Below are 55,658 nucleotides of genomic sequence, written 5' to 3' on the forward strand. Positions count from 1 at the left end.
GTTCGAGATATCGCCGTAGACCCCCGCTCCGGCGCGGACGCCGGCGCTCGCCCCGTCAGGGCCGAGGCTGGCACCGCCCTCAGCATAGGCTTCCGCGCCGATGCGTCCGTCGGCCGAGATCAGGGGCTTGCCGTCAGGGCCGTAGACCATCTCGTCGAAGCCGACCTCGGCGCCGGCCCGAGCACCTGCACTCGCGGTGTAGTTGCCGTATTCGTCCTGGGTGGCGTGAGCGCCCGCACTCGCACGGGTCTCGGCGTAGCCGTCGAAGTACCCTCGCTCGTTGTCGATCTCCCTGCCGTCCCAGTGGGAGCCTCCTGCGTCAGACTGGCCGACCGGGCGTCCGTCGGCGGCCACCTGCCCCTCGCCGAAGTCCTCCCCGGAGCCGTACATGTGGTGATCACCCTCGGCGTCCCCACCGGTGAACCAGTCGTCCAGTCCGTCGGCCAGGTCACGGATGACGTCAGGGGTCAGCGGGAGGCCGATGAGCGGGCCTCCGAGGAGGGGCAGCTGGACGTGGAGATCACCGATCAGGTCGAGCAGGCCACCGCCGCCGCCGTCCACTGCCGACGCCTGGTCCTGCTCTTCGGCGTGCTGATCGAGCTGGTCGCCCTTGCCGCGGAGGGTGTCCGCCTGCGTATGGAGTCCGGGCTTGACCGTCCCGTGCCACTCGGCACGGAAGGCGTCTGCGTCGGCGCCGATCCAGGCTGCCGCATCGATCGCAGCGGTGACCCGCTCGGTCAGCTCGATGAGGGCCTGCGCACCCTGCCGGGATGCATCCCCGTGCTGTCGCAGCTGATCCGTGTCGCTGCCGTAGAAACCCGCCATGCCGCCCGTCCTCACTTCTGGTCCCCGAACATCACGAGGCTACCCAGTGGTCATCGCCGTGCCCATGGGGACAACTCCCCATGTGCCGACGATCGATGGTTCAGCACCGGGACAGTAGTGTGGCCGGGTCCGTCCCCTTTCACGTCGGAGAACCCTCTTGAGCATCACTATCCGCAGCGTCGCCGCCAAGGTGAACTACGCCGTCGGACCCTTCGTCATCCTGATCGGGATCGCAGCCGGCATCACGGCGATCATCCTGACGTGGGCCCTGGAGAGTGCCGGCTTCCTCATGCTGTTCCTCCCCTCGCTGCTGGCGATCGGCGCGGGCGTGTTCATCCTCTGGGCGGTGCAGCGCTCTGGGCTGCGGATCGACGGGCAGGGTTTCAGCTGGTGCGGGGCGTTCAAGGCTGCGCAGTCGTTGCGCTGGGAGCAGGTCCATCAGCTGCTGCCTCCCCCGCCCGGCAGCCCCCGGACCGTCGTGATCGCCCAGCTGCACGACGGCCGGCAGGTCGAGGTCAGGGCGATCTGGGAGTCTCCGACCTCACCTGCCGCGCTGCTGACCCCGGCCGACCACAGCAGGGCCCAGAACGCTCTGCTCAACGCTCATCAGGAGTGGCTCGCCGCACGGCGTTGAGGCAAGGCGGGCCCCCGCAGACGACCGTTTCCGTCCTCGAACCTGCGGAGACGGCCCGGCACATGCTGCGCTGCCCGGTTCAGCGCACAGCTCAGCGCACGACCTCGCGGTGGCCGGGATCCGGGCGGCGAGTCCAGCCGCGGCTGTCGAGATGCTCGAGCAGCGGTATCGCGACTCGGCGAGTGGTCGCGAGCGCCTGCCGGGCCTCGCTCGTGGTGAAGGGCTGCGGCAGCGCGGCGAGGGCGCGCATCGCCAGCGCGGGCGCCGCGGGCAGCAGGATCACCTCGTCCGGCAGGCGCAGCAGCCGTCCCTGCGCGGCTGCGGCCGCGAGCTCTCTCGGCCCGAGTCCCAGCGCGGCGAGATCGTCGGCCTCCGGCGCGGCGAAGGGTGATCGCGCGAGCCGCTCCTCGAGGGTGCGGACGCCAGCCTCGGCAGCGCCGAGATCCTGGCCCGACTCCGCATCGCGCACCCGACCCTCGTGCTGGACGAGTCCGGCAGCAGCCACCACCAGGTCGAGCAGCGCCTCGTCAGGCAGCGCAAGCGCATCGATCGCGGCCCTGCGCGGCAGCCCAGCGGTGAGCGGATCGGTGCGACGCTGCTGAGCGACGCGCTCGCCCAGCTGCTCCGCCCAGCCCGTCCTCGCCTCCGCATCCACCAGCCAGTCCCCGTGGCGGTGCACCGTCTCCGGCAGCGGGACCGGCAGCGTCATCCCGTAGCGGAGGAGGAGGGAGGCACGCACCGCGCCGCGGCGTCGCACTTCGAGGGCGAGGTCGCCGCCGAGCGGCATCTGTTCGAGCACTGCGCGCTGCCGGGCGCCGTCGCCGCGCCGCTCGAGGGAGGGAGGGTCGAGGTCGAGCGCCTGCACGCCGTTGCGCACCGAGTGGCTGCCGCTGCTGCGCAGCACCAGGTGGTCCCCGAGCTGGAGCGGGAGCGGGCGGTCCAGGGTGAGACGCGCGTGGTCGGGCCCCAGCGGGCGCACCCGCGCCCCGACTGCGGCAGTGCCGATGTGGGCCACCAGCTGCTGCGGGGCGTCCTCGAGGGATGTCCCGGTGCTGCGGCGCACGTCCAGGAGATGCGTGAGCTCCCAGGTGTCCGGCGTGAGCAGCACGTCGCCGCGACCGATCTCCTCGGTGCTCACCCCACGCAGGTTCACCGCGGCACGGCTGACCGGTCCCAGCTGAGGGACCTGGCCGCCGCGGCTCTGCAGGCCGCGCACCACGACCTCTCCGCTGCGATCAGCGCCGCACAGGGTGAGGCGGTCCTCGCGCCGCAGGGTGCCGGCGGCGAGGGTGCCGGTGACCACGGTGCCAGCTCCGGAGATCGAGAAGGCACGGTCCACCCACAGCCGCACCCGCTGCGCGGTGGAGGGTTCGCGGGCGGAGCCGACCGCGGCATCCAGCAGCGTGCGCAGCTCGTCGAGGCCCTGCCCGGCGACTGCGGAGATGCCGACGGCGGGCGCGCCTGCGAGGCCGGTTCCGGCGAGTTCGCTGCGGGCCTCGGCGATGACCTGCTCGACCCGGTCGGGGGCGAGGTCCATGCGGGTGATGACGATCAGGCCCTGGTCGATGCCGAGCGCCGCGATCGCATCCCGGTGGTCGCCGGACTGAGCCTGCCAGCCCTCATCCGCGGCGATCACGAAGCACACGATCGGGGCGGGGCCGAGGCCGGCGAGCATGTTGCCGAGGAAGCGCTCATGACCGGGGACGTCGACGAAGGACACCTCTCGGCCCGAGGGCAGCGCGGTCCAGGCGAAGCCGAGGTCGATGGTCAGCCCGCGCCGCTTCTCCTCGGCCAGCCGGTCCGGCTCGATCCCGGTGAGAGCTCGGATGAGGGTGGACTTGCCGTGGTCGACATGACCTGCGGTGGCGATGACCTGCATCATCGAGAAGTCTGCTGCAGGCGCCCGCGGGCCGCGGCCACGGCCAGGACGAGATGCGCATCCTCAGCGGCGGGCACGCAGCGCAGGTCCAGCAGGCAGTCGCCGTCCCGCACGGTGGCGACGACCGCCGGCTCACCGGTGCGCAGCGGGGCGGCGAGCTCGGGCTCGAGGGCGAGCGCCCAGCCGGGCAGCGGGACCTCGGCTCCTCCCCCGCCGCCGACCCGGCCCTCGTGGGCGAGCACGCGCCCGCCGAGCTGCACGGCGAGGCGCTCGGTGCGCTCGCGCAGGGCGGCCGGGTCCTGGCGCAGCGCCTCGAGCACCGGGGGGACGGGCCCTCCGAGGGTCGCCTCGAGCGCGGCGAGGGTGAGCTTGTCCGCGCGCACGGCCCGGGCCAGGGGGTGCCGGGCGAGGCGCGCGATGATCTCGGCGCTGCCCAGCAGGATCCCGGCCTGGGGGCCGCCGAGCAGCTTGTCCCCGCTGGCGATCACCAGGTCCGCTCCCCCGCGCAGGGCGGTGGCGGCATCGGGCTCCTCCGGCAGCAACGGTTCGGGGGCGAGCAGTCCGCTGCCGAGGTCCGCGATCAGCGGGACGCCCGCCTCGTGACAGGGGCCGGCGAGCTCGCGCAGGCCCACCTCGGAGGTGAAGCCGATGACTCGGTAGTTGCTGGTGTGGATGCGCAGCACGCAGCCGGTCCCGGGGCCGATCGCTCCTGTGTAGTCGGCGAGGTGGGTGCGGTTCGTGGTGCCGACCTCGCGGAGTTTCGCGCCGGTCGAGGTGATGAGGTCCGGCAGGCGGAAGCCGGCACCGATCTCGATCATCTCCCCGCGGCTGAGCACCACTTCGCCGTTCCCGGCCAGTGCCGTGACGGCCAGCAGCAGTGCGGCCGCGCCGTTGTTGACGACGAGCGCGTCCTCGGCCTCGGGACAGGCGACCAGCAGCGCCGCCCGGGCCCCGGCGCCGCGGCGGGAGCGGGCACCGGTGCCGAGGTCGAACTCGACGTCGGTGTATCCGGCGGCATCCTGCAGCGCGGTGCGTGCAGCCCCGGAGAGCGGCGCTCGGCCGAGGTTGGTGTGGACGATGACCCCGGTCGCGTTCAGAACCGGGCGCGAGGACCCGGCGGGACGACCTCCAAGGGCCGCGAGGATCTCCTCCTGCACCTGTTCGGGGGTGATCTCACCCGTCCGGGCGCGGTCCTGGACCGCGCGCACGATGCCGACCACCACGAGCTCGCTCAAGGTCGCTGTCGCGGCGACGACGTCGGGATGGGCCAGCAGCTGGTCGGTGCGCGGTATCCGACGACGCGGGTCCGGGCTCTCCTCGCCGGGCTGCGGGGGCACGGGCATGGGCACGGGACCTCCTGGTGCCGACGGGGCGGTGCCACCTGCGGGGGCGGCGAATGCATGGCGGAGGCGGACGGGAATCGAACCCGCCAGACCGAGATGCTCGGTCTCACCGGTTTTGAAGACCGGGGCGCCCACCAGGACACGTACGCCTCCGCGCACCAAGCTATCACCGCCGGACCAGGGACGACTCGCCCCGCACGGGCGTCTGCGGCGACATAGGCTCGATGCATGAACGAGAACCTGATCCGTCCCGTGTCCCAGCCCGCGATCCGTCTGACCACCATGGCGCACGGCGGCGGCTGCGCTTCGAAGATCCCGCCGGGTGAGCTGGAGGAGGTCGTCTCCGCACTCTCCGGGCAGCAGTACGAGCAGGTGATCGTGGGCCTCGAGGACGGTGACGACGCCGCCGCGGTGCGGATCGGCGGGCCCGATGGCACCACCGCTGTGCTCTCGACCGCGGATTTCTTCACCCCGGTGGTCGATGACGCCTTCGACTGGGGTCGCATCGCCGCCGCGAACGCCCTCTCGGATATCTACGCGATGGGCGGCGACCCGGTGGTGGCGATCAACCTGGTGGGCTGGCCCCGCGGGGTGCTCCCCTACGAGTTGCTGCAGGAGGTGCTCGCGGGCGGTCTTGCGATCGCGCAGGAGGCAGGGGTGCCGGTCATCGGCGGGCACTCGGTCGACGATCCGGAACCGAAGTACGGCATGGCGGTCACCGGCACCGCGCACCCGGACCGTCTGCTGCGCAACGACGCCGCCGAGGCAGGACTGCCGATCACGCTCACCAAGCCGCTCGGCGTGGGCCTGCTGAACAACCGGATGAAGAGCACCGGTGAGGTCTCCTCCGCGGCGATCGAGACCATGACGACCCTGAACCGCGATGCCTCGAAGGCGGCACTCGCCGCCGGCGCGAAGGCGGCGACCGATGTGACCGGATTCGGTCTGCTGGGACACCTGTTCAAGATGGGTCGCGCCTCCGGGGTGGGCATGGTGATCGACCGTGCCGCGGTGCCGCTGATCGACGGGGCCGCCGAGGCGCTGCGCGACGGCTACGTCTCCGGTGGGACGCGACGGAACCTCGAGTGGGTGCAGGCCAGCAGGGGGCTGCGCGCCGGGGCCGGCATCACCGAGGAGGATCTTCTGCTGCTGGCCGACGCGCAGACCTCCGGCGGGCTGCTGGTGATCGGTGAGGTCCCCGGCTATCCGATCATCGGCGAGACCGTGGAGGGCTCGGGCATCGACGTGCGCTGAGAACTCCTGCACTGAGGATTCCTGCGCTGACATTTCCTGCGCCGGGAACTCCCGCGCCGGAGCTCAGCCGGCGGTGGTGATCGAGTCGTCGGTGTTGCCCGTGGCGCGGCGCGCGGCGAGCCGTGCCTTCTGCGGCTCGATGACGCGGCGCGGGTCCTTCACGGACTCCAGCCCCGCGTACAGCACCCCGAAGCGGGTCAGCGCGGAGGAGGTCAGCAGCGCGACGCCGCTCGCGGCGGCGAGGTACCGGTTGCGGCCGCCGAGGAGGGTGCCGATGCCGCCGGCGATCGCGAGGCGCTCGGACCACTTCAGCAGCGTCCCGGCCCGCCCGGTCTCCAGCGGCTCGGCCTCCAGCGGATGCATCGACTCCTTCATGAGGTGCATGGAGATCACGTCTCCCACCACCCCGGCGCTGGCGAGGAGCCGGGCGGGACCGGCCTCTGCCACGGGGCTGGTGAGCATTGCGGCTCCGCCGGCGGCGAGGCTCGCGGAGGAGGTGAAGAGGTAGGAGAGGTGCTCGCGGCCCGCCTCCCAGGTCGGCACGACGGTGTTGCCCAGCAGCGCGCCGGTGTAGGAGGCCAGCAGCGGCGCGAGCACGCCCTGACCCAGCGAGGAGGGACCCTCGAGCCCGCTGAGCAGGTCACGCAGCACTCCCAACGGGAGCCTCTCCCCCGTCATCCGATCCACCTCGATCGCGCCGAGCACTCCGGAGAAGGTCGCGAACCCGCCGAGGATCCAGGTCCCCAGGCTCATCGGGGAGGTCACCTTGACGGTGCGCATCATGTTCAGGAATCGCTCGGGGCGGCCGAGGTCCTCGATCAGTGCGACGGTGCCCGCACCCACCGCGCCGAGGGCGATGAGGCGGGAGTTGCGGCGCAGCAGCGGGCGGCCGGTGCACTGCGCGCCGAGGGCGAGCAGACCGGAGCCGCCGGCGACCCCGCCGAGGAACAGGTAGATCGCGATCGGCTCCTTCCACGGCGGAGCCTTGACGACCTGTCGGCCGTAATAGGAGTCGAACTCATCGGACCGCTCGAACTCGACGTCCTCGACGACGGCGCCCTCGCGGGAGCCGTCCCCCATCCCGACCTCGGTGAGGCTGCGGCGGCGCCGTCCCCCGCCCCGGCGACGCTTCCGCGGGAGCTCGGGCGGGCGGTCGGCATCGAACTCGGTGATGCTCATCGGCGCCCTCCCAGGAACGAGAGCGCGGCCACGGCGACCATGCCCGCAGCGGCGATGCCCACCCGGGCGTAGGTGGCGGGCAGGGACTTGGTGGGGACCTGCGGGTCCGGTGGGAGCCCGTAGACCTCGGGCTCGTCCAGCAGCAGGAACACCGAGCCGGTGCCGCCGACTCCGTCCTTGGGGTTCGCGCCGTACAGGCGGGCCTCGGTCATGCCGCGCTCGTGGAGGTCGGTGACGCGCTGCTGCGCCTCCGTGGTCAGGTCCGGATGATCGCCGAACTTGATCGACTGGGTGGGGCAGGTCGCGGAGCAGGCGGGTTCCTGCCCGTCGACCATCTTGTCGTAGCAGAGGGTGCACTTGCTGGCGGTGCCCATCCGATCCACCTTGTCCCCGCGATGCGCGAAGGGTGAGATGGTGCCGTCGTCGCGGCGCTCGATGACCCCGAAGGGGCAGGCGCTCACGCAGGTGCCGCAGCCGTTGCAGACGTCCTCCTGGACCACCACGGAGCCGAACTCGGAGCGGAAGATCGCGCCGGTCGGGCAGACGTCCAGGCAGCCGGCGTTGGTGCAGTGCTTGCACACATCCGAGGACATCAGCCAGCGGAACTCAGGGGTGTCCGGCGGGGTGCGGTCCGTGCTCGACAGATCCCCGGCCGGAGTCGCGCCGCGGCGGCCCGAGGGCTTCGGGCCGATCCCGGGCATGCCGAGGCTGACGAGCTTGCGGCCCGATTCCCGGGCTTCCTCGATCCGCTCCTGCCCCTGCTCGATGAAGGCGACATGGCGCCAGGTGTTGGCGCCGAGCTCACCGGTGTTGTCGTAGCTCGAGCCGAGGATCTCCAGGTTGCCGTCGATGGGATTGCGGTTCCACTCCTTGCACGCCACCTCGCAGGCCTTGCAGCCGATGCAGATCGAGGTGTCGGTGAAGAAGCCCTTGCGCACGTGCTCGTGCGCCCAGCCGGCATCCGCGGCGGGCCCTTCAGGTCCGGAGAGCAGGCTCATCGGTTCTTCATCTCCTTCATCGAGCGTTCTCCGCTGGGGACCGCGCTGGCCTCCTCCGGCCCTCGCACCTCATGCGGGACGGAGCCGTCGGCGGGCCCGGCACCCGGGGCACCCTCGGCGCCGTCGACGGCCGGGTGCTCGGAGACGACCAGGCCGGCGCGGCGACGATATTCCTCGACCAGCTTCCCACGCTCCGGACCCCGCGGGCGGCGTCCCGGGAGGAGGGTGCACGAGTTGTTCTTGCTGTTCTGGATCTGCGTGTTGGCGTCGAGGTTCATCCCGATGAGGTCGTTGGCGCCGTCACCGCTGATGATCGCCTCGGTGCCCTGGCCCCAGTGGAACGGGAGCCCGATCTGGTGGACCGTCCGCTCCCCCACCTGCAGGGGGGTCATCCGCTCGGTGATCAGCACCTTCGCCTCGATCGCGCTGCGCGCCGAGATGATGGTCGCCCAGCCGTAGGGTTCCAGCCCGACCTCCTCGGCCAGCTCCGGGGAGACCTCGCAGTACATCTCCGGCTGCAGCTCCGAGAGGTAGGGCAGGAAGCGGCTCATGCCGCCGGCGGTGTGGTGCTCGGTGATCCGGTAGGTGGTGAACACGTAGGGGTACACCTCGCCGCCGGGCCCCATCGCCCCGGGCGAGCTGAGGTTGTCCTCATCGCGGAAGGTGACCCGGGTGGGGTTGGACTGCTGCGCATACAGCGGGTTGCGGATGTTCGACTCCGGGGACTCGTAGTGCGTCGGCATCGGGCCGTCCACCATCCCGGTGGGGGCGAACAGCCAGCCGCGGCCGTCGGACTGCATGATGAAGGCGTCGGTGCCGGAGAGCGCCGCGGCACCACCCTGGCTGGGATCCCCCGGATCGTCCGGACGCTTGGTCAGCGGGAAGTCGGGGACGTCGTTCCCGGTCCACCGGCCGGCCTCCTCGTCCCACCACACCAGCTTCTTCCGCTCGCTCCAGGGCCTGCCCTGGGGATCGGCCGAGGCACGGTTGTAGAGGATTCGGCGGTTCGCCGGCCACGCCCAGCCCCATTCGGCGGCCGTCTCATCCTGCTCCTGGCCGGGCGTGCGGCGGCGGGCCTGGTTGATGCCCTCGGCGTAGACACCGGTGTAGATCCAGCAGCCGCCGATCGTGGAGCCGTCGCCCTTCATCTCGCTGAACGCGGCGAGCGGCTGCCCGGCCTTCTCCCCGGTGAGGTGGCGGCCGTTGATCTCGGCCAGCACCGACTCGGCGTCGGGCTCACCATGGTCGTTGACCGGGTAGTCCCAGGTGAGGTCGAGGATCGCACGGTCACGAGGGTCCGTGGAGTCCTTGAGCTTCTCCCGGATGCGGCAGCCGAGGTCGTACATGAACTGCAGGTCGCTGCGCGCGTCACCCGGGGGCTCGACAGCCTGGTCGCGCCATTGCACCATGCGCTGAGTCTGGGTGAAGGAGCCCGCCTTCTCCGTGTGGTTCGCCGCCGGCAGGAAGAACATCTCGGTGGCGATCTGCTCCGGGGTGAGCTCCCCGGACTCGATCTCCGGACCGTCGCGCCACCAGGTGGCGGATTCGATCATGTAGAAGTCCCGCACCACCATCCATTCCAGATGCGACATGCCCAGGCGCTGGAGCCGCCCGTTCGCGGAGCCGACGGCCGGGTTCTGGCCGAAGAGGAAGTACCCGTCGACGCCATCCTCGAGCATCCGCATGGTGGTCTGGTAGGTGCCGTGGGCACCGGTCAGCCGGGGCAGGTGATGGAATCCCCAGTCGTTCTCCACCGTCGCGTTCTCGCCCCACCATGCCTTGAGCAGGTTGATGGTGTAGATGTCCGCGTTCGCCCAGAAGCCCTTCTGCTCCTTCTTGCCGATCCCGCGGGTGAACTCGGCGAAGTCGTCCTGTCCCACCTTCGGCATCGGCAGGTAGCCGGGGAGGATGTGATAGAGCGTCGGGATGTCCGTGGAGCCCTGGATCGTGGCATGGCCGCGCAGTGCCATGATGCCGCCGCCCGGGCGGCCCATGTTGCCCATGAGCAGCTGCAGGATGCCGGAGGTGCGGATCATCTGCGCCCCGCCCTGGTGCTGGGTCCAGCCCAGCGCGTAGGCGAACATCGTGGTCTTCTCGCGCCCGGAGTTCTCCGCGATCGCGGTGGCCAGGTACTCGAAGTCCTCCGGGGCGATGCCGCAGGTGTCCTGGACCATCTGCGGGGTGTACCGGGCGTAGTGGCGCTTCAGGATCTGGAGCACGCTGCGCGGATGCTGCATCGTCTCGTCACGCTCGGGCATCCCGCGGGTGATGCTGTCCTCATCACCGGCGTACGCCCACTTGCTGTTGTCATAGGTCGAGGTCTCCGGGTCGTAGCCGGAGAACAGGCCGTCGAGGTCCTCGGGGTCCCCGTACTCCTCGGAGATGAGCGTCGAGGCGTTGGTGAATGCCTGGACGTACTCCTTGAAGTACAGATCGTTCTCGAGCACATGCCGGATCACCCCGCCCAGCAGCACGATGTCGGTGCCGGAGCGGATCGGGATGTGCCGATCAGCGTTCGCCGAGGTGCGCGTGAAGCGAGGATCGACATGGATCACCCGCGCACCGCGCTTCTTCGCCTCGATCACCCATTGGAAGGCGACCGGATGGGCCTCGGCCATGTTCGAGCCCTCGATGACGATGAGGTCCGCATTGGCGAAGTCCTGGACCGACTGCGTGGCACCGCCACGTCCGAACGAGGTTCCCAGACTGGGAACCGTGGCGGAGTGTCATATGCGGGCCTGGTTCTCCATCTGGATGGCGCCCGCCGCGGTGAAGAACTTCTTGATCAGATAGTTCTCTTCGTTGTCGATGGTCGCCCCGCCGAGGCTGGCGATCCCCATCGTGCGCTTCAGAGGCCGGCCGTGCTCGTCCTCGTCCTCCCAGTGCTTGCGGCGGGAGGCGATGAAGCGGTCGGCGATCATGTCCATCGCCGTCTCGAGCTCGAGATCCTCCCACGCGGTCGCGTAGGGCCGGCGATAGCGGACCTTCGTCTGGCGGAGGTAGGAGTTCGCGAGCTGCTCGCTGGCGGCGCCCTTGGGGCACAGGCGACCGCGGGACACCGGGGAATCCGGGTTGCCCTCGATCTGGATGACCTTGCCGTCCTTGTGGAAGACACGCTGGCCACAGCCGACTGCGCAGTACGGGCAGACGCTGTCCGCCACCCCGTCGACGTCAGCGGTGCGCGGGGCGGTGGTGCGGGTCTTCGCCGAGGTGACCGCCTTGCCGCGGCCTGTCGGATCTGCCCCGCGAAGCTGCCGGATCACCGGCCAGTCGAGGAACGTTGTGCGAGCCATATCGGCATCCTACCTACCGCCTGCCCGCGGCGGGCCGCCTCACCACAGTTGCCCGCTGCCAAGTTCATACCTTCTCACCTGGGCAGATGGCCCTGGACCAGGGGGCGACGGCCCGCTATTCCTCAGAGCCGATAGATGTCGGGCCGCGGCAGGGGCATCGGCAAAGGCCACTGGTCCGGGATCGGCAGCGGACGCGGCAGCGGCTGAGGAAGCGGCCAGTTCTCCGGCAACGGCATCGGTTCCGGAAGCAGGCTGGGCAGCGAGCGCGGCTGAGGCAGCGGCCAATTCTCCGGCATGGGCAGCGGCGCGCGCTCCCCGATCGGCCAGCAGTCCGTCATGGGCGGTGGGAACAGCGGCGGCAGCGGTGGCGGAGTCGGGAAGCAGTCAGTGAGGATCGGCGGGATCCCGATGATCAGGTCGTCCGGATCGATGCGCGGCACCGGGCAGCGCGGGATCTCCAGCCTCGGCAGCGGCAGGATGGGGAACGGGAAGGGGCCGACGTCGAACGGTCCGTCCGGAACGGTCGGGACCGGCGGCTTGCCCCACGGCGGGGGGATCGGCCAGGTGAAGTCATCCCCCGGTGTCGGGAGCGGAGAGACCGGCGGCTTCCCCCACGGCGGAGTGATCGGCCACGTGAAGTCATCTCCCGGTATCGGGAGCGGAGGGAAGATCGGGGGAAGGATCGGGGGGAGCCCCTTGGGCAGGGGAAACGGCAGGGGCTGGCTCGGGATCGGCATTCCCGGCGAGGTGGGCGCTCGGCGTCCGTCACCGCCGCCGGAGGCCTCGTCCTGGGCATCGGCGTGACGGCTCAGCTCGCGTCCATCTGCTCGGAGCATGTGGATCATCTGCTCGATGAGCGGCCGGACCTCCCCGCCCCAGCGCTCGTGGAACGAGTCGGCATCAGGCCCGATCCATTCGATCCCGTCGATCAGACTCGCGCAGCTCCCCAGCAGCGACTCCACCGCCCCTGCCGCTGCACCGCAGGCCGTGCCATGCTGACGCAGCACCTCGACCTCGGCTCCCCAGAACCCGCTCATCGTCCGCTCCCCTGCTCATCGCCATCCGTCTAGGACGAGAAACTACGGGGCCCGCTTCCATCCGTCGATGGGGAGGACTATCCATGCACCCGCCTGCTGCGGCAGGACCACGGGCCTCAGCGGAGCGGCCCAGCAGGGGTGATCAGGCAGAGACGACCCGACGGGGGTGGCCCGACGGGGATGGCCCGGCAGGTGCGACCGGGTCAGTTCTGCGCAGAGCTCTCCGCGGGGCTCGCGCCGGAGCTCTCGTCCCGGATCCGCTCATGGTGGCGGATCACCTCGGTGACGATGAAGCGCATGAAGGCTTCGGCGAAAGTGGGGTCCAGACCTGCCTGATCAGCCAGGGCACGAAGCCGATCGACCTGCTCGCGCTCCCGCGAAGGATCCGCAGGCGGCAGTCCATGCTCGGCCTTGAGCACCCCCACACGCTGAGTGTGGGCGAAGCGCTCGGCGAGCAGATGCACGAGCGCGGCATCGATGTTGTCGATGCTGCGCCGCTCCTCCAGAAGCAGCTCGCGGGCACGGGTCTCGGGGTGGCTGCCTCCTGCAGGTCCCGGCTTCGCACCGGTCATGCCGTGCGCTCCTGGCGGGTCCGGGAGCTCTCACGGTCCGCGTCCTTGCCGGTGAGCATCAGCGGGGCGCGTCCCTGGGTGATGACGCCCTCGGTGATCACGACCTTGACCACGTCGTCGCGAGAGGGCACCTCGAACATCACCGGCTGCAGGGAGTCCTCCAGGATCGCTCGCAGTCCACGTGCTCCGGTCTCCCGCTGGATCGCCTTGTCGGCGATGGCCTCCAGGGCGCTGCGCTCGAAGTCGAGCTCCACCCCGTCCAGGGCGAACATCTTCTGGAACTGCTTGACCAGTGCGTTGCGCGGCTCCGTGAGGATGGTGATCAGGGCGTCGCGATCGAGGTTCGAGACGCTCGTGATCACGGGCAGACGGCCGATGAACTCGGGGATCAGTCCGAACTTCAGCAGATCCTCCGGCAGCAGCTTGGAGTAGATCTGCTCCTGCTCGAGGGGGGTATGCAGCTCGGCGCCGAATCCGATGCCGCGCTTGCCGAGCCGTGAACCGATGATGTCCTCGATGCCTGAGAAGGCACCCGCCACGATGAACAGCACGTTCGTGGTGTCGATCTGGATGAATTCCTGGTGGGGATGCTTGCGCCCGCCCTGCGGCGGCACCGCGGCGACGGTGCCCTCGAGGATCTTCAGCAGGGCCTGCTGCACACCCTCCCCGGAGACGTCGCGGGTGATCGACGGGTTCTCGGACTTCCGACCGATCTTGTCGACCTCATCGATGTAGATGATGCCGCGTTCGGCCTTCTTGACGTCGTAATCTGCGGCCTGCAGGAGTTTGAGCAGGATGTTCTCGACGTCCTCCCCGACATATCCCGCTTCCGTGAGCGCGGTCGCGTCCGCCATCGCGAAGGGGACGTCGAGCATCCGGGCGAGGGTCTGCGCGAGATAGGTCTTGCCGCAGCCGGTGGGACCCACCAGCATCACGTTGGACTTGGCGACCTCGATCTCGTCGCGCTCGGAGTCGGCCTCCTCCGCGAGGCTCACCGCGGCGCTCTTGGCCGGCGAGGCAGATTCGGCGGCGTCCTGCGCACGCACGCGCTTGTAATGGTTGTAGACGGCGACCGCGAGCGCACGCTTGGCGGGCTCCTGGCCGACGACGTACTCCTCGAGAAAGTCGAAGATCTCGCGGGGGGCCGGGAGGGGGGCCTGGTCCTGGGCGACCGGCTGAGCGGCCTGGATCTCTTCGGCGATGATCTCGTTGCACAGCTCGATGCACTCTTCGCAGATGTACACCCCGGGGCCGGAGATCAGTCGTTCGACCTGCTTCTGCGACTTTCCGCAGAAGGAGCATTTGAACACGTCGGACCCATCGCTCGTACGCGCCATGTCCGTGTCCTTTCATCGGGCCGTCAGCAGTGCTCTTGCAGAATCCTCGGGTCACGGCTCGAGCCCCGCGGACCCTCACCACGGTACCGCGCAGACGACCCCGGACGCGGTAGGCGACGCGCTCCGGGACGCCGCGCCCCGCAGGAGCGATGCTCGGCCCCCGAGGGATTGAGGCCGCGCCCCGCCGGATCGACGGCCGGCCTCCGAGGGAACCGTCGCCGCCCCGCGGGAACGACATCAGCCCCTGCCAGCGCTCGGGAGCGGGCAGGGGCCGATGGATCGTGACGCCGGTGCCGCCGCGGGGCCTCAGCCGAGGCGCCGGAAGCGGCGGGCGATCACTTCGAGAGCTGCGCGCGAGGCACCTTGCGGGACTCCAGCACCTGGTCCACCAGGCCGTAGTCGAGCGCTCCGGCCGCGGTGAGGATCTTGTCGCGCTCGATGTCGACGCTGACCTGCTCCTTGGTGCGACCGGAGTGGAAGGCCAGGGTCTCCTCGAGCCATTCGCGCATGCGCATGATCTCGTTGGCCTGGATCTCCAGGTCGGAGGCCTGGCCGCCGCCGCCCTCTCCACCCATGGCGGGCTGGTGGATCATGATGCGCGCGTTCGGGAGCGCGAGGCGCTTGCCCGGAGCGCCGGCCGCCAGCAGCACGGCGGCGGCGGAGGCCGCCTGGCCCAGGCACACCGTGGTGACCTCGGGCTTGATGTACTGCATCGTGTCGTAGATCGCGGTCAGCGCGGTGAACGAGCCGCCGGGGCTGTTGATGTACAGCGTGATGTCACGATCCGGGTCCTGGGATTCCAGGACCAGCAGCTGGGCCATCACGTCGTCCGCGGAGGCGTCGTCGACCTGGACGCCCAGGAAGATGATGCGGTCCTCGAACAGCTTGGTGTACGGGTCCTGACGCTTCATGCCGTAGGCGGTGCGCTCCTCGTACTGAGGCAGGACATAGCGCGACGTGGGAAGCGGGGCCGTCGGGGCCATCCGGCCGGCCTGGGCGGTGGGGAATGCGCCGATGGTGCGGGGGTCGAAGGTCACTGGGTCTCCTTGAGTCAAGGGTGTCGGTGGGTGCCGGGGCCGGTCAGTCGGCGGTGCCGCCGCCACCGGTGACGTCACGCGCACCGGTGACGATCTTGTCGATGAAGCCGTACTCGAGCGCCTCCTCCGCGGTGAACCACTTGTCGCGGTCGGAGTCGGCGGTGATCTGCTCGACGCTTTTGTCGGTCTGCTCGGCGATCAACTCGGCGAGGGTGCGCTTCATCGACAGGATGAGCTCGGCCTGGATCCTGATATCGGTCGCGGTGCCACCGAGGCCACCGAGCGGCTGGTGCATGAGCACGCGGGTGTGGGGCGTGGCGAAACGCTTGCCCTTGGTGCCGGAGGAGAGCAGGAACTGTCCCATCGAGGCGGCCATGCCCATCGCCACCGTGACCACGTCCGGCTGGATGTACTTCATGGTGTCGTAGATGGCCATCCCGGCGGTGATCGAACCACCGGGGCTGTTGATGTAGAGGTAGATGTCCTTGTCCGGGTCCTCGGCGGCGAGGAGGAGCATCTTGGCGCAGATCGCGTTGGCGTTCTCGTCGCGCACCTCGGAGCCGAGCCAGACGATGCGCTCGCGCAGCAGGCGCTGGTAGACGTTGTCGTCCAGCCCCATGGGGGTGTCGCCGGCCGCATTGCGGGGCGGGGAGGTCTGAGTGCTCTGCGGGGTCACGCGGGTCACGGTGTCTCCTTGATAGCGGAAATCGTCGATGACACGACTCTAGGCGCTCGGCGGGACCCTCGCGGGCCCTGTTCGCCGCAGGCGCACTGCACGAGCGGGACAGCGGGCCCTGCCAGCAGAGCGGACGTCACGCGCAGCCGGACGGGGCTCGCTCCACCGCGTCCCAGCCCTCGCCAGATCCCTCCGCTGTGTCCCGCCTCTCGCGAGATCGTCAAGTCGTGGCGAGATCGGGTCACGTCCGGCGATGCGCGTGCAAAAACCGTGTCAAGACCACGGTTCAGCTCTGCCAAGCACCCTTACCGATGCCCCGTCGCCCTCCTACGGTGGCTACATCGCCTCGAAGACGGTGGTCACAACAGCCTGCAGTACACCCCGGCCCACGCCGGGACCGGAAGGAACGAACCGCACATCATGGCCCAGCACAACTCGCATCGCATCCCCGGCCGCGCCCAGCTCCCGACCCACCACGCCCAGCGCGCGGCTCGTGGCCTCGGTGGAGCTGCCGTCCTCGGCACCGTGGTCCTCGGCACCGCCTTCGTCGGCGGCGCCGCCCAGGCCGCTCCGGCGGCGCCCGCCGCCCCGATCGCCAGCGCCCCGGCAGCACCTGCTGTCAACGCCGCCCCCGCGGCCCCCACGGCCACCGCTCCCACCGCTGTCCTGGACAGCTCGCAGAAGCTCCGCTGGGGCTCGCGCAGCGGTGCCGTGCAGGATCTGCAGTCGGCGCTCAACGACCACGGCGCGAACCTGTCCGTCGACGGCGTGTTCGGCAAGCGCACGCACTCCGCAGTGAAGGACTACCAGTCCTCCCAGGGCCTCCAGGTCGATGGCGTCGTCGGTCCCCAGACCCGCAGCGCGCTCAACGGCGGTGCCGTCTCCACCGGCGGCGCCTCGGCTCCCGCCGCCTCGTCCTCGAGCTCCTCCTCGAACACCAGCTCGATCGTCAGCGCCGCCCGTTCGGCCGTCGGCACCCCCTACAGCTGGGGCGGCTCCTCGCTCGGCGGCATGGACTGCTCCGGCCTGGTGAACTACGCCTACCAGGCTGCCGGCATCGACCTCCCGCGCACCTCGGGCCAGATCGCCAACGGCGGCCGCTGGATCTCGCAGTCGCAGGCTCAGCCCGGAGACATCGTCGCCTGGTCCGGCCATGTCGCGATCTACGCCGGCAACGGCCAGATCATCGACGCCTCCGGCTCCAAGCAGCGCGTCGTCGAGCGTTCCATCTGGGGCAACCCGATCGGCTTCGTGACCTACCGCTGATCCACAGCGCGCACGCAGAACGGCCCGGCCCCCTCTGGGGAGCCGGGCCGTTCGCATGGCCGCTCACCTCAGCGTGCCCGGTAGATCCTGCCGAACGCCGCCTCGGCGCCGGGGATGGGCCCGACCAGCTCCCATTCCACCAAGCGACCACCGGGCACGTCGAAGGCGCGGGTGCCATCGCCGAGCATGACGGGGGCCGAGAACACCTGCAGCTCGTCGACCAGGCCATGCTCGAGCGCTTGGCGGGCGATATCCGCGCTGATGATCTGCACGTCCTTGCCCGCTGCGAGCTGCTGAGCCCGGCGCACCGCCTCCACGACGTCCACATCCCATGCGGTCACCGCGGGATCGTCAGCGAGTTCCGCCGGGCGGTGGGTCAGAACTATCTCGGTGCCCGTCCATGCCCCGCCGTAGGCTTCGGCGGTGAGCTCATCGCGATGGTCGGCCTGTGCGCGGGCGGCGTCGTAGCCGCGGCGCCCGGAGAGGATCACGCCGACGGCAGCGGCGAGTCGTGCGAGCACCGACTCGTCCATCCTCGGGCAGGCCTCGAGCCACGCCATGTCGTGCTCGGGGCCGGTGATGAACCCGTCCAGGGACGCAGTGAAGCTCCAGGTGACCTTGCTCGTGCCGGATGCGGTCGACGATCCCATCAGGTACCTCCGGGGACGGCAGTCTCGGACCGTTGCGGGCCGGGTCGCCGAGTCTTCCATCGACGACGCCGGGCCGCCACCCCGATGGGTGACGGCCCGGCGTCGTCTCATGCCCCGCAGCGGGGGCGGCGAGTCACTCGGAGTCGGTCGCCTCGGCGGCCTCGTCCTTCTTCGCAGCGGCCTTCTTCGCCGGTGCCTTCTTGGCGGGAGCCTTCTTGGCCGGCTTCGCCTCAGCGGCGTCAGCGTCATCCGCCGCAGCAGCCTTCTTCGTCGGCGCCTTCTTGGCCGGAGCCTTCTTGGCGGGCTTCTCGTCGGCCTCCGCTGCGTCGGTGTCATCCGCCGCAGCAGCCTTCTTGGCCGGCGCCTTCTTGGCAGCGGCCTTCTTGGCCGGGGCCTTCTTGGCCGGGGCCTTCTTGGCGGGCTTCTCGTCGGCCTCTGCCGCGTCGGCGTCGGCGCCCTCGGCCTTCAGGCCCAGGTCGATGACGTCGCCAGCGGTGTTCTTCACGGTGACCTCGGCGAGGACGACCTCGAGCGCCTTGGAGCGCTGGACCTCGGAGAAGATCTGCTCGAGCTGACCCGACTGGGCGAGCATCTGCAGCAGCTGGTTGGACTCGATGCCGTACTGGGTCGAGAGCTGGGTCATGTAGTTCATGAGGTCGCTCTGATCGACGTTCACCTCGCGGGTGCCGTTGATCTCGTCGAGCAGGAACTGGGCGCGAACGGCCTTCTCGGTGTCCTCGCGGATCTCCTCGCCGTGCGGGTCGCCAGCTTCCTTGCCCTCGTTCTCGAGGTGGGAGAGGATCTCGTCCTCCACCAGCTGCTCGGGGACCGGGATCTCGAGCTCCTCGAGGAGCTTCTCGAGCAGGGCGTTGCGGGCCAGGCCCACACGGTTGCCCTCGGCGTCGGCGGCGGCCTGCTTCTTCAGGTCATCCTTGAGCTCGTCGATGGTGTCGAACTCGGAGGCCATCTCGGCGAACTCGTCGTCGGCCTCGGGCAGCTCGCGCACCTTGACGGACTGTGCGGTGACCTTCACCTGCGCGTCCTCACCGGCACGGTCGCCACCGGCCAGCTTGGACACGAAGGTGGTGGTCTCCTCGGCGGAGAGGCCGATGAGCGCCTCGTCGAGGCCCTCGAGCATGTTGCCCTCACCGATCTGGTAGGACACGCCCTCGACGGACTCGATCTCCTCGTCGTCGATGGTCGCGACCATGTCGAGGGAGACGAAGTCGCCATCCTCGGCGGGGCGGTCCACGCCCACGAGGGTGCCGAAGCGCTCGCGCAGCTCGTCCAGGCGCACCTCGACGGCGTCCTCGTCGACGGTCGGCTCGTCGATCTCGACCTCGTAGGTCGAGAAGTCGGGCAGCTCGATCTCGGGGCGCACGTCCTGCTCGACGGTGAAGAGCAGGTTGCCGTCCTCGGAGCCGTCCAGGCCGGGCACCTCGGTGATCTCCACCTCGGGGCGGCCGACGGGCTTGATCTCCGCCTCAGCAGCAGCCTGCTGGTAGAAGTCGGGCAGGGCGTCGTTGACGGCCTCCTGCATGATCGCGGGGCGACCGAAGCGCTGCTCGACGAGCTTGGAGGGGACCTTGCCCTTGCGGAAGCCGGGGATCTGCACCTGATCGGCGATCTTCTTGGTGGCGGTCTCGACGGCGGGCTTGAGCTCGTCGAAGGGCACCTCGACGGTGAGCTTCACCCGGGTGGGGCTGAGCTTCTCGGACTCGGTCTTCACTGGTCAGGTCTCCCTGTAGATGGACAGTAGGTGGACGTTTCTGATGGCGCCCCGGGCCCGCACGCGGGCGACCCGACGCGGAGTCGGGGTGACAGGATTTGAACCTGCGACTTCCCGCTCCCAAAGCGGGTGCTCTACCAAGCTGAGCTACACCCCGGGGGGCAACCTTGGAGATATTACCCGTTCCCACTGCGGAGTGCCTCGGTCTGGCCCGGGCGCTGTGAGCAGATGCATGTCGCCTAGGCCACTGCGGATGTGCTCTTGCATCGCTGATCTGGTTCAATAGAGCCGCAGCGCGGGCGTAGCTCAATGGTAGAGCCTCAGTCTTCCAAACTGATTACGCGGGTTCGATTCCCGTCGCCCGCTCCATGGCACGAGGCCGCGGCATCCACCGGATGTCGCGGCCTCGTCGCTTCTACGCTGGTCACCGCTCGGATGCCCTTCTCTCCGAGAGTGCCTTCGCTCTATCCGAGAACGCCTTCGCGCAGGGCTCGCAGCACCGCGCTGGTGCGATCCCTCGCCCCCAGCTTCTGCAGAATCATCGAGATGTGGTTCTTCACGGTGCCCTCAGCCAGGTGCAGGAGCTCAGCGATCTCGCGGGTGCTGTAGCCCTCGGCGAGCATGCGGAGCACGTCGGTCTCCCGGTCGGTCAGCGCCTGGATCGGGGCGGCCCGTTCCCGAGCCGGCACCCGGTCCGAGCGAATCGCGCGCAGCAGGCCCTCCGTGATGGACGGCGAGATCAGGGTGCCCCCGCCTTCGAGGGCACGCACGGCCCGGGCGAGCTGGTCGACGGTGACGTCCTTGAGCAGGTATCCGCGGGCACCGCTGCGCAGAGCCTGGAGCACCAGCTCATCGTCATCGAAGGTGGTGAGCACGAGGACCGGCACCTGTGAGCCCTGCGCATGCAGCTGCTCGAGCGCCCAGAGGCCGTCGAAGCGCGGCATCCGCAGGTCCATCAGGACCACGTCCACGGGATGCTCGGCGATTGCGGCCAGCGCCGTCTTCCCGTCGTCCGCCTCGGCCACCACATCGATCCCCGCCACCTGCAGGAGAGCACGAATCCCGTCACGCACCAGCGCCTGGTCATCGACCACGATCACTCGGGTCACGCCGCCACCCGCCCCGTCACCGCGAAGCCCGCGGTGCCGTCGACCGTGAGCTCGCCCCCCAGGGACTCGAACCGTTCGCGCAGACCGCACAGACCGTTGCCGAGCTCGGGAGCCCGGGCGCCGATCCCGTCGTCTCGCGCCACCAGCGACACCTGACTGCCGTCCTGGGCGAGGTCGATCTGCAGCCGCGAGGCCTCGGAGTGGCGGATCGTGTTGGTCACCGCCTCCTGGGCGAGGCGGATGAAGGCGACCTGCTGCTCCTCCCCCAGGTTCAGATCCGGGTCCACGGCGATGTCGACCTGGAGCCCGGGAATTCCCTCGACCATGCTGCGCAGCGCCTCCTGCAGGTCCACGGGCTGCGTCCGCAGCTCCCCCACCGTCGAGCGGACGTCGCGCAGCAGCCCTCGGGCGACGGCATCGGCACGAGCCACGTGCTCGCGCGCCCGGTCGGGGCCGACGTGCCGGGCGGCCTCCAGGTTCAGAGTCAGCACCGTGGGCTGGTGGCCGATCAGGTCGTGCAGCTCGCGGGAGATCCGCAGCCGCTCCGCGGTGCGGGTGGATTCGGCCAGCAGGATCCCGGCGGCTTTGAGGTCCACGTGTGCCTGGGCCAGTTCGGTGCGCATCCGCTTCTCCCGCAGCAGGGTGAGGGTGCTGAAGACGGTCGCCAGCTGGATCATCAGGTAGAAGCCGCTCGCGATGCCGGCCCAGCTCTCGGTGCCCAGTCTGCGCATGGCACCATGCTAGGCCGCTCCCTCTGCGCGCACCCGTGCCGATGGCCATGGTGCGCCGGGTAGGGACCGATGACGGTGGGCACAGGTGCTCCGGGCTCTGCCTCCGTAGCGTCGAGACCATGACACCTCTGAGCACGAAGAACCCCGCTGTCCAGGTCCAGCAGCTCACCAAGAACTATGGACGCCGCACCGTCGTCGACGGCATCAGTCTGACCACCGCTCAGGGTGAGACCCTCGGGGTGCTGGGCATCAACGGGGCCGGCAAGACCACGACGGTCGAGATGATCGCCGGGCTGCGACGGCCCGACGGAGGTCGCATCACGGTGATGGGCCTGGACCCGTTCCGCGACCGCAGGGTGCTGCGGCAGGTGCTGGGGGTCCAGCTGCAGGACGCGGAGCTGCACGATGCGCTGACCGTGAACGAGCTGCTCGCGCTCTACCGCAGCTTCTACCCGGATCCCAGACCGACCCGGGAGCTGCTGGATCTGGTGGAACTCGATGCCCAGCGCACCACCCGCTTCGCGAAGCTCTCGGGCGGCCAGCAGCAGCGCCTGTCCGTGGCGCTCGCGCTCGTGGGCAGGCCCCGAGTGGTGATCCTCGACGAGCTGACCACTGGGCTGGATCCGGCGGCGCGACGTCGCATGTGGCGCACCATCGAGCATCTGAAGGCCGACGGAGTCACGATCCTCCTGGTCAGTCACACGATGGAGGAGGTCGAGCGACTCTGCGACCGCATCGTGCTGTTGGATGCGGGCCGGGTGCTCGCCGCCGGCACCCCGGTCGAGTTCATCGAGGGTGCCGGAACCACCACTCTGGACGAGGCCTTCGTCCAGCTCACCGGACACGAGATGGAGACTGCCGAATGACTGCTGGAACCCCCGCTGCCCCCGCCCCGTCCGAGCTGCGTGGTCACCATCCCGGGCCTCGATCCTTCGTCGTCATGGTGATCTCCGAGTCGAAGATGGTGCTGCGCGACACGGCCGGGATGATCGTGCCGATCGGGATGCCCCTGCTGATCCTGCTGACCACCGCCGGTGGCACGGCCGACGTCGAGGTCGGCGGCGGTTTCACTGCTCTGGACGTGGGCGTCCTGCCCATCGTGCTGATCATGGTGCTGTCGATGATCGGGGTGGTCAACATGCCCAGCTTCCTGGCTCACTACCGACACTCCGGCATCCTGAAGCGCATGTCGGTCACCCCGGTGAGTCCCGTGATGGTGCTGGCCGCCCAGGTGCTCGTCTCCGTCCTGCAGTCCGCGCTCGGCATCGGGCTGGCGCTGGGGTTCACCGCCGTCGTGTTCGGCCTCAATCTGCCCTCGAACCTCGTCGCGGCCCTGGGGATCCTGGCGCTGTCTGCGGCCGCGATGTACGCGCTGGGGATGATCGTCGCGGCGGTCTCCCCCACTCCCAACTCCGCGGTGGCGATCGGTCTGGTCGGCTTCCTGGGGCTGGGCGCCCTGGGAGGGATGTTCGGTGGGCGCGAGGCGCTTCCCGAGCGGCTCGCCGTGGTCGGGGACCATCTGCCGTTCGGCGCCGGGGTGCAGGCGCTCCAGCGGGCATGGGTGGGAGCGCCGATGGAGATGGCTTCGCTGTCATCCCTGCTCGCCGCAGTGGTGGCTGGGGTGGTGGTCTCCGCACTGCTCTTCCGCTGGGAGTGATCGACGAACTGCGAGCCTGCGAGGGAAGGAGAGCGACCGATCACGCAGGGAGTGATCGACGAACTGCGAACCTGCGAGCGCCGTGCGGCCGGGCGCAGGGGTTGCTGGAAAAGGATCGGGGTCCATCACTCTGTCCGGATCCCGCTGGCGCGGCAGGCTGCAGAGGGGTTCACTGGAGGTATGGAGATGCTCACGGACGACCAGCGCTATGCGGCGATCGCCGCGCGCGATGCGCGGTTCGACGGTGTGTTCTTCACCTGCGTGCGCTCCACCGGGATCTTCTGCCGTCCCTCGTGCCCCTCGCGCACACCGCGCCGGGACCGGGTGGAGTTCACCCCCAGCGCCGCCGCGGCGGTCGAGCGTGGCTACCGGGCGTGCAAGCGCTGTGGGCCGCTCACCCCTCCGGGCGCCGACTCCGACGATCCTGCGGGTGAGCTCGCGCACCGGGCGCTCGCGCTCATCCACGCCGGCGCGCTGGACGCCGGACTGGACGGGAGCACGACCGTGAGCGAGCTCGCCGACCAGCTGCACGTCACCGAGCGGACCCTGCACCGGGCGTTGGTGGCCCGCACCGGCACCGGGGCGGTCGCGCATGCCCGCATGGCCCGGGCCCGCCGCGCCCATGCGCTGCTGCGCTCGACCAGCTGGCCGATGGGCGATATCGCGACAGCGGCCGGTTTCGGCAGCGAGCGCCAGCTGCACGAGACCGTCCGCCGGATCTTCGGCCGGGCCCCGTCGGCGATCCGTGAGCTCGCCGCACCTCGGCGCGGAACCGGGGGCGCGATGGGCGCCGCTCGCGCAGACGGCGTCGGAGACGAGGGTCGCGCGGACAGCATCGCCGTGGTCCACGCCGACCTGGCCGTGCGCCGCCCCTTCCATGGAGCCGGACTGGCGAGCTGGTTCGCAACCCGGGCGATCCCCGGGGTCGAGCACGTCGAGGACCTCGTCTGGACGCGTGCCGTGGCCCTCCCCCATGGGCCCGCAGTCCTGCAGGTCGACCTCGGAGCGGAAGAGGGACTACTGCCGCTGACTGCACGGCTGACGGACCTGCGCGACTATGCCGCCGCCGTCGCCCTGGCTCGGCGGATGCTGGACCTGGATGCGGACCCGCATGGCATCGATGCCGGCCTGCGGGCCGCGATGCCTGCTCTGGCCCCTCTCCTCGACGCGCGCCCGGGAGTGCGGATCCCCGGCACGCCGAGCCTCTCCGAGGCGCTGATGTGGGCGATCGTCGGTCAGCAGATCAGCACTGCCCGCGCCCGGGCTCTGATCGAGAGCGCCACCGATCTCGCCGGAGCCGAGCTGCCCGCGTCGCTGCACACCGGGCACGTCCACCGGCTCTCGGTGTCACCGGGCGAGGCCGGTGCCCGCGCCGAGGAATGGTTCCGGGGGCCCGGCGCACGCCGCCGCACCCTGGCCGGCGCGCTCACCGACCCACCGGATCCGCACCTCCCCCTGCCCGAGCTGCGCAACAGGCTGCTGGCCATGCCCGGGATCGGTCCCTGGACCGCCGATTACGCCCTGCTGCGCGGAGCCCGCGCGATCGATGTGGCACCGCAGCGGGACGTCGCCCTGCTCGCCGTCGCCCGTGCCCTCGAGCTGGCCGAGGACTTCCCCGCGCTCGATGCCGCTCTGCTCGCCGCCTCCCCCTGGCGCAGCTATGCGGTGATGCACCTGTGGCATCACCGTGACGACCTCCCTGCAGAACTCCGAACCCTTCGGAAGGACCGCTCATGACCACCACCCCGCTCCGCCCCGGCCGCTCCCATCGCCTCGTCGGGACCCGACTCGGCACCTACCTGCTGGCGGCAGACGCCGACGGACTCGTCGGCGTCTGGCGTCAGGACCAGAAGCACTTCCCTGCAGCGGCTCGGCTCGGCGCGGTCGCCGAGGCCCCCCACCCCGTGCTCGACGAGGCGGAGGCCCAGCTCCTCGCCTACCTCGCCGGGGACCGGGAGGAGTTCACGCTGCCGCTGGCCCCCGAGGGCACCGAGTTCCAACGGGCCGTCTGGGCGCACCTGGCCTCGATCCCCCGTGGCACCACCGCGACCTATGGGCAGATCGCCCGCGCCCTGGAACGGCCGCGTGCGGCCCAGTCCGTCGGTGCCGCCGTCGGCTCCAATCCGCTGTCGATCGTGGTGCCGTGCCATCGGGTGGTGGGCAGCACCGGGGCGATGACCGGATACGCAGGCGGGATAGAGACCAAACAGGCACTGCTGCTCCTCGAGGGCGCACTGCTCGCGTGACACCATGGGCCGATGACCGCGTCTGCTCCGTTCGAGCCCACCCGACAGCCGTTCCGCTTCCCCGTCGCCGCGCGCTACGCGGGCATGGAGTCCTCTCCGCTGAAGGACATCTTCGCCCTCGCCGCCCGCAAGGACATCGTCTCCTTCGCCGGCGGGATCCCGGATCCGGCGCTGTTCGCGCTCGAGGACGTCACCGCCTGCTACGACTGGGTGCTCTCCCACCAGGGCCACCGGGCGCTGCAGTACGGGGTGAGCGAGGGAGAGGTCGAGCTGCGCGAGCAGGCCGCACGCCGTCTCTCCCGTGATCTCCCGACCGACGCCTCCCAGATCCGGGTCACCTCGGGCTCCCAGGAGGGATTGTTCGTCATCGCCCAGGCCCTGCTCGAGCCCGGTGACGTGGTGCTGGTCGAGTCCCCCACCTATCTCGCGGCGGTGCAGGCCTTCGCTGTTCATGGCGCACGCATGATCGGGGTCGACACCGACGATGACGGGGTGATCCCGGAAGCGCTCGAGGAGGCCATCCGCACCCACCATCCGCGGATGGTCTACCTGATCCCGTCCTTCCAGAACCCCACCGGGCGCACCATGCCGGTGGCGCGTCGGCAGGCGGTGGCCGACGTGCTGCTGCGCACCGACGTGCCGCTGATCGAGGACGACCCCTACGGCGCGCTGAGCTTCACCGGCAGCACCTGGGCGCCGATCGCGTCCCTGCCCGGGATGAGCGAGCGCACGATCCTGCTGAACTCGATGAGCAAGCTGATGAGCCCCGGCGTGCGGATCGGGTGGATGCGTGCGGAGGGCCCGATCCTGGACACCCTCGCGGTCGCCAAGGCCGCGATCTCCATGCAGTCCTCCGTGGTGGACCAGCTGACGGTGGCGCGATATCTCGAGACCGCCGATCTCGACGCCCATGTCGCGACGGTCAGCGCGGTCTACCGCGAGCGTCGCGACGCGATGACGGCGGCGATCACCCCGGTGCTCCCGGACGGCGCGCACCTGACCCGACCCGAGGGCGGGATGTTCCTGTGGGCCGCGCTCGGCGAGGGATACGACGCCCAGCGCATGCTCGCCGAGGCGGTCGCGGCAGGCGTCGCCTATCTGCCCGGCTGGTCCTTCTTCGCCGACAACGCCGACCGCTCCACGATGCGGCTGAGCTTCGTCACCCACTCCCCCGCAGTCATCGAGGAGGCCATCGGCCGCCTCGGCGAGGTCATCGCGAAGCACACCCGCGGCTGATCGGGACTGCAGGCTTCTGCCAGAGCAGCGTCACCCGGAAGCCCTCACGCCTGCGGATCCGGACTCCGGGGAGCACCCGGCCGGCGCGCTCCCTCAGCTCGTCGAGCGACCAGGCCGGATCGGCCACCGGGACCGCGGCCGCGGGATCCGGACCGCGCGCCGGGCGCGGGTGCTTCACCAGGCCGATCAGTGGATTGGTGACGGCGCTCCCGAGGTCCCACAGCTGGTCGAGCGTGGTCACCGGCATCGTCAGGGTGACCACGAGCAGCCTGCCCCCGGGGCGCAGCAGGATCTTCGCCTGGTTCAGCGCCTGGTCGAGATCCATGTGATGCAGCGACGCGACCATCGTGATCGCGTCGTAGCACCCCGCGTGCTCAGGCCAGGCGGCATGCTCGGCGAGGGTGCGACGATGGATCCGCGCCTGCGGGATCGGCGCGACCTCGGACGCGGCGAGGCGCGCCATCTCCGGATCGGGGTCGATCCCGTCCACCCGACCACCGGGCCCGATCACGCCGGCGAGCGCCGTGATCAGATCCCCGCGCCCGCAGCCGACGTCCAGCGCCGTGGTGGCGGCGGCAGGCACGGAACGCAGGATCCAGCGGTGGAAGTGCGCGTTGTGGTTCCAGGGGTGGCGTGCGTTCAGCACCGTCAGCCGCCGACCCAGCCAGCGGATCAGCGGATTCTCGGTGGTCCGCACATTCCACGGGGTGCTCGTCATCGCCGCAGCTCCTCAGAGTCTCAAGTTCACAAGCGTCTCAGCGCCTCAGCGCCTCAGCGCCTCAGCATCTCAGCGTCGCAGTGCCCGCATGCGAGTCCAGGCCATGAGCGCCATCGCGGCGGTGAGGATCGCCGCGCCGCCCAGCAGCCAGGGCGGGCCGAGCAGTCCGAGACCGGCGAGCACCGCACCGGAGAGCACGGCGAGCAGTATCGCATCGGACTGCCAGGCCAGCATCGGGATCACCGCCATGTCCCCCTGCGGCGTGGGCATCGGGGTGATCAGGCCCAGCGGCATCGGGCCCTTCGCAGCGTCCCGCGCCCGGCCGACGATCATCACCGGCGCCAGGGCCGCGGGCAGGATGACCATCTCGACTGCTGTGAGCCCCTCGCCGGCCGCCAGCATCGTGGTGGCTCCGCCGAGTGTCGCGAGCACGCTCAGCAGCAGTGCCGGCGCGACGGAATGCAGGAGCACCTGGACGGCGGCCGACTGGCCGAACAGCGTGGGCGCCCCGAGGGTATGGACACCGTGACGGATCCCGTCGACCAGGGTGCCACCGGCGCCCCAGAGCGCCGCACTTCCCAGCACCACCGCACCCCAGGCGAGCGGGCCGGTGAGCAGGGTGGAGCCGGCGAGCGCTGCGGCCGCCAGCAACGCCACCACCACTCCCGCGACAAGCCGTTCCGGGCTGCGCAGCCACGTCACCACATCTCGTCTGGCGTACAGCAGCACCAGCGGCCGCGATCCGATCGCAGGCAGGCGCCGTCCGGCCGACGGCGGGAGCTGGAGCATCCCGGCGGCACCAGCCACGTCCCCGGTGGTGACGATCGTGGTGGTCGATGCCCACCGCTGGCTCTGCTCTCGCAGCACGCTTCCCCGCAGCCTGTCCAGCTGCGAGAAGCCCGCCGCGGTGGCGATGACCCCCGCTCCCAGCAGGAGCAGCGCCCAGATCTTCGGCCGGGTCTCCGTCACCGGGTAGGCGCCGCCGAGCCCCGGCGCGTGGGGCAGCGCCGTGCAGAGCGCGGCCGCTACCAGCAGCACGCCTGCCAGGAGCCGTCGATGCATTGTCCCGAGCAGCTCGCCGCCGAGCCAGGCCGCACCGAGCAGCAGGCCGGTGCCGACTCCAGCGACCACGAACCATGCGCCACCTGCTCCCGTGGCGGCGCCGTCGGTCACCAGGGTCGCCGCGATCAGGGAGGTCACGATGACGATGCCGAGAGCTGGCACCAGCAGCGCCCGAGCGAGCGGCCGCCAGAGGACGTCTCGTCGGCGGATCCCACTGGCGGCGAGGGTCGCGGTGAAGAAGGGCGCGATCAGCGCCGGACCGCGCACGGCGCCGAGCATCACCATCACGCTCGCCGCGGCGAGCGACACGGTCGTGGTGACCTGCGGGGCGAGGGGGTGCAGCAGCGCGGGGAGCACATCGGGCCGGGCCAGGAACGTTCCCGACATCTGCAGGACGGGTGCGGCGAACACCAGCACGCTCAGTGCCACCACGTAGAGCAGGTACAGCAGATCGGCGCGGGTCCGGGCCTGGCTGCGCTGCGCCCAGACCTCGCGGACGGCGCTGAGATCCCCGGTCACGGAGCGTCCTCCAGGTGGAGGCGGTGATCGGCGAGCGCCTCGAGCATCCGGGGATGGTGAGTGGCCATCACCACGGCCGTTCCCGCGTCGACGCGGGCACGGATCGCATCGATCACCAGCTCCAGCCGGTCGGCATCCAGTCGCTGCTCGGGCTCATCCAGCAGCAGCACCTGGGCCGGCCGCGCGAAGGTCAGCGCGAGGGACACCAGCTGCGTCTGCCCGCTGGAGAGCTCATGCGGGAATCGGCGTCCCAGCGGCGTGATCGCCAGCTCCTCGAGCAGCGCCTGGGCCTGCTCGGCCCCGGCGGCCGCGGGCGTCCCCCAGGTGGCGGCGATGAACTGGAGGTGTTCGGCGACGGTGAGGTCCCGGGCCGTCTGCGGCGGGCCGATCAGTGCGCCGAGAGCGGTGCGGAAGGTGCGGTCGCGATCATCCGGTGTCCGCCCGGCGATCTGCACCGTGCCCGCAGTGGGCTCGAGCAGGCCGGCGAGCACCCGCAGCAGCGTGGTCTTGCCGGAGCCGTTGGCACCGGTCAGTGCCAGCACCTCTCCGGCCTGCACGCTCCCGGTGGCCTCGAGCAGGAGCACGTTGCCGTCGAGCACCACCCCGATGTCCTCGAAGCGGACGAGCTCGCGCTCGGTGGAGGATGCTGCGGAGCCGGGGACCATATCCCTATCGAACCGCATCACGACCCGCAGGAGCCTCCGACTTCCGTCTCGAACAGACCGTCGCGATGACCCAGCTCCGACGTGACGCTGATGCGGCTCCGACACGCTGTCGACGCGATGCCGATGGTCTACCGATGATCTGCCGATGTGATGTAGGTGGAGACGTCACGCTCTGGATATTTTGTCAGATCCGTGAGAGAATGAACTGCTCCGTCGTAGGTGCCGTCACCCTGTTCCTGCAGGTCGAGCGGCACTCGAGCCACTTCGTCACCCCCGTGTCCCGGGCCCTGTCCGGGACCGCACGATGCCGGACGTGGCCGCCTCGACCCCACCAGGGCCGCGGTACCGCCGGTGCGCAGGTCCACAGAGGAGGAACCCCTTGTCCGTTGCCGAAGCGTCTGACGTCACCGCCGCCCCGAACGCCGGAGAAGTGCTCACACATCCCGTCCACGGACCGGTGCGCGTCGTCTCCACCTCCACCCGCGCCGTCCGCGGCGTCGAGCGTGAATATGTCGATCTCGTGGTCATCGGTGACGAGATGCGCATCTCCGTGCCCTCCGGCGGCAAGGACGTCATCGGACTGCGTGCGCTCCTGGTCGAGAAGGAGATCGTCACGATGATCAAGCAGCTCGGCGAGCCCATCGAGCCGCCGGAGAAGAAGGCGTCCTGGGCTCACCGCATCAAGTCGCTCCAGATGCAGCTCCAGACCGGTCGTCTCACCGACCGCATCGAGGTCATCCGCAACATCGTCCGTGACTCGGGCGGCGTCCCCTCGAGCCTCGCGGAGCGCAACCTGCTCAAGCAGGCCATCGACCCGCTGGCCTCCGAGATCGCGATCGCCCGCTCGATCCCTCGTGAGGATGCCCAGGTGCTGCTGCACAGCACGGCCGAGAACGCCCTGGTGCCCGCCGCCGCCTGAGCTCCTGGCTCCGGCTGATCTCCTGGCTCCGGCTTCGTCGGTGTCCACGCTGCCCCGCCTCACCTCCTCCGGGTCCCCCCGGAGGGTGTGACGCGGGGCAGTATTCGTGTCAGCCAGATTCCCCCTGCGACGCAGATCGCTCCGGTCGCCGCTCCGGCGATGGCCACCGGGGCGACCAGCGTGACGCCGGTGACGATCAGCGGCGCCGCCAGGCGTCCCGCCCCCAGCATCGTGTTCCACCAGGCGAGGTAGGTCGCGCGGTCATACACCGGGGAGACGTCGATGCCGAGGGTCATCACGAGCCCCGAGCCCAGGCCGTTTCCCAGACCGATCAGCAGGCTGGGCACGAGGAGCGCCACCAGTGCGAGCCCTGGACCCTGCCCCTGCAGGACGATGCCGAGCACGGCCAGCAGCAGGAAGCCGGCACCCATCAGCAGCGCGCAGGGGACGGCGACCGCAGCGCGGCCGAAACGATCCATGAGGCTGCCTGCGGGGATCACCAGCAGGATCTCGAGCGCCGCGCTGACCCCGAAGACGATCGAGATCCACACCGGGTCCAGCCCGAGCGAATCGCCGAGCAGCGGCACGATCACCGGCCGGTTCACGCGCGCCACCATCACCGGGGAGATGCCGAGACCCACGGCGATCATGCGGCGCAGCACGGCACGATCCAGCCGGCCGCGTGCCTGGCTGCGCGGCCGTCGCTCGCTGCGGCGGCCGCGCGCGGGGGCCGGTCCCGCCTCCCCCGGAGGGAGGAAGAGGGCGATCATCACGGTGCCGGCTGCGGCGGTGACGGCGAACAGCAGGAAGACCCAGGCCATCGAGCCCACTGCCATCACCACCGCACCTAGCAGAGGGCCGATCACCTCTCCCAAGCGGATCACGCCGCCGAACAGGGTCATCCCGCGAGCACGCATCGCCGGCGGCAGCGCGGTGCCGAGATAGAACTGGCGCCCGAACTGCCAGACCTGCGTGCTCGCCGCCATCACCAGCAGGACCCCGATCAGCAGCAGGCGATGCGTGAGGTCGCCGCCCCCGCCCAGTGCGGGGTCGAGCATCAGATACGCGGCCAGGTTCGCGGCCACCAGCACGACACCGGTGATCACCAGTGCGCGACGAGCCCCGATCCGCGAGATCAGTCGACCTGCCGGGATGGGGCCGAGGAAGGAGGTGAGCCCGAAGATCATCGACAGCGCGGCCGCCTGCGGGATGCTGAACCCGAGGTCGCGGGCGATCAGCGGCACCACGGGCATCAGCGCCGCGAGACCCGTGAACTCCAGCAGGCTCGGCGCGTACACCGACGGGGTGAGCGAGCGGAGCACCTGCGCCGGGGTGCGCGGGTCCCGAGGGCGGGAGCTCGGCGCAGGTGTGGTCACCGGCCGAGTCTGTCACCCGATAGTGAGCCTGGGCAAAGAGCTCCGGGGTGCGGACGTCACGGACAGCGCGAGCACCCCGGGAGTGGGCAGCCGCAGGGCCTCAGGAACCCAGCAGGGGCTCAGAGTTCCAGGAGGGACTCTGGTTTCCAGGAGGGACTCAGATTTCCAGCAGGGAGCTCAGGTGCCCAAGGAAGTGCCGGTGGTCGCCGCCTCGCCGCGACGTGCGACGCCCTCGTCGACTCCGGCCGCGACGGCTTCGGCAGCCCAGCGCACCGACCAGGCCCGCAGATACGCAGCTGCCTGAGGACCTCGCCGCCACTCCGGGGTGGGGGTGGGCACCGAGCCCAGGCAGCTGGAGCGCCAGCCGTCGGTCTCGGCGGCGAGCGCGAGCAGCGCGAGCTCCCAGCCGATGGCGAGGGCGCCGGGGCCGGTCCGTTCGAACTCCTCGACGTCGACCAGCGCGGTGTGGCGCAGATGCAGCAGCGTGGTGCCGTCGTCTTCCGGATCGAGCCTGATCAGCAGCGGGTCCTCGCCGCTGGACGATGTCCAGGACAAGGTGAGCCGGTGGGGCGCCTCGACCTCGAGGATCCGTCCATGCACTCCGCCCGGCGCAGTGAAGCTCCCACCCTCATGCAGCTCGCCGGCGACCGGCCCGAACCATCGCGCGAGCTCTCCGGGTCTGGTGAGCAGCGGCCACAGCTGGGCGGGGGCACGGTCGAGATTCGTGGTCAGGGTGAGCACAGCGCGGACCAGAGGGTGGCCCTGGTGGCTGGTCCGCTCATCGATCTCGAGCGCGCGGCGCACTGCGCCGACCACGGACAGCGACTCCGTGACAGTCATCTTCTCCTCGAAGGGTCTCAAGCCGCTCCGCACCGGCGCCGAAGCGCGGGAGCGGACTCTCGCAGGGTAGCCCACGCCCCGGCTCCCATGCCACGCCCTGGCGATAGCCTCATACCGAGCCCGGTCCGCACCCAGGTCCACAGGGACCGCCGTAGCATGTTCGGCGTGACTGCTGCGCGTACCTTCCGACCGGCCGACTACACGGCACATCTCTTCGATCTCGACGGGGTCATCACCCCGACGGCCGAGGTGCACATGCGCGCCTGGGCAGACATGTTCAGTCGATTCCTCACCTCTCGCGGCATCGACGAGCCGTACACCGACGCCGACTACTTCGCCCATGTCGACGGGCGCCCCCGCTACGACGGCGTGCGCACCTTCCTCAGCTCCCGGGGGATCACCCTGGAAGAGGGCATCGACGATGATCCCGGCGTCCAGGATCCCGGTGCGGAGACCGTGCGCGGGCTCGGCAACCGCAAGAACGACCTGGTGCTCTCGCTGCTGCGGGCCGACGGCGTGGCGCCCTATCCCGGGACCGTCACCTACCTCGATGCCCTGCCCCCGACCGCGCGGCTGGCGATCGTCTCCTCCTCCCGCAACGCGGAGGAGGTGCTGAGCGGAGCGGGACTGCTGGACCGCTTCGAGCACATCGTCGATGGCAACGTCGCGACCCGCGAGGGACTGCCCGGCAAGCCGGCACCGGACACCTTCCTCTACGCCGCCCGGCTGCTCGGAGTCGAGCCCGCGGACTCCGTCGTCTACGAGGACGCCGTCTCCGGCGTGCAGGCAGGTGCCTCGGGTGACTTCGGCGCAGTGATCGGTGTCGATCGCGGCGCCGGCGCTGCCGAGCTCGCCGCAGCCGGTGCCACCTTCGCCGTCGCAGACCTGGAGGAGCTCGCATGACCCGCCTGCGCTCGCTGCCCGCCGACCCCGTCGACCGCACCCAGCTCCCACTCGATGAATGGCGCCTGGTCGAGTCCAGGCCCCCTCAGGACCTGGGCCTCGCCGAGACCCTCTTCGCGACCGCCAACGGGTACATGGGGATGCGCGGGACCCCGGAGGAGGGCCGGGACGCAAAGACCCACGGCACCTTCCTCAACGGATTCCACGAGACCTGGCAGATCAACCACGCCGAATCCGCCTTCGGCTTCGCGCGCACCGGTCAGACCATGATCTCGGTGCCCGATTCGTCAGTGCTCAAGCTCTACGTCGACGATGAGCCGCTGCTGCTGTCGATCGCCGATCTCGAGGAGTACGAGCGCTGGATCGATTTCTGCGAGGGGGTGCTGCGCCGGGAGCTGATCTGGCGAACCCCGGCCGGGAAGCGGGTCCGGGTCAGCAGCGCCCGGATGGTCTCCTTCGCGCAGCGGCACCTGGCGGTGATGACGTTGAAGGTGGAGATGCTCGAGGGCTCGGCCCCGATCGCGATCTCGTCACAGATCATCAACCGCGAGGACTTCCGGGACGACTTCGGCAAGGGTCTCGTGGGCGGAGCGGTCACGGACAAGGCCGACCCACGGCGCACCACCGACTTCACCCATCGGGTGCTCGAGCCGCTGCAGGACTGGCACAGCGAGCGCCGGATGCTGATGGGGTACCGGGTCGCCAACTCGGGGATGACGATGGCCGTCGGCGCGGACCACCAGGTGGAGTCCGATGCGGAGGTGACCCAGCTCGTGGACACCTCCGCGGATCTCGGCCGCCAGGTCGTGCGCGCCCATCTGGAGGAGGGACAGTCGCTGACCGTCCGCAAAGCAGTCACCTACCATTCCTCGCGCTCCGTCCCCCACCGCGAGCTGTTCGACCGCTGCCGGCGCACTCTGGATCGGGTCCGCGAGAGCGGCTTCGAGGTGCAGTTCGCTGAGCAGCAGGCATACCTCGACGACTTCTGGCTGCGCTCTGACGTGCAGCTGCCCGGGCAGCCCGCGGCGCAGCAGGCGACCCGCTGGTGCCTGTTCCAGCTGGCCCAGGCCGCCGCCCGCTCCGATCAGTGGGGCATCCCGGCCAAGGGCGTCACCGGCTCGGGGTACGAGGGGCATTACTTCTGGGACAGCGAGATCTATGTGGTCCCGTTCCTGACCTTCACCCAGCCCCGGTGGGCGCGCAATGCCCTGCGCTTCCGCACCAACCTGCTGCCCAAGGCCCGCGAACGTGCTCGGGAGCTGAACCAGCGCGGAGCGCTGTATCCCTGGCGCACGATCAACGGCGATGAGGCCTCGGCCTATTACGCCGCCGGCACCGCGCAGTACCACATCGATGCCGACGTCGCGTATGCCTTCGCCCAGTACGCCGATGTGACCGGCGATCTCGACTTCCAGCATCGCGACGGGGTCCCGGTGCTGGTGGAGACCGCGCGGATGTGGGCTGATCTCGGGTTCTGGCGGATGACCGCCGATGGCGCAGCGAGCTTCCACATCAACGGCGTGACCGGCCCCGACGAGTACACCACTGTGGTGAACAACAACATGTTCACCAACGTCATGGCCCGCTTCAACCTCCGGCGTGCCGCGCGGGCGGTGCGCGAGCTGCGCGCTGCGGACGACAGCGCCTACGAGAGCATGCGCGTCGAGCTCGAGCTGGACGAGATGGAGCTCGAGCAGTGGGAGGCCTGCGCGGACGGCATGCATGTCGCCAAGGACGAGTCGCTGGGGATCCATCTGCAGGAGGACCGCTTCCTCGAGCGGGAGATCTGGGACCTCTCGAGCACCTCGGACGAGGCCTTCCCGCTGCTGCTGAACTACCACCCGCTGGTGATCTACCGCTTCCAGGTGCTCAAGCAGGCAGATGTCGTGCTGGCGCTGTTCCTGCGCGGGAGCGAGTTCACCGCCGAGGAGAAGCGCGCGGACTTCGAGTACTACGATCCGATCACCACCGGGGACTCCTCGCTCTCGGCGGTGGTGCAATCGATCATGGCGGCAGAGGTCGGCCATCAGAAGGCCGCACTGGACTACTTCCGTGCCGGACTCTTCGTGGATCTCGCCAACCTCCACCACAACACGGCCGACGGGGTGCACATCGCCTCCGCGGGCGGGGTCTGGAACGCGCTCGTGCACGGCTTCGGCGGGATGCGGCACGACGACGGCCAGGTGTCCTTCGACCCGCGGCTGCCCACCGACTGGCCGGAGCTGTCGTACCCGCTCACGGTGCGGGGCTCCCGGTTCCGGGTCCGCCTGGTGCGCGAGGAGATCTCCTTCACGCTCGAGAGCGGCGATGAGGTCGAGGTCACGGTGCGCGGCGAACGGGTCACGGTCGATGCGGGGGGCGTCACGGTGCCGCTCGTGGATCAGGGGCCGTTGCTCGACGATTCCGTGCTGGCCAGGCCCGTCGGGCTGGGCGATGAGCGCGCCGACGGCTCGATCATGACCTCTCACGTCCCCGGCGATCCCGACGATCCCTGGGAGTACCCGGTCGCCAGTGACCCTGACGACATCATCGACGAGAGCTGATCGGCGAGCTGACCGGCCGGGCCGCGGAGAACCTGGTGGAATAGGCTCGATCAGCGCCCATCCTCGGCGCACAGACCCTGAGCCCGGAGCAGCACGGTGACCTCTTCACGACCGCGACGCATCAAGCCGGTGGTCGAGCTGTCCCGACCCCGGCTGAGCGTCCTGCACGTCCTGAACCGGGTGCGGATGCGGATGCTCGACATCCAGGTCTGGGACGTCGCGGGCACGATGACGTTCTATCTGGTGCTCTCGCTGTTCCCGGGCGCGGTCGCAGTGGTCTCGATGATGTCGCTGATCGGGATCGAGGCGGAGACGCTCACTGCGCTGTCCGGAATGATCACCGAGATCTTCCCGACCCTGGACCCCCGCCCCTTCCTGAGCGCGATCCAGGCGGTGTCCTCCACCAGCGGCGGTCTGCTGGGCCTGCTGCTGGGCACGGCCGGCTCGCTGGTCTCCGCCTCGAACGGGGTCGCGGCCTTCCACCGCGCCCTGCATCGCGTGTATGACACCCGCGAAGGGCGTCCCTTCCTCCTGTTCCGCACCATCGTGTTCGGCGAGACCATGCTGATCGTGTCCGTGGTGCTGCTGGCCATCGGCATGATCATCGTGGGCGGCGAGGCCTCGCAGCGCATCGGCGAGTTCGTGGGCATCCCGCGGATCGCCTTCGCAGCCTGGAACCTCGTGAAGTGGCCGATCTTGCTGGTCATCCTCATCATCGGGGTGTCCATGGCGTACTACCTGTTCCCCAACGTGCGCCTTCCCCGCTACCGGCTGATGACGCTCGGTTCGACCGTGAGCGTGCTGGTGCTGTTCGGCACCGCGCTGATCGCCGGCCAGCTGATGGTCTACGCCACCCGCTTCGCGGAGATCCTCACCGCCCTGAACGGGCTGATCGCGATCCTGCTGCTGATGTGGATCTCGAACATCGTGGTGATCTCCGGAGCGGCGCTGGACGCCGAATTCCTGCGAGCACGCCAGATCGCCAGCGGCCTGGATGCCTGGCACCGCATCGTGCTCGACCCCCACGCCACGCACACCCTCGACTTCCTCGCCGCGGACGCGGTGCGGGCGGAGGAGCTCGGCCGCGTGGTCGCCGAGGCGGCCCGTGACGGAGAGCCGCTGCGCCGGGAGCGAGGACCGTGGATCGTCGACGCCCGCAATCCGCTGGCCGTCAACCCGCCCGCGCGCCACCGCATCACCAGCACCCCCCTCCCTCCCGCACAGGGCGGGCCCACTGATCCCCCGCACACAGGAGAACTCTCCGCATGACCGTCCGCCCGATCACCATCGTCGGCCACCGCGCCCTCTCGCAGCGCACCCGGCGGGTCCGCGAGGTCACCTCCGAGCTTCGCGCCCTGGTCGCTGACATGTTCGAGACCAACGATGCAGCCAGCGGTGCCGGGCTCGCCGCGCCGCAGGTCGGCTCGCGCTGGCGCCTGTTCGTGTACTCGTGCCCGGATGCCGGCGGAACCCTGCGGCGCGGGGTGGTCATCAATCCCGTGCTGGAACGCTTCGGCGGGATCGAGCTCGACGAGGAGACCCTCGAGGGCTGCCTCTCAGTCCCCGGCGAGGGCTTCCCCACCGCCCGCCACCGCGGGGCACGCGTGACCGGCATCGATCTGGAGGGTGCCGAGGTCGTGGTGGAGGACGAGGGCGGGGTGCTCGCCCGCGCCCTCCAGCACGAGGTCGACCACCTCGAAGGATCGCTGTACCTGGACCGCCTCTCTCCTGCCCGCAAGCGGGAGGCGCTGGACGCGGTGCGGGAGCGAGGCTGGCGCACCCACGGCATCCTCACCTGGGACCCGCGTGAGCTCGAGGCCGCTGACGTCTGATCTCGCACGGCGCAGCACCGTCACCGCGGTCACACCGACCCTCCGTGCAGTGCCGTCGCCCAGCTCGGCTCGCTATCCTGGCGCCATGGAACGCCCGTGCCTCTCCCGTCGTCATGCCCTGCTGCTCCCTGCCACTGCGGCCGGGCTGGGAGGGCTCGCGGCCTGCGGGCCCGAGGATGAGGGCTTCGGCACCGCCGCGCCGCTGCGCGCGGAGGACGGCACGATCTCGCTCGAGGACGTGCCCGAGAACGCCAGCACCCTGGTGAACTTCGGTGGCAAGGAGCCGTTCGTGCTGCTGGTGCGCGGCGCCGGCGAGGACATCGCTGGCTACTCCGGCTACTGCACCCACAACGGCTGCGCGCTGCGCCAGGAGGAGAAGGAGCTCGACTGCCCCTGCCACGGCTCCCGCTTCGATGCCACGACCGGTGACGTGCTGGTGGGCCCCGCCACCCGCCACCTCCCCGAGGTCGCCGTGGTGGTCGAGGACGGTCAGATCCGCCGTGAGCAGTGACGTGAGCAGTGATCCGTCGATGACAGCGAGCCAGGAGAAGACGCATCGCGATGTCGTCTCCTTCGTGCGGCGCGGGGAACGACTGACCCAGGGTCGCCAGAACGCCTGGGACCGCCTCTCCCCCTTCTACGTCATCGACCCGCCGCGCGGACATCGCGACACCCTGCCCGCCGAGGGGACCCGCCTGGATCCCGCAGCGGTCTTCGGCCGGAAGGCCGAGCTCGTGGTCGAGGTCGGCAGCGGCACCGGCGAGAACATCGTCGCCGCCGCCCTCGCCCATCCCGAACGTGATCACCTCGGAGCCGAGGTGTACCTGCCCGGGCTCGCCCAGACGCTGAGCCGGGTGGAGCGTTCGGGAAGTCCCCAGAACCTGCGGATGCTGCCGCTGGATGCGCAGCGGGCGCTGCCCGCGATGCTGCCCGAGGGCTCGATCGACCAGCTCTGGGTGTACTTCGCCGATCCCTGGCCCAAACAGCGTCACCACAAGCGCAGGCTGATCAACCCGCCGTTCCTGGACGCGGTGCTGCCGCTGCTGGCCGACGGTGCGACATTCCGCCTGGCCACCGACTGGGCGCAGTACGCCCACCACATGAGGACCCAGCTGGATCCGCGTCCCGAGCTCGCCCTGCTGCATCCCGAGGGGCTCCGCCCCGAAGGGAGCTCCTCGGACGCGATCCCGGCGAACATCCCGACCACCGGATGGGCGCCACGTTTCGAGGGTCGTGTGAAGACCGGCTTCGAGAGCAAGGGCCGGACCGCGGGACGCCTAATATGGGATCTCGCGTATACCCGGGTGCCTCGGTACCCGGGATAGTACGGCGCCCCGGGCATCGGGGCGTCGTCGGCAGCGTGTCCGCCTCGGCGGCACCGTCTGAGAGGGACACCGAATGAATGACCCCGCCGACGTCGATCTTCCCGCTGACTGGGATGATGACGAGAATCCGCGCACCGATCGGCGCCGCAGCCGACGGGCGGCGCTGATCGCCCTCGGGCTGGTCGCCGTGCTCGTGCTCGGCGTGGGCCTGGTGATCGGCAACTACCTCAACGGGCTCAAGGACTCCTACGAGAAGCGCACCGTGGTGCAGATCACGCGCGGCGCCTCCGACGGAGACCGCCCGGAGGCGATCGAGGGCAGCGGTCGTAACTTCCTGCTGCTGGGCTCGGACAAGCGATCCCCCGAGGACGCCGCCTCCGAGGGCGTGAGCGGGCAGCGCTCGGACGTGATGATGCTGGTGCACATCAGCGATGACAACCAGAGCGTGTACATCACCTCCTTCCCGCGCGACCTCTATGTCGACATCCCCGGCCATGGCAAGGACCGCATCAACGCGGCACTCGCCTTCGGCGGCGTGGGCCTGGCGGTGACCACGGTCGAGAACTACACCGGGGTCCCGATCGACCATGTCGCACTGATCGACTTCGACGGCATCGAGGGCCTGGTCGACACCCTCGGCGGAGTCGACGTGAAGATTCCCCAGACCTTCGAGGCGCAGGGCCACCAGTTCACCGAGGGCACCCAGACCCTCAACGGCGAGGAGGCCCTGGCCTTCGTCCGCGAGCGCAAGCAGTTCGCCGAAGGCGACTTCCAGCGCAACCGCAATCAGCAGGCGGTCCTCAAGGGCATCGCCGACAAGCTGATCAGCGCTGACACGCTGAGCGATCCCGGCAAGCTCGCCGACACCATCGAGAGCATCTCCCCGTATCTCACCACCGACGACGGCCTGAGCGCCGGCGCGATGGTCGAGCTCGGACTCTCCTTGCGATCGGTCCGCAGCGGGGACATGTACTTCCTCTCCGTCCCCCACGCCGGGCCGATCACCACCAGCGGCGGAGCCAGCGTCGTCGGCACGGATGACGAGGCGATGGAGGTGCTGCGCGAGGCCCTGCGCACGGATGACATGGGAACCTATTACGCTCAGCACGCAGGGACGTACTGATCCGCCGGGAGCAGCGTCCCGTACACAGACCATTCGACGCCTGGAGGAAACAGTGGCCAATCCGCTCGTGAGCATCGTCGTCCCCGTGGCAGGAATCGTCGCGGCCACCGTCGGCAACAAGGCCGCAGCCGCTGGCTGGGGCGCCGTCTTCGGGGAGGACGCCCCCACCGTCAAGGCACAGAAGTCTGCGAAGAAGGACGTCGCGAAGCGTCGCAAGCAGGCGAAGAAGGACGGCCTCTCGAAAGCTGAGATCGCGGCGATCAAGGATCCCGAGGACGACCAGCCGCTCTGGAAGATCCTGCTCTGGGCGACCGTCTCCGGGGTCATCCTGCAGGGACTGCGCGTGGCTGCCAAGCGCGGAGCCAAGAGCGGCACGGAGCGCCTGACCTCCCGCCGTCCCCGCCCCAACCGCGGCTGAGCCCCAGCGCGAGCCCGACAACACCTGCTCGCCCGCCAGGCCCAGCCCACCGGGTCAGCCCACCGGGTTCAACCCACCGCGACCTCGACGACGAAGGGCGCCCCGCAGAAACCTGCGGGGCGCCCTTCGTCGTCGTGACTGCCGGCTCAGAACTCCGGGACGTCGACACCTTCGCTGAGCGTGTCGAGCGCGTCTCCGGTCACCAGGAAGCCGATGCGTCGCACCAGGGAGACCGCGTGGTCGCCGATGCGCTCGTAGAACCGGATGAGCAGCGTGAGGTCGATGACCTCGGCGTTGGTGTAGATGTCCTCGCCGCTGCTGGAGATCTGGCGCGAGATCTCGATCATCAGATCGTCGAGCTGATCGTCCTGCTTCTCCACCTGCGCCCCGAGCGCCAGATCACGGCTCTGGATGACCTCGGTCGCCCCCTTGAGAGCAGTCAGCCCGAGCTGGGACATCTTCGCGATCTGCTCGCGATGCTGCTCCGGGACGGCCGGGTCCGGATGCGTGCGGCGCGCGACCAGCGCGACATGCGCGGCCAGGTCGCCCATGCGCTCGAGCGATGAGCTCATGCGCAGGGACGCGACCAGCAGTCGCAGGTCGGTGGCCACCGGGGACTGCCGAGCCAGCAGCTCGACCGCCTTCGCATCCAGCTCCAGCTGGCGGGCATCGATATGGGGGTCGGCCGTGACGACCCGCTCCGCGAGGGCGAGATCGCCCTCGAGCAGGGCGGTGGTCGCGTCCTCGAGGGCCGTCCCGACCAGCTCGGCCATGTCGACCAGGTCATCGACGATATGCCGCAGGTCGCTCTGGTACGCCTCGCGCATGGTTACTACTCCTCTGTCTGAAGGGACCTTCGCCACCGATGATCGCAATCTCGGGTGAACGGACTGCGGCGGCCGGTGAACGTGAAGCGTAGTCCCCATGAACTCCTGACCTCATTGTCCTTCATGCTGGCTGGGCAGTCCGGGAGAGCGCGGCCGGGGGCCTAGGCTGTACGGGTGCCCCTGTCTGCGCTCCTCGTGCTCGCCGGCGCGATCGGTCTGGTGATCGGCGTCGCCGCGATGCTTGCGCTCGCCCCGCCGCCGCGGCGCCGTGCAGAGCCGTCGACAGCCCCCGGCCAGAACGTCCCCGAGGCCGCGGCCGAGGTCCTCGCGATCCTCTCCTCCGCCTACGTCGTGCTCGACTCCAGCGGTGACGTGCTGCGCGCCTCTCCCCTGGCCTACTCCTACGGCATCGTGCGCGCCTCCGAGGGGGACTACCCGCGCCTGGCCAGCGCCGAGCTGATGGCGCTCGCGGCCGATGTGGGCCGCAACGGCGGGTTCCGCGATGAGCGCCTCAGCCTGCGCCGCTCGTCCCAGGGCGATTCCGATGCCGTGATCGATGTGCGCATCGGGGCCCTCGGCGAGCATGGGGCGCTGCTGCTGGCCGACGATCTCACCCGTGCGGTGCGGGTCGAGGAGACCCGTCGCGACTTCGTGGCCAATGTGTCCCACGAGCTGAAGACCCCCGTCGGCGCCATCACCCTGCTGGCCGAGACGATGGAGGACGCCGCCGAGGACCCGGACGCGGTGCGCCGCTTCGCCGAACGGATGCAGACGGAGTCCCGCAGGCTGTCGCACCTGGTCAAAGAGATCATCGAGCTCTCCCGGGTCCAGGGCGGCTCCGCACTGCCCGACGCCGAGCCTGTCGAGATCGACGAGGTGATCGAGGAGGCGGTGGCGCTGAACCGGAACTTCGGACTGGGCTCGAAGATCGAGGTCAGTGTGGGCGGGACACAGGGGCTGACCGTCTTCGGCTCCCCCGCCATGCTCACCACCGCGCTGTCGAACCTGATCTCCAACGCGATCTCCTACTCCGATCCGCACACCCGGGTCGGGGTGTCCGTGCGCCGTGATCACGGCATGGTCGAGATCTCCGTCAAGGATCAGGGCATCGGCATCTCCAAAGAGAACCTCGAGCGGGTCTTCGAACGCTTCTTCCGCGTCGACCGCGCCCGGTCGCGGGCCACCGGCGGCTCCGGGCTGGGCCTCGCGATCGTCAAGCACATCGCGAGCGACCACGGAGGTGAAGTCACCGCCTGGTCGATGCCGGGCCAGGGATCGACGTTCACGCTCCGACTGCCGGAGATGGGTCGGACCGAGACCATCACCGTCGGCGCCCGCGCGGTCGATGACCCCCACAGCAGCCCATCCGCCTCGATGACCCGTCATGGGTCGGGAAAGGGACATTGATATGACGCGCATCCTGATCGTGGAGGACGAGGAGTCCTTCTCCGATCCCCTCTCGTACTCGCTGCGGAAGGAGGGCTACGAGGTCGCCGTCGCAGACACCGGCACCGACGGGCTGCGGATCTTCACCGCCCACGGTGCCGACCTGGTTCTCCTGGACCTGATGCTCCCGGGGATGAGCGGCACCGAGGTGTGCCGGGAGATCCGCCGCACCTCGACGGTGCCGGTCATCATGCTCACCGCCAAGGACGACGAGTTCGACAAGGTCCTCGGCCTCGAGCTGGGCGCCGACGACTACGTCACCAAGCCGTACTCCTCGCGAGAGCTGCTGGCCCGGATCAAGGCGGTGCTGCGCCGCGGCCAGGACTCAGCCGAGACGGAGGAGTACACCACCCTGAACGCCGGCGGCATCATGATGGACGTCGAGCGTCACGTGGTGGAGGTGCACGGCACCGAGGTCGCACTGCCGCTCAAGGAGTTCGAGCTGCTGGAGATGCTGCTGCGGAATGTGGACCGGGTGCTCACCCGCGGGCAGCTCATCGACCGGGTGTGGGGTGCCAATTACGTCGGCGACACGAAGACCCTCGATGTGCATGTCAAGCGGCTGCGGGCCAAGATCGAGGATGACCCCAAGAACCCCGTGCACCTGGTGACCGTGCGAGGACTGGGCTACAAGTTCGAGTCCGGCAGCTGACCCTCACCGGGACGACAGCATGCAGAACGCCCCGCAGCCGAGGCTGCGGGGCGTTCTGCATGCTGGATGGTGACAGCGGCGGGTCTCAGCCCCCGGCCGGCTGTTCGAAGTCGTAGTAGCCCAGGCTGGTGTCGAGCGTGGGCAGGGAGATCGTGGTGGTCTCGTCGCCAGCGGTCACATCGAGGTTGAGGATCGTGCCGGTCTCCACGTCGAGCGCACCGACCGGGACCAGCTGCTGGCCCTCGCTGGGGCCGAGCTCGACGACACCGTGCGCGGGGACCTGCACCTGGGCGGAGAAGATGGCACTGCCCTCGGCGCTGCCCTCGACCTCTACCGTGATCTCCTCATCGGAGTAGTTCACAACCGTCGAGGAGAACACCGGGGTGCCATCTTCACCAAGGACCAGCACGGCATTGCGCACGCCGGCGAAGAGGGTGCCGTTCTGCTCGAGATTGGCGTTGGTGCCGTCGGCGGCCTGATAGAACTCATGGGTCTGCACCGGGCTGAAGTACGTGCAGCCGGTGGCCGCGAGCGCCAGGCCCATGGCGGCGGCGGAGAGCACGAGACGGCGGGGACGGCGCACGGAGGACTCCTCTTCGATGCCGGATCGCGGCACAGACGTTCTAGGGACAGCTCTGACAGGTTACCCCACCACAAGCCCCGCGCGGCCCCGGGGCGGCACGGCGTGACCGGGTCGATGCAGGAGAAGCCGGAGGGGCTCTCCTGAGGTTCGCGACCGCCGTTCCCGAGGGCGTACGGCTGGTGAGGCAGGAGCGCCGCACTGTGCCCCAACGGCGATCAGCCCGAGCTGTTGGGCGAGCGCTCCGGCAGGTCAGCGGGCAGGTCGGTGCGCATTTTAGCATGACCCCCCGGTGCTAGACTGGTCGGCGGAAAGGGGACCCACCACATGAATTTTGCTGTCGGCGAGACCGTCGTCTACCCGCACCACGGTGCCGCGCTCATCGAAGAGGTCAAGACCCGCACCATCAAGGGGGAGGATCGCACCTACCTCAAGCTGAAGGTTGCCCAGGGAGATCTGACCATCGAGGTCCCCGCCGACAACGTCGATCTCGTGGGAGTGCGCGACGTGGTGGACAAGGAGGGCCTCGAGGAGGTCTTCGAGGTGCTGCGTCAGCCCTATACGGAGGAGCCCACCAACTGGTCGCGCCGCTACAAGGCGAATGTCGAGAAGCTGGCCTCCGGAGACGTCAAGAAGGTGGCCGAGGTCGTTCGTGATCTGTGGCGCCGCGATCAGGATCGCGGGCTCTCCGCCGGTGAGAAGCGGATGCTGTCCAAGGCCCGTCAGATCCTGGTCTCCGAGCTCGCACTCGCGGAGAAGACCGACGAGGCCAGCGCCGAGTCGATCCTCGACGAGGTCCTCGCCTCCTGAGCCCCCTGCCCCCCGTGTCACCCCTCCCGACCGCCGCGACAGTGCGGCCCGTCGTCCTCGCCCTGGCTCCCCCCGCGCCAGGTCTCTCCCGCGGTGCGGCGACACCATGTCTCGAGCTGCTCGGCGGTTCGCGACTGATCAACCGGCTGCTCGGCACCCTCCACGGCCTCGGGCTCCCGATGCCGCTGGTGGTCACCGCCGACGTCGCCGCATCGCAGCTGCGTGCGGCCCTCGATCCCCGCATCCCCGTCGTCTCTGTCGCCGGCGATCGCCGCAACGCTTTGCAGACGGTCCTCGAGCGCACCGACGAGGAGCTGCTGCTGCTGCATGATGCGGAGCGCGCGCTCACCCCGGCCTCTGTCATCACCGAGGTGCTCTCCGCTCTCGAAGCCAGCATCGATGCCGTGGTGCCCGTGATCGCCCTGACCGATTCGGTCAAGGAGGTCCGGCCCGACGGCCTGCGGAACATCGACCGCACCACCCTGGCCGGCCTGCAGAGCCCCCGGCTGCTGCGGCGCGAGCTGCTGGAGAGGGTGCTGGAGCCTGCTGCTCCGGAGAGCATGCCCCGCGCAGGGATCGATCGCGGACGCTTCGACGAGATCCTCGTGGCCCTCGAAGGCGGGGCCGAGGTACGCACCGTGCAGGGCTCTCATTCCGGTTTCGCGGTACTGGACCGACTCACCCTGTGGCAGGCGCAGATCTCCCTGGGCCTGGCCCGGGACACCTCGCACCGGTACGGCATCTCACGACGCGGCTGAGAGGCCGCGCAGGGAGGTTCCCCGGGAAATCAGGGCCGTCGCCCGGGCAGGTCGCGCAGACAGTCCGCCCGGCGGCCAAATCGCCCGGCAAAGTCGCGCAGATAGGTCGCGCAGCACCCCGCAGCTCAGCGGCCGCTGCGGCTGCGCCAGACGGTCCGGAACTCCGCGGCCATCCGGCCCGGTTTGGACAGCGTGCGCACCGGCAGGCTCGTGGCGAGCTCCCCGGGGTCACGGCGCAGCCGTCGCATCAGGCGCCGTGGCTTGCTGGAGATCCGCTGGCGGAGATCCGGCAGATAGTCGTCGGACACATCCAGTCTGGTCACGGCTCCGCAGCCGGTGCACTGGATCTGGGACACGAACCTGCCGGCGTAGACGACCACGTGCTCCGCCTCCTGATCGCAGGCGGTGCAGCGCAGGTAGCTCTCCTCGACGTTCATCGGCTCCTCCTCACCCTGTCCTCAAACCTAGCGCGCTGACCACGTCCTGGGCCAGCAGCAGATCCTGGGCGTAGGTGATCTTGAAGTTCGTCTCCTCGCCGCGCACCCAGGTCACCGGGATGTCGGTGTACTCCTCGGCGCAGGAGGCGGTGTCAGTGCCGACGAATCCGTCCCGGGCCGCGGCCTCATAGGCGTCCAGGATCGTGGCGGCGTGGAATCCCTGCGGGGTCTGCACCCTCACCAGGGCGTCCTCTCGCAGATCGGCGCCGGGAGCCAAGGTGTGCCCCGGCCCCGCTGAGGCGATGTCCAGGGCGGGGATGCCCGGAACCGCCCCGCCGCTCTCCCTGGCCGCATGCAGCACTGCTGAGACCAGGCCGTGGGAGACCAGCGGGCGGGCGGCGTCGTGGATCAGCACAGTGTCCACCGCGCCGGAGTCGATGCGGTCCGCCAGATGGCGCAGTGCCAGCAGCTCGGACTCCTGGCGGGTCTCGCCGCCGGTGATGATCTCCAGCGGATGCTCGGTCTCGCGCGAATCCACGAAGCGGGCGTGTTCGAGATCGTCCGGTCGCACTACGAAGACCAAGATGCCTATCCCCTCGACCGCGGCGAGCGTGTTCAGGCCCCAGCCTGCGATGCTGCGACCAGCCAGGGGCAGGAACGCCTTGTTGATGCCGGCGCCCACGCGGGTGCCCGAGCCGCCGGCGAGCACGACTCCGGCCGCCCGCCCGGGCGGACGGGGAGTGCGGAGGCGTCGGGGCTGAGTCACGCTGGCATCGTAGACGGCCGCGGACCTCTCGTGGATCACCCAGCGAGGACGTGACAGAATCGACCCTCGCCGGTGTCTTCCGGTCCTCACCCGACAGCCTCCTCAGATCGTCGGGACGCTGGTCGTCACCCGACCCACAGCTCAGGAGTTCGTATGCTCACCATCGCCATCGTGTGCGGCGCAGGAATCGCCACCTCCGCACTGATCGCGGAGCAGGTGCGGGAGCATCTCACCTCCGGCGGCCGACAGATCCAGGTCGTCCAGGCCACCGTCATGGACCTGCTCTCCCCCGACTTCCGGGCGGACCTCGTGGTCAGCACGGTGGATCTGCCGGACGCCCTGGGCATTCCCCGGGTGTCCGGGATGCCGCTGCTGCTGGGGACCAACCCTCAGGTGACCTACGACGACATCGATCGCCTGCTCGAGCGCATCGCTCCCCGCAGCGCGGGCGGGGAGGACGGCTCCCGATGACCTCGCACCCCTCCCCCCTGCCCCGTGTCGGGACCGGAGTGGATGTCCATGCCTTCGCCTCGGCCGAGTCCGGGCGCGAGCTGTGGGTCGCGGGACTGCGCTGGGACGGGGAAAGAGGCCTGGCCGGCCACTCCGACGCGGACGTCGCCTGCCATGCAGCCTGCGATGCGCTGTTCTCAGCCGCGGGGATCGGTGACCTGGGCACGCACTTCGGTGTCGACCGGCCCGAATGGGAAGGCGCCTCAGGAGTCCGTCTGCTGGAAGAGGCGGCGCGACTGGTGCGTGCGGCCGGCTTCACGATCGGCAACATCTCCGTGCAGATCATCGGCAATCGTCCACGCCTCTCCGGGCGCCGCGACGAAGCGGTCTCGGTGATGAGCGAGGCGGCCGGTGCACCGGTATCCGTCTCCGGCAGCACCACGGACGGTCTCGGGCTGACCGGCCGCGGCGAGGGTGTGGCAGCGATGGCGACGGCGCTGGTCGTCGCCGTCGGGAAGAGTACCTCCGACGACGAGAGAACCTCCGACGAGGAGAGAACAGCATGAGCGAGACGACGCCATTACCGGTGCGCGCCCCGGAGGTCGAGAGCGCCGCAGCACGCCTGGCCCCGGTCCTGCGGCGCACGCCGCTCGAGCTCAGCGAACGGCTGAGCAGGCTGACCGGAGTGCCGGTCTGGCTCAAACGTGAGGACCTCCAGTCCGTGCGCTCCTACAAGCTGCGCGGCGCCTATCTCTTCCTGGACTCGTTGAGCCCGGAGCTCCGGGCCGCCGGGGTGGTGGCCGCGAGCGCAGGCAACCATGCCCAGGGAGTCGCATACGCCTGCCAGGCCCTGGGCATCCACGGCCGCATCTACGTGCCCGGTACCACCCCCCGTCAGAAGCGCGAGCGGATCACTGCGATCGGCGGGGAACTGGTGGAGCTGGTGCTGATCGGGGACACCTTCGACGATGCTGCCGAGGCCGCCGCGGATGACGCGGAGCGCACCGGTGCCACCCAGGTGCCCCCTTTCGACCATCCGGTGATCATGGCCGCGCAGGGGACCGTGGCGCTCGAAGCCGCCGATCAGCTGCGCTCAGAGCACGGTCGCGAGCTCGGCACCATGGTCCTTCCCGTGGGCGGGGGCGGGCTGCTCGGCGGCTGCGGCGCCTGGCTGCGGGAGCGGAGCCCCTCCACCCGGATCATCGGTGTGGAGCCAGCCGGTGCGGTCTCCATGGCCGCTGCGGTCCGCGCCGGCCGTCCGGTCACCCTGCACGAGATGGACCGCTTCGTCGATGGCGCCGCGGTGCGCCGGGTCGGTGCGGGCCCGCTGCAGATGGTGCAGGCCATCACCCCCGAGCTGGTCGCGGTCGAGGAGGGCGCCGTATGCACGGAGATGCTCGAGCTCTACCAGGTCGAGGGGATCATCGCCGAGCCCGCCGGGGCTCTCGCCGCGACGGCGGTGGCCTCTGGCGCGATCGCGCACCTGGGCCGGGCGGGGGCTGGCGCGAATGATCCGGAGGAGGAGACCGGTGACATCGTGGTCGTCGTCTCCGGCGGCAACAACGACGTCTCGCGGTACAACGAGGTCGTCGAGCGCTCCCTCGTGCACGAGGGCCTCAAGCATTACTTCCTGGTGACCTTCCCTCAGGAACCGGGCGCTCTGCGTCGCTTCCTGGACCGCGTGCTGGGGCCGAACGACGACATCGTGCTGTTCGACTACATCAAGCGCAACAACCGCGAGTCGGGGCCGGCCCTGGTGGGCCTCGAGATCGGGAACCGCTCGGACCTCGAGCCGCTGATGGCGCGCATGGCCGCCTCGAACATGGAGATCGAGCGGGTCGATCCGGAGAACCCGATCTACCGCTACCTCACCTGAGAGGCGTCGGCGGCGGGGCAGACGCCCCGCACATACGCGAAGAGCCGAGTCCTGGAAACGCCCCTGGCCTCGGCTCTTCACATGCTGCGGTGAGGGTCAGCCCTCGGTGCAGGCCTCTCAGCCTTCGGAGTACGCCTCGACATCCGGGGTGATCGCCGCCGAACGGGCCTCGACGGCCGAGCGCACGATGTCATCCAGACCGTGCTCGGACTTCCAGCCCAGGGTCTGGGCGATGCGGTCCCCGGAGCAGATCAGGCGAGCCGGGTCCCCGGCTCGTGGTGCGCCGATCTCGGGGATGATCTCGATGCCCTTGGCCCGGGCGATCGCGTCGATCACCTCGAGCACGCTCGATCCCTCGCCGGTGCCGACGTTGAAGGTGCGGTGGGGGCGCTCTTCGCCGCGCAGGTAGTCCAGGGCGGCGATATGTGCATGGGCCAGGTCGAGCACATGCACGTAGTCGCGGACGCAGGTGCCGTCGGGGGTGTCGTAGTCGTCGCCGAACACGATCGGGGTCTTCCCCTGTTCGAGCCGGTCCAGCACGATCGGCACCAGGTTCATCACCGCGGTGTCGGCCAGCTCGGGCCAGCCCGCGCCGGCCACGTTGAAGTACCGCAGGGCGACGGTGCGCATGTCGTGGGCCCGCTCGGCGTCGGCGAGCATCCACTCCCCCACGTACTTGGTCGCGCCGTAGGGGTTGATGGGCTGCGGGGCGAGCTCCTCGGTGACCAGGTCCACGTCCGGCATCCCGTACACCGCGGCGGAGGAGGAGAACACGACGTCGCGCACCTCGGCGCTCGCACAGGCGGAGAGCACGTTGGCGAGCCCGCCGATGTTGTCATGCCAGTACATCTCGGGATTGGCGACGGATTCGCCGACTTGCTTGTGGGCGGCGAAGTGGATCACGGAGTCCGCACCGCTGGCCCGCATCTGGAAGGCGAGCTTCTCGCGCGCGTCCGGGAGCGTCACGTCGAGCTCAATCAGCTCAGCGCCCTCGGTGCGCTGTCGCAGACCTGTGGAGAGGTTGTCGACCACGACCACCTTCTGCCCCTGTTCGAGCAGGAGTCGCACCACATGCGATCCGATATATCCGGCGCCACCGATCACGAGAGTCGTCATGGGCCCAGCCTACCGGCCCGCCGGCGTCGGCCGCCCAGGAACGGTCATCCAGGAATGGCCGGCCGACGCCAGGGCCGGTGCCGCGGTCAGCTCCAGGAGCTGGAGATCGGACGGCCCTCGTTGTAGCCGGCGGCGCCCTGCAGCCCGATCACCGCCCGCTCACGGAACTCCTCGGTGCCCGCTGCTCCCGCATAGGTGAACGAAGAGCGCACCCCGGCAGTGATCTCGTCGAGCAGGTCCTCGACGCCGCCCTTCCCCTCGGTGAGATACATGCGCGAGGTGGAGATGCCCTCCTCGAACAGTCCCTTGCGGGCACGAGCGAAGGCATCTTCATGCGCGGTCCGGTGGGAGACCGCACGCTTGGAAGCCATGCCGAAGGACTCCTTGTAGCGTCCGCCGGCCTCGTCGGTGCGCATCTGGCCGGGAGACTCATAGGTCCCCGCGAACCAGGAGCCGATCATCACGTTGGACGCCCCGGCGGCCAGCGCGAGCGCGACGTCGCGCGGGTGACGCACCCCGCCGTCGGCCCAGACGCTCCCGCCGAGCCGGCGGGCCTCTGCGGCGCACTCCAGGACAGCGGAGAACTGGGGCCTGCCCACGCCCGTCATCATCCGGGTGGTGCACATCGCTCCCGGCCCGACTCCGACCTTGACGATGTCGGCGCCGGCTTCGGTCAGCTCCCGGGTGCCCTCGGCGGTGACGATGTTGCCCGCGGCCAGGCGCACCGCTGTCCCCTCCCGGGGGCCGAGCGCCTCGCGAGCGAGACGGAGCGCGTCGATCATCTTGTCCTGGTGCCCGTGAGCGGTGTCCAGCACGATGACGTCCACGCCGACAGCGACCAGCTCACGCACCCGCGTGGCGACATCGGCGTTGACCCCGACGGCGACCGCGATCCGCAGCCTGCCCTCGGCGTCGGCCGCCGGGCGATAGATGGTCGAGCGCAGCACGCCGTTGGCGGTGAGGACACCGCGCAGCATCCCGTCCTCGTCGACCACGACCGCGGCGTCATGGTGAGTCGCGGCGATCCTGCCGTGCAGCTGCGCCGGGCTCACCTCGAGATCGCTCGGGCGCAGCACCGGCACATCTTCGCTGAGCACCTCCCCCACCTCGGAGAAGGAGTCCCGGCCGGCGATCTCCTCCGCGGAGATGGTGCCCAGTGGGCGGCGCTCCTCATCGACCACCACGACGATGCCGTGGGGCCGCTTGGGCAGCAGGTCCGCCGCCTGGCCGAGGGTGCCGGTGGCGGTGAGGGTGAGCGGGTGGTCCACCAGCAGGTCACGTGACTTCACCGAGCGTACGATCGAGTCGATCCGCTCCGGGGAGAGGTCCTGGGGCAGCACCGCGAGACCTCCACGTCGGGCCATCACCTCGGCCATGCGCCGCCCGGTCACGGCGGTCATGTTCGCGGCGATCAGCGGGATCGTGGTGCCGGTCCCGTCATCGCTGCTGAGGTCGACGTCGAAGCGCGAGGTGATCGCGGAACGACCCGGCAGGAAGAAGCAGTCGTCGTATGTGAGGTCGGTCGACGGAGTGTGGATCAGGCGCATGCGGCCAGGATACGGGTGGCCCCATGTGCCCCACCTCCACGAAGTTCTCACAGGCTGTTGCATGACCAACCAGCGTCAAGCTCCTAGGATGTAGCGCATGACGGACCCATCCTCGGCCTCACGGCGCAGACGTCGTCGGTCCGGCAGACACCAGCAACCAACCCGACGCGCCCCTTCGACCCCGCTCCCCGCAGACGAGGCGCGGAGGAATCGCGACGCCGCCTTCGGTTCCCCGAACCCCAAACGCACCTGGCTCGGCGGATCCGCGAGCTCGGCGGAATCAGCGAGCTCCGCGAACTCGGCGTCCTCGGCGTCCTCGGCGAGTTCGGCGAACCCGAGGTCCTCGGCATCCAGCGCGCCGGTCCCGCCTTCGGCGCCCACGCCGACGGCTGAGCAGAACCCGCCCTCGGCGCGACGCACCTCGTTCCCCGGAGGATCGGTCTCCCCCGCCGCCGCTGCCGGATCTGCAGCAGCATCCCCGGCACGCCCCGACGATTCCGCTCGGTCCGCATCCCGATCCGCAGAGCAGTCCGAAGAGCAGTCCGCGGCTCGGCCCGCAGATCAGCCGGCAGAGCAACCGGCAGCGCAGACACCTGCTCGGCCACGGGGCCGTCGGGCCGCTTTCCCGCTCCACCAGCTCGACGGCACCGGATCCCCCGGGGCCGCCGCCGACTCAGTGGACACCGGCGCAGTCGGGACCGGCGCAGTCGGGACCGGCGCAGTCGGCGCTGACGCCGCAGGCCCCGGGGAGTCAGCGCATGGCCGCCATGCCACGGCAGGGCCCGTCACCGAGCAGGACCTCTGGTCGACCACCACGGACGAGGCCTCCGCACCGGAGGATGACTCCGCACGGGAGCCGGCCTCCTCCTCCCCGCTGGCTCCGCCCGTCGGTGTCGAGCCGGCGACGATGGACGCCGAGCCCGCAGCCCCCTCCGGATCTGCGTCCGGTTCTCCCGCGGCGAGCGGTCCGAGGATCGTTCCCGGACGGGCCGCACCGCTCTCCGGCACCTCGGCCGAGCACACCGGCGGGTCAGCCGACGCTGCCGACGGCGCCGACCAGGACAAGGACCATGCGGAGGGCGCCGTCTCCGGCTCACTGCCGCGAGTCGCGTTCTGGACCGTGCTCACCTCGGTGCTGCCCGGTGCGGGCCTGGTGACCACCCGCCTGCGCCGGCTCGGCTGGGTGCTGCTGGCGGTGTTGCTGCTCGCGCTGGTCTCGGTCGCGGCCTTCCTGTTGCTCGGAGATCCTCTGCGCAACGCGATGATGCTGGTGACCAATCGCAGCGTGCTGATCGGGGCCATGCTCGCGGCGGGCGTCGTGGGCCTGGTCTGGGCGCTTCAGATCGTGCTCGCGAATCTCGCGCACTCGACCCGGGAGCGGCTCCAGGGGGCGAAGCGATATCTCGCCCTGGCACTGGCCGCGCTGATGGTTGTGGCGGTCGCACTGCCCTTCGGGCGCGGGGTGCAGTCGCTGTGGGCGCTGCAAGGCTTGATCGGCTCCGAGTCCGTGTTCGGCGGCGGTGGCGGCGGCGATCACCCCTTCACCTCCGGCAAGGACCCGTGGGCCAACACCGGGCGGCTCAACGTCATGCTGCTGGGCCAGGACGCGGGCGCGGACCGCACCGGCACCCGCCCCGACACCATCATGGTGGCCTCGATCGACACCGCGACCGGGCAGACGGCGCTGTTCTCGATCCCCCGCAACCTCGAGAACGTCGAGTTCCCCGAAGGCACGGTGGCCGCCGAGACGTTCCCCGACGGCTTCGACTACTTCGGCAAGAACCAGAACCTCATCAATGCCGTGTGGACCTGGGCAGAGGATCGCCCCGATCTGTTCCCGAATGATCCGGAGCCGGGCCTGACCGCGACTCGCTGGGCCGTTGAGGAGACCCTCGGTCTCGAGATGGACTACTACGCGATGGTCAACCTGCAAGGTTTCGAAGACCTCGTGGATGCTCTGGGCGGCGTGGATATGGTCGTCGAGCGCCGGATCCCGATCGGTGGCGGCGCCGCCAAGATCGACGGCTACATCGAGCCCGGGCAGCAGAAGCTCGACGGCTTCCATGCGCTGTGGTACGCCCGCTCCCGCGAGGGATCCAACGACTTCAACCGCATGTGCCGCCAGCAGCGCATCGTGCGGGCGGTCACGGAGGAGGCGGATCCGACCACACTCGCCCTGTCGATCCCCCGGCTGGTCAACGCCACCGAGGAGAACATCGTCACGGATATCCCGGTGGGCAACCTCGATGCCTTCGTCGACCTCGCCCTGCGGGTCAAGGACGGCGGCTTCACCTCGTACCCGATCACGCAGGACGTCACCTTCTCCGGGAACCCGGACTTCGAGTACCTCGAGGAATGGGTCGACGCGTCGATCGAGGATTCGATGACCCGGGAGGCACCGGAGTCCGTGCTCGGCGAGACCGAGCCCGGCTCCACCGCACCTGCGGAGACCGGCACCGCGCCGGCGGACGAGGAGCAGGAGCCCGGCGTCGATGAGGGCTCCGCGAGCGCGGAGGAAACTCCGAGCGACGAGCCGAGCAGCGACGCCGAGACCCCGACCTCGGAGGAGTCCGCCAGCCCCGGTGCCGGGGAGGAGAGCTCCCCGGCTCCCGAGATCGAGAAGGATCCGCTGAAGTCCTGCCTGCCCGGTTACGAGGAGTGACGAGCCGGGACCCGGCAGCGGCCCTGCTCACCCCACGGCGAGCGGGGCCGCGTCCTATGCACCGCTGCGCGCAGGGCTGACTCAGTCCACGAGCTGCAGCAGCGCGTTCTCGATCAGCTCCGGCATCGCCGGGTGGATCCAGTACTGGGTCGAGGCGATGTCGCGGGCGGTCTGCCCGGTGCTCATCGCCTGGATCAGCAGCTGGACCAGGGTGGTCGCTTCGGGACCGATCAGGTGCGCGCCGAGGATCTCCGTCGTCTCCGCATCGGCGATGATCTTCACGAATCCGGTGGTGTCCTCGAGCGCCCAACCGTAGGCGATCGAGGCGTACTCCTGGACCGCGACCTTCACCGCCCGGCCGCTGCTCCGGGCCTGTTCCTCGTCCATCCCGACCCAGGCGACCTGGGGATGGGTGAACACGCCGCTGGGGATCGGCATGGTGTCGCTGCGGCGCAGCTGCTCGGGATGCAGGATGTTGTGCCGCACGATGCGCTGCTCATGGTTGGCGACGTGCTTGAGCTGGTACGGGCTGGAGAGGTCGCCGAACGACCACAGGCCCGGCACCGGCGTCCCACCGGCGAGCACGCGCTGGTGCTCATCCACCTCCACCCGGCCGTCCTCTGCGGTGTCGATGCCGGCGGCATCGACGTCCAGCAGGTCGGAGTTCGGGCGGCGGCCGACGGCGACCAGCAGCTCCTCGGCCTGGATCAGCACCTCGGCGCCATCCCGCTCGCCACGCAGCTCGACGCCGCCGGCAGTACGGCGCACCGAGGTGGTGGACAGCCCGCGCTCCAGCCGCA

General features: G+C 70.0%; 53 protein-coding genes and 3 tRNA genes (2 of these 56 cut by a window edge). 26 read left to right on the top strand and 30 right to left on the bottom strand.

Features of this window, described 5'->3' with window-relative positions:
- A protein-coding gene (locus tag ACT3SQ_RS01445) for a WXG100 family type VII secretion target (RefSeq protein ID WP_441445086.1) crosses the window boundary here: on the bottom strand, positions 1-825 show its 5' portion. 474 nt of this gene lie to the left of the window's left edge; only the first 825 of its 1,299 coding nucleotides appear in the window; the start codon lies at positions 823-825; its stop codon lies beyond the left edge, outside the window.
- Between the two features lie 157 nt (positions 826-982).
- Here ACT3SQ_RS01445 and ACT3SQ_RS01450 point away from each other — a divergent pair, with 157 nt between their 5' ends.
- Complete coding sequence (locus tag ACT3SQ_RS01450) at positions 983-1,459, top strand: hypothetical protein (RefSeq protein ID WP_441445085.1); 477 nt, start codon at positions 983-985, stop codon at positions 1,457-1,459.
- A 91-nt stretch (positions 1,460-1,550) separates the two neighbouring features.
- Here ACT3SQ_RS01450 and selB read toward each other — a convergent pair whose 3' ends face one another.
- From selB to ACT3SQ_RS01465, 3 genes are all read right to left on the bottom strand, one after another.
- Positions 1,551-3,338, bottom strand: a complete 1,788-nt coding sequence (selB, locus tag ACT3SQ_RS01455) for a selenocysteine-specific translation elongation factor (protein WP_441445113.1) — start codon at positions 3,336-3,338, stop codon at positions 1,551-1,553.
- Positions 3,338-4,681, bottom strand: coding sequence for an L-seryl-tRNA(Sec) selenium transferase (selA, locus tag ACT3SQ_RS01460; RefSeq protein ID WP_441445112.1), 1,344 nt, complete (start codon positions 4,679-4,681; stop codon positions 3,338-3,340). The genes selB and selA overlap by 1 nt, the downstream gene beginning before the upstream one ends.
- Positions 4,682-4,739: 58 nt before the next feature.
- Positions 4,740-4,834: transfer RNA gene (locus tag ACT3SQ_RS01465), tRNA-Sec, on the bottom strand.
- Positions 4,835-4,909: 75 nt separating this feature from the next.
- On the opposite strand from ACT3SQ_RS01465, the gene selD reads away from it, so the two are divergent.
- Complete coding sequence (gene selD, locus ACT3SQ_RS01470) at positions 4,910-5,935, top strand: selenide, water dikinase SelD (RefSeq protein ID WP_441445084.1); 1,026 nt, start codon at positions 4,910-4,912, stop codon at positions 5,933-5,935.
- 63 nt (positions 5,936-5,998) lie between these two features.
- Here selD and nrfD read toward each other — a convergent pair whose 3' ends face one another.
- The 8 genes from nrfD to ACT3SQ_RS01510 all read right to left on the bottom strand — a co-directional run bounded on the left by nrfD (position 5,999) and on the right by ACT3SQ_RS01510 (position 16,007).
- On the bottom strand, positions 5,999-7,114 hold the full coding sequence (gene nrfD, locus ACT3SQ_RS01475; RefSeq protein ID WP_441445083.1) for an NrfD/PsrC family molybdoenzyme membrane anchor subunit: 1,116 nt from the start codon (positions 7,112-7,114) through the stop codon (positions 5,999-6,001).
- Entirely contained in the window at positions 7,111-8,112 is a 1,002-nt protein-coding gene (locus tag ACT3SQ_RS01480) for a 4Fe-4S dicluster domain-containing protein (protein WP_441445082.1), read from the bottom strand. Before ACT3SQ_RS01480 ends, nrfD begins: the two co-directional genes overlap by 4 nt.
- Positions 8,109-11,405: a formate dehydrogenase-N subunit alpha gene (gene fdnG / locus ACT3SQ_RS01485; RefSeq protein ID WP_441445081.1), complete on the bottom strand. Its 3,297-nt coding sequence runs from the start codon at positions 11,403-11,405 to the stop codon at positions 8,109-8,111. The genes ACT3SQ_RS01480 and fdnG overlap by 4 nt, the downstream gene beginning before the upstream one ends.
- A 122-nt stretch (positions 11,406-11,527) precedes the next feature.
- Positions 11,528-12,442: a hypothetical protein gene (locus ACT3SQ_RS01490; RefSeq protein WP_441445080.1), complete on the bottom strand. Its 915-nt coding sequence runs from the start codon at positions 12,440-12,442 to the stop codon at positions 11,528-11,530.
- A gap of 203 nt (positions 12,443-12,645) precedes the next feature.
- Positions 12,646-13,014: a chorismate mutase gene (locus tag ACT3SQ_RS01495; protein ID WP_441445079.1), complete on the bottom strand. Its 369-nt coding sequence runs from the start codon at positions 13,012-13,014 to the stop codon at positions 12,646-12,648.
- Positions 13,011-14,351 (bottom strand): ATP-dependent Clp protease ATP-binding subunit ClpX, encoded by a 1,341-nt coding sequence (clpX, locus tag ACT3SQ_RS01500; RefSeq protein ID WP_441445078.1) that lies wholly within the window; start codon positions 14,349-14,351, stop codon positions 13,011-13,013. The genes ACT3SQ_RS01495 and clpX overlap by 4 nt, the downstream gene beginning before the upstream one ends.
- 335 nt (positions 14,352-14,686) lie before the next feature.
- On the bottom strand, positions 14,687-15,334 hold the full coding sequence (locus tag ACT3SQ_RS01505; protein ID WP_441445111.1) for an ATP-dependent Clp protease proteolytic subunit: 648 nt from the start codon (positions 15,332-15,334) through the stop codon (positions 14,687-14,689).
- Between the two features lie 97 nt (positions 15,335-15,431).
- Positions 15,432-16,007, bottom strand: a complete 576-nt coding sequence (locus ACT3SQ_RS01510; protein WP_441445110.1) for an ATP-dependent Clp protease proteolytic subunit — start codon at positions 16,005-16,007, stop codon at positions 15,432-15,434.
- Positions 16,008-16,484: 477 nt separating this feature from the next.
- Here ACT3SQ_RS01510 and ACT3SQ_RS01515 point away from each other — a divergent pair, with 477 nt between their 5' ends.
- Entirely contained in the window at positions 16,485-17,330 is an 846-nt protein-coding gene (locus ACT3SQ_RS01515) for a C40 family peptidase (protein WP_441445077.1), read from the top strand.
- Positions 17,331-17,398: 68 nt separating this feature from the next.
- On the opposite strand, the gene ACT3SQ_RS01520 is transcribed toward ACT3SQ_RS01515, so the two are convergent.
- From ACT3SQ_RS01520 to ACT3SQ_RS01530, 3 genes are all read right to left on the bottom strand, one after another.
- Positions 17,399-17,980, bottom strand: a complete 582-nt coding sequence (locus ACT3SQ_RS01520) for a dihydrofolate reductase family protein (protein ID WP_441445076.1) — start codon at positions 17,978-17,980, stop codon at positions 17,399-17,401.
- 133 nt (positions 17,981-18,113) lie between these two features.
- Positions 18,114-19,709: a trigger factor gene (gene tig / locus ACT3SQ_RS01525; RefSeq protein ID WP_441445075.1), complete on the bottom strand. Its 1,596-nt coding sequence runs from the start codon at positions 19,707-19,709 to the stop codon at positions 18,114-18,116.
- Positions 19,710-19,792: 83 nt separating this feature from the next.
- Positions 19,793-19,866 (bottom strand) — tRNA-Pro (locus tag ACT3SQ_RS01530).
- A 138-nt stretch (positions 19,867-20,004) separates the two neighbouring features.
- Between ACT3SQ_RS01530 and ACT3SQ_RS01535 the strand changes: the two genes are divergently transcribed.
- A tRNA-Gly gene (locus ACT3SQ_RS01535) sits at positions 20,005-20,078 on the top strand.
- Positions 20,079-20,173: 95 nt separating this feature from the next.
- On the opposite strand, the gene ACT3SQ_RS01540 is transcribed toward ACT3SQ_RS01535, so the two are convergent.
- Positions 20,174-20,818, bottom strand: coding sequence for a response regulator (locus tag ACT3SQ_RS01540; RefSeq protein WP_441444713.1), 645 nt, complete (start codon positions 20,816-20,818; stop codon positions 20,174-20,176).
- Positions 20,815-21,549, bottom strand: coding sequence for a sensor histidine kinase (locus ACT3SQ_RS01545; RefSeq protein WP_444598955.1), 735 nt, complete (start codon positions 21,547-21,549; stop codon positions 20,815-20,817). The genes ACT3SQ_RS01540 and ACT3SQ_RS01545 overlap by 4 nt, the downstream gene beginning before the upstream one ends.
- Before the next feature lie 119 nt (positions 21,550-21,668).
- Here ACT3SQ_RS01545 and ACT3SQ_RS01550 point away from each other — a divergent pair, with 119 nt between their 5' ends.
- From ACT3SQ_RS01550 to ACT3SQ_RS01570, 5 genes are all read left to right on the top strand, one after another.
- Complete coding sequence (locus ACT3SQ_RS01550; RefSeq protein ID WP_442332145.1) at positions 21,669-22,415, top strand: ABC transporter ATP-binding protein; 747 nt, start codon at positions 21,669-21,671, stop codon at positions 22,413-22,415.
- Positions 22,412-23,206: an ABC transporter permease gene (locus ACT3SQ_RS01555; protein WP_441444717.1), complete on the top strand. Its 795-nt coding sequence runs from the start codon at positions 22,412-22,414 to the stop codon at positions 23,204-23,206. The genes ACT3SQ_RS01550 and ACT3SQ_RS01555 overlap by 4 nt, the downstream gene beginning before the upstream one ends.
- Positions 23,207-23,386: 180 nt before the next feature.
- Positions 23,387-24,943 (top strand): Ada metal-binding domain-containing protein, encoded by a 1,557-nt coding sequence (locus tag ACT3SQ_RS01560; RefSeq protein WP_441444718.1) that lies wholly within the window; start codon positions 23,387-23,389, stop codon positions 24,941-24,943.
- Positions 24,940-25,452 carry a methylated-DNA--[protein]-cysteine S-methyltransferase gene (locus ACT3SQ_RS01565; protein WP_444600772.1) on the top strand — a complete coding sequence of 171 codons (513 nt, stop codon included), beginning with the start codon at positions 24,940-24,942 and terminating at the stop codon, positions 25,450-25,452. The genes ACT3SQ_RS01560 and ACT3SQ_RS01565 overlap by 4 nt, the downstream gene beginning before the upstream one ends.
- A gap of 12 nt (positions 25,453-25,464) precedes the next feature.
- Positions 25,465-26,688 (top strand): aminotransferase-like domain-containing protein, encoded by a 1,224-nt coding sequence (locus ACT3SQ_RS01570; RefSeq protein ID WP_441444720.1) that lies wholly within the window; start codon positions 25,465-25,467, stop codon positions 26,686-26,688.
- On the opposite strand, the gene ACT3SQ_RS01575 is transcribed toward ACT3SQ_RS01570, so the two are convergent.
- The 3 genes from ACT3SQ_RS01575 to ACT3SQ_RS01585 all read right to left on the bottom strand — a co-directional run bounded on the left by ACT3SQ_RS01575 (position 26,663) and on the right by ACT3SQ_RS01585 (position 29,652).
- Entirely contained in the window at positions 26,663-27,406 is a 744-nt protein-coding gene (locus tag ACT3SQ_RS01575) for a class I SAM-dependent methyltransferase (protein ID WP_441444721.1), read from the bottom strand. The genes ACT3SQ_RS01570 and ACT3SQ_RS01575 overlap by 26 nt on opposite strands.
- Before the next feature lie 69 nt (positions 27,407-27,475).
- Positions 27,476-28,987 (bottom strand): hypothetical protein, encoded by a 1,512-nt coding sequence (locus tag ACT3SQ_RS01580; RefSeq protein WP_441444722.1) that lies wholly within the window; start codon positions 28,985-28,987, stop codon positions 27,476-27,478.
- On the bottom strand, positions 28,984-29,652 hold the full coding sequence (locus ACT3SQ_RS01585) for an ABC transporter ATP-binding protein (protein ID WP_441444723.1): 669 nt from the start codon (positions 29,650-29,652) through the stop codon (positions 28,984-28,986). The genes ACT3SQ_RS01580 and ACT3SQ_RS01585 overlap by 4 nt, the downstream gene beginning before the upstream one ends.
- A gap of 379 nt (positions 29,653-30,031) precedes the next feature.
- Here ACT3SQ_RS01585 and ACT3SQ_RS01590 point away from each other — a divergent pair, with 379 nt between their 5' ends.
- Complete coding sequence (locus tag ACT3SQ_RS01590; RefSeq protein WP_441444724.1) at positions 30,032-30,571, top strand: CarD family transcriptional regulator; 540 nt, start codon at positions 30,032-30,034, stop codon at positions 30,569-30,571.
- Positions 30,572-30,630: 59 nt separating this feature from the next.
- Here ACT3SQ_RS01590 and ACT3SQ_RS01595 read toward each other — a convergent pair whose 3' ends face one another.
- Both ACT3SQ_RS01595 and ACT3SQ_RS01600 read right to left on the bottom strand, forming a co-directional pair.
- Positions 30,631-31,947: an MFS transporter gene (locus tag ACT3SQ_RS01595; protein ID WP_444591937.1), complete on the bottom strand. Its 1,317-nt coding sequence runs from the start codon at positions 31,945-31,947 to the stop codon at positions 30,631-30,633.
- Between the two features lie 177 nt (positions 31,948-32,124).
- Positions 32,125-32,787: an SRPBCC domain-containing protein gene (locus ACT3SQ_RS01600; RefSeq protein WP_441444726.1), complete on the bottom strand. Its 663-nt coding sequence runs from the start codon at positions 32,785-32,787 to the stop codon at positions 32,125-32,127.
- Positions 32,788-32,943: 156 nt separating this feature from the next.
- Here ACT3SQ_RS01600 and ACT3SQ_RS01605 point away from each other — a divergent pair, with 156 nt between their 5' ends.
- The 8 genes from ACT3SQ_RS01605 (at position 32,944) to ACT3SQ_RS01640 (ending at position 40,931) form a co-directional block, all read left to right on the top strand.
- Positions 32,944-33,690 (top strand): HAD family hydrolase, encoded by a 747-nt coding sequence (locus tag ACT3SQ_RS01605; RefSeq protein WP_441444727.1) that lies wholly within the window; start codon positions 32,944-32,946, stop codon positions 33,688-33,690.
- Positions 33,687-36,233: a glycoside hydrolase family 65 protein gene (locus ACT3SQ_RS01610; RefSeq protein ID WP_441444728.1), complete on the top strand. Its 2,547-nt coding sequence runs from the start codon at positions 33,687-33,689 to the stop codon at positions 36,231-36,233. The genes ACT3SQ_RS01605 and ACT3SQ_RS01610 overlap by 4 nt, the downstream gene beginning before the upstream one ends.
- A gap of 96 nt (positions 36,234-36,329) precedes the next feature.
- Positions 36,330-37,502: a YihY/virulence factor BrkB family protein gene (locus tag ACT3SQ_RS01615; RefSeq protein ID WP_441444729.1), complete on the top strand. Its 1,173-nt coding sequence runs from the start codon at positions 36,330-36,332 to the stop codon at positions 37,500-37,502.
- On the top strand, positions 37,499-38,065 hold the full coding sequence (gene def, locus ACT3SQ_RS01620) for a peptide deformylase (RefSeq protein WP_441444730.1): 567 nt from the start codon (positions 37,499-37,501) through the stop codon (positions 38,063-38,065). The genes ACT3SQ_RS01615 and def overlap by 4 nt, the downstream gene beginning before the upstream one ends.
- An 85-nt stretch (positions 38,066-38,150) precedes the next feature.
- Positions 38,151-38,576 (top strand): ubiquinol-cytochrome c reductase iron-sulfur subunit, encoded by a 426-nt coding sequence (locus ACT3SQ_RS01625; protein WP_441444731.1) that lies wholly within the window; start codon positions 38,151-38,153, stop codon positions 38,574-38,576.
- A 19-nt stretch (positions 38,577-38,595) separates the two neighbouring features.
- Positions 38,596-39,390 (top strand): tRNA (guanosine(46)-N7)-methyltransferase TrmB, encoded by a 795-nt coding sequence (trmB, locus tag ACT3SQ_RS01630; RefSeq protein ID WP_442332147.1) that lies wholly within the window; start codon positions 38,596-38,598, stop codon positions 39,388-39,390.
- Positions 39,391-39,463: 73 nt separating this feature from the next.
- Complete coding sequence (locus tag ACT3SQ_RS01635; protein ID WP_441444733.1) at positions 39,464-40,513, top strand: LCP family protein; 1,050 nt, start codon at positions 39,464-39,466, stop codon at positions 40,511-40,513.
- A 67-nt stretch (positions 40,514-40,580) separates the two neighbouring features.
- Positions 40,581-40,931: a DUF4235 domain-containing protein gene (locus ACT3SQ_RS01640; RefSeq protein ID WP_441444734.1), complete on the top strand. Its 351-nt coding sequence runs from the start codon at positions 40,581-40,583 to the stop codon at positions 40,929-40,931.
- Between the two features lie 146 nt (positions 40,932-41,077).
- Here ACT3SQ_RS01640 and phoU read toward each other — a convergent pair whose 3' ends face one another.
- Positions 41,078-41,758, bottom strand: a complete 681-nt coding sequence (gene phoU, locus ACT3SQ_RS01645) for a phosphate signaling complex protein PhoU (protein WP_441444735.1) — start codon at positions 41,756-41,758, stop codon at positions 41,078-41,080.
- 174 nt (positions 41,759-41,932) lie between these two features.
- Here phoU and ACT3SQ_RS01650 point away from each other — a divergent pair, with 174 nt between their 5' ends.
- Both ACT3SQ_RS01650 and ACT3SQ_RS01655 read left to right on the top strand, forming a co-directional pair.
- A complete protein-coding gene (locus tag ACT3SQ_RS01650) occupies positions 41,933-43,165 on the top strand; it encodes a sensor histidine kinase (protein WP_442332149.1) in 1,233 nt (410 codons plus the stop codon).
- A gap of 1 nt (position 43,166) precedes the next feature.
- Positions 43,167-43,856: a response regulator gene (locus ACT3SQ_RS01655; protein WP_441444737.1), complete on the top strand. Its 690-nt coding sequence runs from the start codon at positions 43,167-43,169 to the stop codon at positions 43,854-43,856.
- 85 nt (positions 43,857-43,941) lie between these two features.
- Here ACT3SQ_RS01655 and ACT3SQ_RS01660 read toward each other — a convergent pair whose 3' ends face one another.
- Positions 43,942-44,439, bottom strand: coding sequence for a hypothetical protein (locus tag ACT3SQ_RS01660; protein ID WP_442332150.1), 498 nt, complete (start codon positions 44,437-44,439; stop codon positions 43,942-43,944).
- Between the two features lie 324 nt (positions 44,440-44,763).
- Between ACT3SQ_RS01660 and ACT3SQ_RS01665 the strand changes: the two genes are divergently transcribed.
- A complete protein-coding gene (locus ACT3SQ_RS01665) occupies positions 44,764-45,246 on the top strand; it encodes a CarD family transcriptional regulator (RefSeq protein WP_441444739.1) in 483 nt (160 codons plus the stop codon).
- Positions 45,247-45,260: 14 nt separating this feature from the next.
- A complete protein-coding gene (locus tag ACT3SQ_RS01670) occupies positions 45,261-46,004 on the top strand; it encodes a 2-C-methyl-D-erythritol 4-phosphate cytidylyltransferase (RefSeq protein ID WP_441444740.1) in 744 nt (247 codons plus the stop codon).
- A gap of 125 nt (positions 46,005-46,129) precedes the next feature.
- Here the strand turns inward: ACT3SQ_RS01670 and ACT3SQ_RS01675 are convergent, their stop codons facing one another.
- Complete coding sequence (locus ACT3SQ_RS01675) at positions 46,130-46,441, bottom strand: hypothetical protein (protein WP_441444741.1); 312 nt, start codon at positions 46,439-46,441, stop codon at positions 46,130-46,132.
- 10 nt (positions 46,442-46,451) lie between these two features.
- A complete protein-coding gene (locus ACT3SQ_RS01680; RefSeq protein ID WP_442332151.1) occupies positions 46,452-47,207 on the bottom strand; it encodes an IspD/TarI family cytidylyltransferase in 756 nt (251 codons plus the stop codon).
- A 153-nt stretch (positions 47,208-47,360) separates the two neighbouring features.
- On the opposite strand from ACT3SQ_RS01680, the gene ACT3SQ_RS01685 reads away from it, so the two are divergent.
- The 3 genes from ACT3SQ_RS01685 to ilvA are packed head-to-tail and all read left to right on the top strand — an operon-like array spanning position 47,361 to position 49,533.
- Positions 47,361-47,678: a PTS sugar transporter subunit IIB gene (locus ACT3SQ_RS01685; RefSeq protein ID WP_441444743.1), complete on the top strand. Its 318-nt coding sequence runs from the start codon at positions 47,361-47,363 to the stop codon at positions 47,676-47,678.
- Positions 47,675-48,223 (top strand): 2-C-methyl-D-erythritol 2,4-cyclodiphosphate synthase, encoded by a 549-nt coding sequence (gene ispF / locus ACT3SQ_RS01690; protein ID WP_441444744.1) that lies wholly within the window; start codon positions 47,675-47,677, stop codon positions 48,221-48,223. Before ACT3SQ_RS01685 ends, ispF begins: the two co-directional genes overlap by 4 nt.
- Positions 48,220-49,533 (top strand): threonine ammonia-lyase IlvA, encoded by a 1,314-nt coding sequence (gene ilvA / locus ACT3SQ_RS01695; RefSeq protein ID WP_441444745.1) that lies wholly within the window; start codon positions 48,220-48,222, stop codon positions 49,531-49,533. Before ispF ends, ilvA begins: the two co-directional genes overlap by 4 nt.
- 117 nt (positions 49,534-49,650) lie before the next feature.
- Here ilvA and galE read toward each other — a convergent pair whose 3' ends face one another.
- The 3 genes from galE to ACT3SQ_RS01710 form a co-directional block, all read right to left on the bottom strand.
- Positions 49,651-50,649, bottom strand: a complete 999-nt coding sequence (gene galE, locus ACT3SQ_RS01700) for a UDP-glucose 4-epimerase GalE (RefSeq protein WP_441444746.1) — start codon at positions 50,647-50,649, stop codon at positions 49,651-49,653.
- An 86-nt stretch (positions 50,650-50,735) separates the two neighbouring features.
- Positions 50,736-52,196: a GuaB1 family IMP dehydrogenase-related protein gene (locus tag ACT3SQ_RS01705; RefSeq protein ID WP_441444747.1), complete on the bottom strand. Its 1,461-nt coding sequence runs from the start codon at positions 52,194-52,196 to the stop codon at positions 50,736-50,738.
- A gap of 75 nt (positions 52,197-52,271) precedes the next feature.
- Entirely contained in the window at positions 52,272-52,616 is a 345-nt protein-coding gene (locus ACT3SQ_RS01710) for a hypothetical protein (protein ID WP_444501703.1), read from the bottom strand.
- A 256-nt stretch (positions 52,617-52,872) separates the two neighbouring features.
- On the opposite strand from ACT3SQ_RS01710, the gene ACT3SQ_RS01715 reads away from it, so the two are divergent.
- Positions 52,873-54,858 (top strand): LCP family glycopolymer transferase, encoded by a 1,986-nt coding sequence (locus ACT3SQ_RS01715; RefSeq protein ID WP_444591936.1) that lies wholly within the window; start codon positions 52,873-52,875, stop codon positions 54,856-54,858.
- 81 nt (positions 54,859-54,939) lie between these two features.
- On the opposite strand, the gene ACT3SQ_RS01720 is transcribed toward ACT3SQ_RS01715, so the two are convergent.
- A protein-coding gene (locus tag ACT3SQ_RS01720) for a mycothione reductase (protein WP_441444749.1) crosses the window boundary here: on the bottom strand, positions 54,940-55,658 show its 3' portion. Its footprint extends 718 nt past the window's final position; 719 of the gene's 1,437 nt are visible here — the last part of the coding sequence; its start codon lies beyond the right edge, outside the window; the stop codon is at positions 54,940-54,942.

Origin of the sequence: Brachybacterium sp. AOP42-C2-15 (genome assembly GCF_052377065.1) — a bacterium.
Classification (GTDB): domain Bacteria; phylum Actinomycetota; class Actinomycetes; order Actinomycetales; family Dermabacteraceae; genus Brachybacterium.

Excerpts from the sequence above, each read along its gene's own strand:
- ACT3SQ_RS01635 (WP_441444733.1), top strand. The coding sequence starts at position 39,464 with ATGAATGACCCCGCCGACGTCGATCTTCCCGCTGACTGGGATGATGAC.
- ACT3SQ_RS01605 (WP_441444727.1), top strand. The coding sequence starts at position 32,944 with ATGTTCGGCGTGACTGCTGCGCGTACCTTCCGACCGGCCGACTACACG.
- clpX (WP_441445078.1), bottom strand. The coding sequence starts at position 14,351 with ATGGCGCGTACGAGCGATGGGTCCGACGTGTTCAAATGCTCCTTCTGC.
- ACT3SQ_RS01545 (WP_444598955.1), bottom strand. The coding sequence starts at position 21,549 with ATGCGCAGACTGGGCACCGAGAGCTGGGCCGGCATCGCGAGCGGCTTC.
- ACT3SQ_RS01555 (WP_441444717.1), top strand. The coding sequence starts at position 22,412 with ATGACTGCTGGAACCCCCGCTGCCCCCGCCCCGTCCGAGCTGCGTGGT.
- ACT3SQ_RS01570 (WP_441444720.1), top strand. The coding sequence starts at position 25,465 with ATGACCGCGTCTGCTCCGTTCGAGCCCACCCGACAGCCGTTCCGCTTC.
- ACT3SQ_RS01600 (WP_441444726.1), bottom strand. The coding sequence starts at position 32,787 with ATGACTGTCACGGAGTCGCTGTCCGTGGTCGGCGCAGTGCGCCGCGCG.
- ACT3SQ_RS01550 (WP_442332145.1), top strand. The coding sequence starts at position 21,669 with ATGACACCTCTGAGCACGAAGAACCCCGCTGTCCAGGTCCAGCAGCTC.
- ACT3SQ_RS01575 (WP_441444721.1), bottom strand. The coding sequence starts at position 27,406 with ATGACGAGCACCCCGTGGAATGTGCGGACCACCGAGAATCCGCTGATC.
- ACT3SQ_RS01515 (WP_441445077.1), top strand. The coding sequence starts at position 16,485 with ATGGCCCAGCACAACTCGCATCGCATCCCCGGCCGCGCCCAGCTCCCG.
- ACT3SQ_RS01685 (WP_441444743.1), top strand. The coding sequence starts at position 47,361 with ATGCTCACCATCGCCATCGTGTGCGGCGCAGGAATCGCCACCTCCGCA.
- def (WP_441444730.1), top strand. The coding sequence starts at position 37,499 with ATGACCGTCCGCCCGATCACCATCGTCGGCCACCGCGCCCTCTCGCAG.
- ispF (WP_441444744.1), top strand. The coding sequence starts at position 47,675 with ATGACCTCGCACCCCTCCCCCCTGCCCCGTGTCGGGACCGGAGTGGAT.
- ACT3SQ_RS01480 (WP_441445082.1), bottom strand. The coding sequence starts at position 8,112 with ATGAGCCTGCTCTCCGGACCTGAAGGGCCCGCCGCGGATGCCGGCTGG.
- ACT3SQ_RS01675 (WP_441444741.1), bottom strand. The coding sequence starts at position 46,441 with ATGAACGTCGAGGAGAGCTACCTGCGCTGCACCGCCTGCGATCAGGAG.
- ACT3SQ_RS01665 (WP_441444739.1), top strand. The coding sequence starts at position 44,764 with ATGAATTTTGCTGTCGGCGAGACCGTCGTCTACCCGCACCACGGTGCC.
- ACT3SQ_RS01610 (WP_441444728.1), top strand. The coding sequence starts at position 33,687 with ATGACCCGCCTGCGCTCGCTGCCCGCCGACCCCGTCGACCGCACCCAG.
- selD (WP_441445084.1), top strand. The coding sequence starts at position 4,910 with ATGAACGAGAACCTGATCCGTCCCGTGTCCCAGCCCGCGATCCGTCTG.
- trmB (WP_442332147.1), top strand. The coding sequence starts at position 38,596 with ATGACAGCGAGCCAGGAGAAGACGCATCGCGATGTCGTCTCCTTCGTG.
- nrfD (WP_441445083.1), bottom strand. The coding sequence starts at position 7,114 with ATGAGCATCACCGAGTTCGATGCCGACCGCCCGCCCGAGCTCCCGCGG.
- ACT3SQ_RS01625 (WP_441444731.1), top strand. The coding sequence starts at position 38,151 with ATGGAACGCCCGTGCCTCTCCCGTCGTCATGCCCTGCTGCTCCCTGCC.
- selB (WP_441445113.1), bottom strand. The coding sequence starts at position 3,338 with ATGCAGGTCATCGCCACCGCAGGTCATGTCGACCACGGCAAGTCCACC.
- ACT3SQ_RS01505 (WP_441445111.1), bottom strand. The coding sequence starts at position 15,334 with ATGGCCCCGACGGCCCCGCTTCCCACGTCGCGCTATGTCCTGCCTCAG.
- ACT3SQ_RS01490 (WP_441445080.1), bottom strand. The coding sequence starts at position 12,442 with ATGAGCGGGTTCTGGGGAGCCGAGGTCGAGGTGCTGCGTCAGCATGGC.
- ACT3SQ_RS01655 (WP_441444737.1), top strand. The coding sequence starts at position 43,167 with ATGACGCGCATCCTGATCGTGGAGGACGAGGAGTCCTTCTCCGATCCC.
- ilvA (WP_441444745.1), top strand. The coding sequence starts at position 48,220 with ATGAGCGAGACGACGCCATTACCGGTGCGCGCCCCGGAGGTCGAGAGC.
- ACT3SQ_RS01520 (WP_441445076.1), bottom strand. The coding sequence starts at position 17,980 with ATGGGATCGTCGACCGCATCCGGCACGAGCAAGGTCACCTGGAGCTTC.
- phoU (WP_441444735.1), bottom strand. The coding sequence starts at position 41,758 with ATGCGCGAGGCGTACCAGAGCGACCTGCGGCATATCGTCGATGACCTG.
- ACT3SQ_RS01560 (WP_441444718.1), top strand. The coding sequence starts at position 23,387 with ATGGAGATGCTCACGGACGACCAGCGCTATGCGGCGATCGCCGCGCGC.
- ACT3SQ_RS01585 (WP_441444723.1), bottom strand. The coding sequence starts at position 29,652 with ATGGTCCCCGGCTCCGCAGCATCCTCCACCGAGCGCGAGCTCGTCCGC.
- selA (WP_441445112.1), bottom strand. The coding sequence starts at position 4,681 with ATGCCCGTGCCCCCGCAGCCCGGCGAGGAGAGCCCGGACCCGCGTCGT.
- ACT3SQ_RS01565 (WP_444600772.1), top strand. The coding sequence starts at position 24,940 with ATGACCACCACCCCGCTCCGCCCCGGCCGCTCCCATCGCCTCGTCGGG.
- ACT3SQ_RS01495 (WP_441445079.1), bottom strand. The coding sequence starts at position 13,014 with ATGACCGGTGCGAAGCCGGGACCTGCAGGAGGCAGCCACCCCGAGACC.
- galE (WP_441444746.1), bottom strand. The coding sequence starts at position 50,649 with ATGACGACTCTCGTGATCGGTGGCGCCGGATATATCGGATCGCATGTG.
- ACT3SQ_RS01705 (WP_441444747.1), bottom strand. The coding sequence starts at position 52,196 with ATGCGCCTGATCCACACTCCGTCGACCGACCTCACATACGACGACTGC.
- ACT3SQ_RS01510 (WP_441445110.1), bottom strand. The coding sequence starts at position 16,007 with ATGGGGCTGGACGACAACGTCTACCAGCGCCTGCTGCGCGAGCGCATC.